The organism is Arcanobacterium sp. (ex Cirak et al. 2026) (genome assembly GCF_053585065.1).
Genome location: NZ_JBQJCE010000012.1, coordinates 1 through 51917, shown reverse-complemented (window position 1 = coordinate 51917; position 51917 = coordinate 1). Strand labels below are relative to the sequence as shown.

At 54.0% G+C, this 51917-nt stretch carries 37 protein-coding genes; 22 read left to right on the top strand and 15 right to left on the bottom strand.

All coding sequences use genetic code 11. From position 1 onward, the window contains the following. Positions 1-93: 93 nt before the first annotated feature. On the bottom strand, positions 94-3120 hold the full coding sequence (locus ACTOVJ_RS06965) for a UPF0182 family membrane protein (RefSeq protein WP_449504660.1): 3027 nt from the start codon (positions 3118-3120) through the stop codon (positions 94-96). Between the two features lie 122 nt (positions 3121-3242). Between ACTOVJ_RS06965 and ACTOVJ_RS06960 the strand changes: the two genes are divergently transcribed. Then, on the top strand, positions 3243-3791 hold the full coding sequence (locus tag ACTOVJ_RS06960) for a PPA1309 family protein (protein ID WP_449502452.1): 549 nt from the start codon (positions 3243-3245) through the stop codon (positions 3789-3791). A gap of 91 nt (positions 3792-3882) precedes the next feature. Here ACTOVJ_RS06960 and ACTOVJ_RS06955 read toward each other — a convergent pair whose 3' ends face one another. After that, positions 3883-4980 carry a YlbL family protein gene (locus tag ACTOVJ_RS06955; RefSeq protein WP_449502453.1) on the bottom strand — a complete coding sequence of 366 codons (1098 nt, stop codon included), beginning with the start codon at positions 4978-4980 and terminating at the stop codon, positions 3883-3885. 146 nt (positions 4981-5126) lie between these two features. On the opposite strand from ACTOVJ_RS06955, the gene ACTOVJ_RS06950 reads away from it, so the two are divergent. Both ACTOVJ_RS06950 and ACTOVJ_RS06945 read left to right on the top strand, forming a co-directional pair. Then, complete coding sequence (locus ACTOVJ_RS06950; protein WP_449504342.1) at positions 5127-6581, top strand: zinc-dependent metalloprotease; 1455 nt, start codon at positions 5127-5129, stop codon at positions 6579-6581. A gap of 110 nt (positions 6582-6691) precedes the next feature. Continuing rightward, a complete protein-coding gene (locus ACTOVJ_RS06945; RefSeq protein ID WP_449502455.1) occupies positions 6692-7693 on the top strand; it encodes a ThiF family adenylyltransferase in 1002 nt (333 codons plus the stop codon). Here ACTOVJ_RS06945 and ACTOVJ_RS06940 read toward each other — a convergent pair. Next, entirely contained in the window at positions 7683-9686 is a 2004-nt protein-coding gene (locus ACTOVJ_RS06940) for an ATP-dependent DNA helicase UvrD2 (protein WP_449504343.1), read from the bottom strand. The two genes, ACTOVJ_RS06945 and ACTOVJ_RS06940, sit on opposite strands and share 11 nt — an antisense overlap. 257 nt (positions 9687-9943) lie before the next feature. Here ACTOVJ_RS06940 and ACTOVJ_RS06935 point away from each other — a divergent pair, with 257 nt between their 5' ends. The 4 genes from ACTOVJ_RS06935 (at position 9944) to ACTOVJ_RS06920 (ending at position 14478) form a co-directional block, all read left to right on the top strand. Next, positions 9944-10189: a mycoredoxin gene (locus tag ACTOVJ_RS06935; protein WP_449504344.1), complete on the top strand. Its 246-nt coding sequence runs from the start codon at positions 9944-9946 to the stop codon at positions 10187-10189. Between the two features lie 77 nt (positions 10190-10266). Continuing rightward, the gene (gene glgX / locus ACTOVJ_RS06930; protein WP_449502458.1) at positions 10267-12456 is read left to right on the top strand and encodes a glycogen debranching protein GlgX; all 2190 of its coding nucleotides are present in this window, start codon (positions 10267-10269) and stop codon (positions 12454-12456) included. 19 nt (positions 12457-12475) lie between these two features. Continuing rightward, on the top strand, positions 12476-13585 hold the full coding sequence (trpS, locus tag ACTOVJ_RS06925) for a tryptophan--tRNA ligase (RefSeq protein ID WP_449503592.1): 1110 nt from the start codon (positions 12476-12478) through the stop codon (positions 13583-13585). Between the two features lie 98 nt (positions 13586-13683). After that, the gene (locus ACTOVJ_RS06920; RefSeq protein WP_449502460.1) at positions 13684-14478 is read left to right on the top strand and encodes an ABC transporter permease; all 795 of its coding nucleotides are present in this window, start codon (positions 13684-13686) and stop codon (positions 14476-14478) included. On the opposite strand, the gene ACTOVJ_RS06915 is transcribed toward ACTOVJ_RS06920, so the two are convergent. Both ACTOVJ_RS06915 and ACTOVJ_RS06910 read right to left on the bottom strand, forming a co-directional pair. Beyond that, positions 14475-15617, bottom strand: coding sequence for a nucleoside hydrolase (locus tag ACTOVJ_RS06915; protein WP_449502461.1), 1143 nt, complete (start codon positions 15615-15617; stop codon positions 14475-14477). The two genes, ACTOVJ_RS06920 and ACTOVJ_RS06915, sit on opposite strands and share 4 nt — an antisense overlap. 4 nt (positions 15618-15621) lie before the next feature. Beyond that, a complete protein-coding gene (locus ACTOVJ_RS06910) occupies positions 15622-16677 on the bottom strand; it encodes an ABC transporter substrate-binding protein (RefSeq protein ID WP_449502462.1) in 1056 nt (351 codons plus the stop codon). A gap of 345 nt (positions 16678-17022) precedes the next feature. On the opposite strand from ACTOVJ_RS06910, the gene ACTOVJ_RS06905 reads away from it, so the two are divergent. Next, a complete protein-coding gene (locus ACTOVJ_RS06905) occupies positions 17023-19386 on the top strand; it encodes a glycogen/starch/alpha-glucan phosphorylase (RefSeq protein WP_449502463.1) in 2364 nt (787 codons plus the stop codon). Between the two features lie 127 nt (positions 19387-19513). Here the strand turns inward: ACTOVJ_RS06905 and ACTOVJ_RS06900 are convergent, their stop codons facing one another. Next, positions 19514-20365, bottom strand: coding sequence for a hypothetical protein (locus tag ACTOVJ_RS06900; protein ID WP_449504345.1), 852 nt, complete (start codon positions 20363-20365; stop codon positions 19514-19516). Between the two features lie 679 nt (positions 20366-21044). Between ACTOVJ_RS06900 and ACTOVJ_RS06895 the strand changes: the two genes are divergently transcribed. The 10 genes from ACTOVJ_RS06895 to glgB all read left to right on the top strand — a co-directional run bounded on the left by ACTOVJ_RS06895 (position 21045) and on the right by glgB (position 35893). Beyond that, a complete protein-coding gene (locus tag ACTOVJ_RS06895; RefSeq protein WP_449504661.1) occupies positions 21045-21326 on the top strand; it encodes a transposase in 282 nt (93 codons plus the stop codon). A 306-nt stretch (positions 21327-21632) separates the two neighbouring features. After that, the gene (locus tag ACTOVJ_RS06890) at positions 21633-22595 is read left to right on the top strand and encodes an ABC transporter ATP-binding protein (RefSeq protein ID WP_449504346.1); all 963 of its coding nucleotides are present in this window, start codon (positions 21633-21635) and stop codon (positions 22593-22595) included. Beyond that, positions 22592-23335, top strand: a complete 744-nt coding sequence (locus ACTOVJ_RS06885) for an ABC transporter permease (protein ID WP_449504347.1) — start codon at positions 22592-22594, stop codon at positions 23333-23335. Before ACTOVJ_RS06890 ends, ACTOVJ_RS06885 begins: the two co-directional genes overlap by 4 nt. Before the next feature lie 43 nt (positions 23336-23378). Beyond that, the gene (locus ACTOVJ_RS06880; RefSeq protein ID WP_449504348.1) at positions 23379-24563 is read left to right on the top strand and encodes a sensor histidine kinase; all 1185 of its coding nucleotides are present in this window, start codon (positions 23379-23381) and stop codon (positions 24561-24563) included. Between the two features lie 16 nt (positions 24564-24579). Further along, entirely contained in the window at positions 24580-25182 is a 603-nt protein-coding gene (locus tag ACTOVJ_RS06875) for a response regulator transcription factor (protein WP_449504349.1), read from the top strand. Positions 25183-25270: 88 nt separating this feature from the next. Beyond that, a complete protein-coding gene (locus tag ACTOVJ_RS06870) occupies positions 25271-28066 on the top strand; it encodes a class I SAM-dependent DNA methyltransferase (RefSeq protein ID WP_449504350.1) in 2796 nt (931 codons plus the stop codon). A 114-nt stretch (positions 28067-28180) separates the two neighbouring features. Continuing rightward, positions 28181-30379, top strand: a complete 2199-nt coding sequence (locus tag ACTOVJ_RS06865) for an alpha-1,4-glucan--maltose-1-phosphate maltosyltransferase (RefSeq protein ID WP_449504351.1) — start codon at positions 28181-28183, stop codon at positions 30377-30379. After that, positions 30376-32157: a maltose alpha-D-glucosyltransferase gene (gene treS, locus ACTOVJ_RS06860; protein ID WP_449501649.1), complete on the top strand. Its 1782-nt coding sequence runs from the start codon at positions 30376-30378 to the stop codon at positions 32155-32157. Before ACTOVJ_RS06865 ends, treS begins: the two co-directional genes overlap by 4 nt. Positions 32158-32164: 7 nt before the next feature. After that, positions 32165-33523: a hypothetical protein gene (locus tag ACTOVJ_RS06855; protein ID WP_449502951.1), complete on the top strand. Its 1359-nt coding sequence runs from the start codon at positions 32165-32167 to the stop codon at positions 33521-33523. A gap of 195 nt (positions 33524-33718) precedes the next feature. Continuing rightward, a complete protein-coding gene (gene glgB, locus ACTOVJ_RS06850; RefSeq protein WP_449504352.1) occupies positions 33719-35893 on the top strand; it encodes a 1,4-alpha-glucan branching protein GlgB in 2175 nt (724 codons plus the stop codon). Between the two features lie 126 nt (positions 35894-36019). Here glgB and ACTOVJ_RS06845 read toward each other — a convergent pair whose 3' ends face one another. From ACTOVJ_RS06845 to ACTOVJ_RS06820, 6 genes are all read right to left on the bottom strand, one after another. Next, a complete protein-coding gene (locus ACTOVJ_RS06845; protein ID WP_449501652.1) occupies positions 36020-36478 on the bottom strand; it encodes a hypothetical protein in 459 nt (152 codons plus the stop codon). Next, positions 36475-37629 carry an amidase domain-containing protein gene (locus tag ACTOVJ_RS06840; RefSeq protein ID WP_449504353.1) on the bottom strand — a complete coding sequence of 385 codons (1155 nt, stop codon included), beginning with the start codon at positions 37627-37629 and terminating at the stop codon, positions 36475-36477. The genes ACTOVJ_RS06845 and ACTOVJ_RS06840 overlap by 4 nt, the downstream gene beginning before the upstream one ends. A 237-nt stretch (positions 37630-37866) precedes the next feature. Further along, complete coding sequence (locus ACTOVJ_RS06835; RefSeq protein WP_449504354.1) at positions 37867-38622, bottom strand: TraX family protein; 756 nt, start codon at positions 38620-38622, stop codon at positions 37867-37869. A gap of 106 nt (positions 38623-38728) precedes the next feature. After that, positions 38729-39646, bottom strand: a complete 918-nt coding sequence (locus ACTOVJ_RS06830) for a sugar ABC transporter permease (RefSeq protein ID WP_449501655.1) — start codon at positions 39644-39646, stop codon at positions 38729-38731. Further along, positions 39646-41046: a carbohydrate ABC transporter permease gene (locus ACTOVJ_RS06825; protein ID WP_449501656.1), complete on the bottom strand. Its 1401-nt coding sequence runs from the start codon at positions 41044-41046 to the stop codon at positions 39646-39648. The genes ACTOVJ_RS06830 and ACTOVJ_RS06825 overlap by 1 nt, the downstream gene beginning before the upstream one ends. 174 nt (positions 41047-41220) lie before the next feature. Then, positions 41221-42465, bottom strand: a complete 1245-nt coding sequence (locus tag ACTOVJ_RS06820) for an extracellular solute-binding protein (protein ID WP_449502946.1) — start codon at positions 42463-42465, stop codon at positions 41221-41223. 386 nt (positions 42466-42851) lie between these two features. On the opposite strand from ACTOVJ_RS06820, the gene ACTOVJ_RS06815 reads away from it, so the two are divergent. The 3 genes from ACTOVJ_RS06815 (at position 42852) to ACTOVJ_RS06805 (ending at position 47366) form a co-directional block, all read left to right on the top strand. Next, positions 42852-44435, top strand: coding sequence for an alpha-amylase family glycosyl hydrolase (locus ACTOVJ_RS06815; RefSeq protein WP_449504356.1), 1584 nt, complete (start codon positions 42852-42854; stop codon positions 44433-44435). A gap of 165 nt (positions 44436-44600) precedes the next feature. Beyond that, complete coding sequence (locus ACTOVJ_RS06810; protein WP_449502944.1) at positions 44601-45614, top strand: LacI family DNA-binding transcriptional regulator; 1014 nt, start codon at positions 44601-44603, stop codon at positions 45612-45614. 30 nt (positions 45615-45644) lie between these two features. Then, entirely contained in the window at positions 45645-47366 is a 1722-nt protein-coding gene (locus ACTOVJ_RS06805) for a glycoside hydrolase family 13 protein (RefSeq protein ID WP_449502943.1), read from the top strand. 73 nt (positions 47367-47439) lie between these two features. On the opposite strand, the gene ACTOVJ_RS06800 is transcribed toward ACTOVJ_RS06805, so the two are convergent. Genes ACTOVJ_RS06800 through ACTOVJ_RS06790 form a run of 3 tightly spaced genes read right to left on the bottom strand, consistent with a single transcriptional unit; the run spans position 47440 to position 50487 of the window. Beyond that, positions 47440-48351, bottom strand: coding sequence for a tetratricopeptide repeat protein (locus ACTOVJ_RS06800; RefSeq protein ID WP_449504357.1), 912 nt, complete (start codon positions 48349-48351; stop codon positions 47440-47442). Then, on the bottom strand, positions 48351-49352 hold the full coding sequence (locus ACTOVJ_RS06795) for a DUF8094 domain-containing protein (RefSeq protein WP_449501662.1): 1002 nt from the start codon (positions 49350-49352) through the stop codon (positions 48351-48353). Before ACTOVJ_RS06795 ends, ACTOVJ_RS06800 begins: the two co-directional genes overlap by 1 nt. Continuing rightward, entirely contained in the window at positions 49345-50487 is a 1143-nt protein-coding gene (locus ACTOVJ_RS06790; protein ID WP_449504358.1) for a hypothetical protein, read from the bottom strand. Before ACTOVJ_RS06790 ends, ACTOVJ_RS06795 begins: the two co-directional genes overlap by 8 nt. 161 nt (positions 50488-50648) lie before the next feature. Between ACTOVJ_RS06790 and ACTOVJ_RS06785 the strand changes: the two genes are divergently transcribed. Continuing rightward, a complete protein-coding gene (locus tag ACTOVJ_RS06785) occupies positions 50649-51836 on the top strand; it encodes a DivIVA domain-containing protein (RefSeq protein ID WP_449504359.1) in 1188 nt (395 codons plus the stop codon). Positions 51837-51917: the final 81 nt, after the last annotated feature.

Below are 51917 nucleotides of genomic sequence, written 5' to 3'. Positions count from 1 at the left end.
GTCATACACCGCGGACAACCCCTCGTCGATACTTGAGAAAATGTGGGGTTAAGACGGATGGAAGTCCGTCTGAACCCCACATTGATGAGCAACTTACTTACCGAGTTCGGACTGAGCCTTCGCTGCCTCCTCCACAGCCTTGGTCAAAGCTTCTTGTGCTTTACCGTAGGCGGTCCAATCGCCAGCCTTACGCGCAGCTTCTGAATCAGTGATCGCCTTCTTTGCATCCGACAATGCGGTGTTGAGGCGCTCCGTTGCCGAACTTGTTGGAGCTGAGGTTGAAGGGGCTGGGGTTGAAGGGGCTGGGGTTGAAGGGGCTGGCTTCGCAGCCGGGGTATCCTTGCTCTTCTGATCTGGTTGAGCCTTGGTGTCCTTCGATCCGTCACCCACAGGGGCTTCCTTTTGTCCGGCGATTGCAGCGTCTCCAGCCTTCACACCTGAATTTCCACCAAAGACTTGGTTGAGTGATTCATCGAGGGTAGGAGCAAATCCAACAGTGTCACCGAAGAGAGTGAGCACATACTGGAGCGTCGGATACTGGGTGCCACTAGATGCCTGTACGTACACGGGCTGGACGTACAGCATTCCACCACCCACTGGCAACGATAAAAGATTACCCATCTGCACCTTGGTGCCACGCTGATCGAGGAGGTTAATATCCTGCGAAACACGGGGGTTCGTCACCATCGTGTTTTCAGCCTGACCTGGGCCAGGAATCGTCAGGCCACGAGGAAGATCGAGCAACCTCAGCTTTCCATAGCTGTCTGCCTTCTTGCCAGCTTCGTTACCGGCGTCGCCGGAAGCTGCAAAGAAGCCATTCATGATGTTGCGCTGGGTAGTACCGCCCGGGATGAAGCTCGATGTCAGAGAGAACTCTGGAGACTTCTGCCCCGGCATCTGTAGCGACATGTAGTACGGAGGCTGAGCCTGCGCAGCTGCCTGGTCACGCGCTGTCGGTTCCTTGGGAACCTTCCAGAAGTCGCCACCGGAGTAGAACGACTTGGCATCTGTGACGTGGTAACGCGCAAGTAACTCACGCTGGACTTTGAATAAATCTTCCGGGTAGCGAACATGCGACATCAAATCGCCACTCATCTGTGACAACGGCTTGAGCTGACCAGGGAAAATCCCCTTCCACGCATTGATCACCGGATCCTTTTCATCCCACTGATATAATGTGACTGAGCCATCAAATGCGTCGACAACAGCCTTGACAGAATTGCGGATATAGTTCACTTCCTTCGTGGCTGCTCCAATGAGTTGTCCACGTGAACGCGCATCATTGGTTGCAGCCTCAAGCGACTGACGTGCCGAGTACGGGTAGTTATTGGATGTGGTGTAGGCATCGATAATCCAGACCACTCGCTTAGGAGTCTTCGGATCGCCATCCATATCGACAACCGCCGGCACTGCCTTGGAATCGAGCGTGAGATAAGGAGCCACCTTCGACACGCGCTTGGATGGATCACGATCAAAGAGAATCTGCGACTGATCCGTGACTCGCTCGGAGAAGAAAATGTCAGTGGAGCCAAACTTGATCGCGAACATTAGGCGTGCAAAGGCATCGCCAATCGCAGGGCCACCTTTGCCATCGTAGGTGTTGTTCTTCTGTCCGTTGGGTTCTTTGTCGTCGGGATAGTCAAGTTCCCACGCATTGGTGCCCTTGGGGGCGCCGACGATGGAGTAGTCTGGCGAATTCTTTCCGAAGTAAATGCGCGGTTCATATTCGCCAAGTTCACCGCGCGAAGGAATTCCGCTCTCCCAGAACTTCGGGTCACCCTGTGAGCTGACAGTGTTACCAAAAGCCGCAGCCACACCGTAACCGTGGGTATACACCGTGTGGTCATTCACCCATGACCGACGCTCTTCATCGAGGCCCTGGAGGTTGAGCTCGCGGACGCCAAGCACGGTGTCGCGCTTTTCGTTGTTGACGTTATAACGTCCAACTGTCAGCGGTTCAAGGAACGTATAGTACTGACGATTCTGTTGAAGCTGATTGAACGATGGCTCAACGATATCGGGATCGAGAAGACGAATCTGGGCTGCAGTACGCGAATCCTCCCGTAGCTGTCCAGGTTCTGCCTTCGTCACAGCATCATAGGACCGCGTTTCAATATCGGCGATGCCATATGCATCACGTGTGGCGTTGATGTTGCGCTGGATGTACTCCGATTCAAGTTCGGCAGCATTAGGTGTGACTCGGAAGGACTGTACCAGAGCCGGATAGAGCCAAGAGACGACGAGTGAGACAACAATCGCCGTAGCAATGCCGACGATGGCGGGGCGCCACATTCGTCGGACCGCCGCCCACACAAATGCCAGCGCAATGAGCGCAACGACAATCGATAGAACGGTCAATCCTGGAACCGAGGCATTGATATCTGTGTATGACGCGCCGGAGAAGCGATCGTGGTTTCCGAGCAGGAGCTCGTAACGTGAGAGCCAGTAGTTAACGGCGAGTCCGAGAGCGCCAAGCGCCGCCAGCACTGCCACATGAATTTGAGCGCGGCTGCTCACTTTGAATGAACTCTCAGACATCTGGACATGTCCGCCCATCCAATACAGCACAGCGACGACAACGAAGGAAATGAGTAACAGCAAGAAGAAGAATGTCAGTGCGAGGTTCAAAACAGGCAATGTGAAAACGTAGAAACCGACGTCCCACCCGTACTCAGGATCCGTCTTGCCGAAATCTGTCGCGTTGAACCACAGGAGGAATGTCTGCCAATTACGTCCCATGGATGCACCGAACAACACACCGAGGATCGCTGGGCCTACAAGGTAGGTCAGCCACCAATGTCGGCGAAGCATATCGACTGGTGAGTGCTGAAGCTGCGCGACAACGTCGCCTTTCTTCGCTCCCCTGCCCAATGCAATGCGAGCATTCAGTGCAACCACGATACCCACAGCGAGCACCCCGACAGTACCGAAACCAATCGCAGCACCATATTGGGTCCAAAACACGCGGATCGCTTCGATTTGGCGGAACCACGCCATCTCGGTCCAGAAGTTTGCAAAAATCGTGAGCGCAATGACCAGCAGGCCGAGGATACCCAGCGTCACAACGAACGTGGACATTCCCTTAGCCCTGCCTTGCGCAGTCGAAACAGATGCGGACACTATCCCTCATTCTCTCGTTGAGCGACGCAAAATATCACCTCTAACGCTAACCCATTTCCCCCTGTTGGTACTAGACAGATCGTGAAAATCCGCCCATAGCGTGGTTAGGGTAGGATGAACACGTGAATGATCAACTATCCCCTTCGCAATGCGCTCTTCGAGACGCAGCAGCCGACATTGAATCGCATGTGAACCGCTTTGGCTGGGACGGACCAGTGAGAGTGTTCGCTCTGATTAAGGCTCGCACAGCGCTAGAAGCGAACCCCGCACTTGCCGGCGAGCTTCCTGCCGACGTCGAGGCATCGTCGATCACTAACCCAGAAACGTTATTTTCGGTTGAGCAGGAGGATCTCCCTCACGTCGACTCTCTTGCTGAGCTTTTCGGTCGCATCACCTGGCCGCCGAACGTTGACGGGGCCGCGATCTCGACCGAACGTGTTGTTCTCCCACCCGAGGCGGAAGTCCAGCTCCCGGAAAATGAAGCAGAAGCGATGAACATCCTCAAAAATCATCCCGATCGTCAAGACGTGCGCATCGTCGCCGCCGTCATGCGCGACGGCGAGAAGTGGTGCATCGTGCGAATGCGTCACTTTGACGACGACACGTTGCGTATCTCTTCCCCCGACGCGGTTCCGGGACTGATTGAAGGGCTCGCCTCAACATTTGAATGATAGACATTCGGTGCCTTGCGCCCATACATGGGAAACCCCTCGACAAAAGAAAAAGATGCGGCTCGAAGCCGCATCTTTTTCTTACACGCTCTCACACAGACTTGCCGTGGAGGTATGCCTGACACGAAGTGAGCTTGGAGGTATCGCCCGAAGCAATTGCTTTAACTGTCTCAATCGCACCGGGAGTACTCTCCACTGCCCAGATATTCATCCCCTGAGGCTCGTAGCCGAGGGTCTCTTCGCAGTTTTCCACCGGCGCAAGAAAATCTGTTACACCTTGTGTCGCCGCACCGACGAGTTTGTGTTCGATGCCGCCGATCGGGCCAATCAGACCATTCCAGTTCGCTGTCCCGGTGCCAGCAATCTTGTGATCTCCTCCGAGAGAACCTTCAGTGAGCTGATCATAAATCTCCAGCGCGAACATGTTTCCTGCACTAGGACCACCGATCCCGTCAACCGCATACGTCACCTTGCCCGGATATTGAATATTTTTCACTGCCAGACCTACCCCGATCAGAGATGATCCTGGCGGATACGGACTATCCTTCGGCGCTTGAACTGTGGCAAAGGTAGCCGTAGTGAGTTTTCCATCGCGTTCGACCTGAACTGTAATTTTCGCCCCAGCTGGAGTGACGAACAGGAAACGAGACAGGGAGAGGAATGTGGGGACATCGACGAGTTTGCCGTCAGTTTTCGGTGTCGCAATCCGCTTGATCACGTCTCCAACCTTCAGCGCTTGACCAGATGGAACCTTGTCATCAACCTTTGTGACTTGAAGATCCATCGTCACTTTCTTTCCGGCAAGTTCCATCGCGAGCGCAGCAGCCGTATCTTGCGACGACGTCATCGCTTCAACGTTAAACTTCTCCACCTGAGCATCAGTAACTTTTTCCGGGTAGAGCGCACGAACGGGAAGAGCTTGCTCATCACGGTTGAAAATCGTGGGTAGAACCGCACCGACTGGTGCCCCATTTTCTGGAGTGCCGAAAGCCGAGACAGTGGTCATGAAAAGCTTGGTCGAAGAGGGATAGGTTTTCACATCCGTGACCTTCACCAAAGGCTTTCCTTCAAATTTTCCGGCAGTATCCAACGCCGGTCCAGTGCTCTGAACTAGGTAGGCACTGGGCATCATCAGCGTCGCCAAAAGTAGCACGGCAAACGTCAGCGCGGAAAGAAACTTCGAATTCATTCCTCCATCATGCCCCATCACGGCCACAATTCGTACAGGGAAAACGCCACAAACGAACGCCGTCGGCAGAAAAACGACCACCATTATCGGCCTGACTTCGCCACGCAGGTAAGATGGACGACAGATTTTAGCTCTTGGGAGGAATAATGGCCGAAAACAGAGATTGGGAAGCGATGCTTCGCGCTGTCCTCGGTGATGCCGCGGCGGATAACATCATCGCTCACCTGCGCGAACAGGGCATCGACCCTTCAATTCACATGGAACAGATGGTCACACCGGCAAATTTTGACATGGTGATCAAACAAGTCCAGCAGATGCTTGGTTCACATGGTGACGGACCTGTGAATTGGCAAATCGCTGAGCGCGTGGCTCGTGAAACGGTCACATCAACTCATTTCGATCGTCTGTCTGGTCTCGACGGTGATGCGGCACGGCACGCGTTATCTACTGCGTCGCTGTGGCTGGATGCGGCAACCACCATTGACCCTGCGACTGGGCCGGCCATGGCATTCTCTCGCCTGGATTGGGTCGCATACGCACTGCCGACGCTGAAGAAAATTTTAGACCCCGTCGGCGCAAATATTGCTCGAGCATTTACCGAAACGATGGAAGGGCAGACCGCACACATGCCCCTCGGAGCGCTCCCTTTCAATCCCACGCAAATGGTCAGTGGTCTGGTGGCATCGTTGCTCGGAGTTCAGTACGGAAAGGCTCTCGCACAGCTGGCAGTGAGTTCATTCGGAACCACCGATACAGGCGTGCCGTTGGTTGAAGGGTCTTTCGCTGGGTTGGTTCCAACTAACGTTGAAGAGTTTGCTCAGAGCATCGAGGGATCATCCACCAAGGATGTCGAACTGTATGTCGCAGTCCGTGAGGCCGCCGCCGCTCGTCTCTTCGCACGCGTATCATGGTTGCGCTCGCGGGTGATTGATTCTGTAGCTCAGTTTGCCTCCGGGATCGTGATCGACATGGGTTCGATCGAGGAGCAAGTTCAGGGGCTGAGTTTGAATGATCCGCAGCAGATGGAAAATCTCGATCTGACCGATGTGTTCAGCATGGAGTTCACACCGGCTCAAAAAGATGCCCTTGCACGACTCGAACACCTATTATCCCTTGTTGAAGGATGGGTGAGTGAGGTTTCGGCTCGCGCGGTTGCACCCCATCTACCGAATTTCGTGGCGCTCTCGGAGATGTTTAATCGCCGCTATGCAACCGACAATCCAGCTAAGCATGTCTGGAGTACACAGCTCGGTATGGAGTTGGCTCCAAAGCGTCTTCGCGAGGCTTGCGCGTTCTGGCAAAAGGCTGAAGCGAAGCGCGGCATTGAGGGGCGCGACAAACTCTGGGCACATCCTGATCTCCTTCCACAGGAGCACGACCTTGACGATCCCACGGAGTTCTTCAACGGTGGTTCCTCTCGGATCGATGAGCTTGGTGCTGAACTTGATTCTTTCCTTGAAGATGTGCTTTCTGGTTCTGCAAGCTCAACGGCGCCACATGAACCAAAATTTGGCGACGCCGAAGACAGCACGGTGACCAAGCAGGACGCCGATACTCCTCACGACGATGAGGGTGAAGGAACTCCTCACTCGGATCAGTAACTGCGGTCAGGGGAACTCGCGTAACAGATAGATCTGTCCTGGCGGGCAGGTTATCCACATTGGTGGAAACCTGCCCGCCACTTCTCTGCTATGTCATTACTTTTAATGACATGCAGTTACCAATAGGGATGAATGTTTACTGGGCGAGCACTGACCATGCGGTGGTGGGTCTCGATTCGCGCACTGGTGTCGTGCTTAACGGTTTGAACCGCGACGAGGCGCAGCTTGTCGAACTTCTTGAACGGCCTACCACTGTCACAGAGTTTGTCGAACAGGGTGCAAACGCGGGAATCAGCAAATCTCGAGCCGAAGAAATCTTGACAATGTTGCGCGATGAAAAGCTTCTATGTGCGCATGAATTGCGCGAATATGATCAACAAGCTCTATGGCGCACCCGCGGACGTATTCACTCCAGGGGTGATCAAAGCGTCGGGATCTATCGTGCCGACCACCTCGGAGTGGAAATCGCGCTCGCCCTTGCCAAGGCAGGTGTGGGCTGCATCGGTTGTGCAGATACCTCACATGTGGGAAGCGCTGACCATCCGCTATTACAACGCAAAGGTTTTGGGCTCCCGCGCCACCAGATACTCACCACCGAACTTCGCGCGCTGAACCCAAAGATTCGCATTCCACAGATACGTCCGTCGTATGGGAAAACCGACACAGTATGCGATTTTCTGACAACTTTTCAGCCCGACGTCGTGGTCTTGAGCGGATATCACGCACTCGACCCTTTCGCTTCACGTGCTATTCTCAGCAACGGTATCCCGGTATTCCATGCGTGTATCGAAGAATACGATATCGTTGTTGGCCCGTTTTCTCTCCCGGATCAAGGAACATGCGCGCAATGTCTGTATCTTCATCGCCTTGATGCAGCACCCGAATGGAAGCACCTCGGACCTCAAGCCATTCAAGGCCGTGCAGTGCCACCACATTCAGCTGCCTGTAGTTTGGGTGCTTCTTTTGCCGCACGCGATATTTTGGCTTTTCTCGATCGGGAAGAGATCTTGTTACAGCATTCAGCGTGGATCATTGAACCGACAAACGCTCATCCTGAGCTCAGACCTTTACCCGTTCACCCCGACTGTGGATGTTGCGCAGTCATCGCTTAATAAAGGCCGCGACGGTTGCCAGAACTTCATCTCCATATTTCATTAGCTTTGTTCCGCCAATTCCTTTGACCGCGCCCAACTCACTGAGTGTTCGAGGCTTCGCTAAGGCAATATCGCGCAACGTGGTGTCATGAAAAATCACGTACGGAGGCTTACTGATTTCCGCGGCAACATTCGCCCGCCATTCACGTAGCTCCTCAAATAATGCCCGATCTTGTGGATCAGCATGTTCGAAATCGGCTTTAGCTTGGGCAAGTCGTTGGCGTGATTGAGCTGAGCGTGATTGTGGTTTCGGCCAAAATGGCACAAGGAATCGTGAGACTTTCCGATTGGCTCGCTTTCCGTTGCCCAGCGCATACGAAATCATCAGCTCTTCCTTGGCTCGCGTAATTCCGACGTAGAACAGCCTGCGTTCCTCTGCCACGCCCTGATCTCCTTGCGCATGGGAAATTGGCATTAAGCCTTCGCTCATGCCAGTGAGAAAAACAACTTTCCATTCCAGACCCTTTGCCGCGTGAAGTGATGACAGTGTCACCGCCTCCTGTGTCGGCTCATGTGATGCTGATTGACGTTCTTCAAGCTCTTGAACAAATTGGCTCATTGACGCTCGACGCTTCGCCCATAAATCCTCACCCAGCAGACGAAGCGTCTCAAGAGAATCCCATCGTTCGCGAGCCGCCCCATGAGCAGCCGGGGGTTCTTTTCGCCATCCCATCGAGTTCAAGGCGCCCTCAACTAATTGCGGAAGTTCGAGGCCACTCTTCCCACTGCCGATTTCTCCGCGCGCCACCGCACGCAGTGTCACCATTGCTTCGAGTACTTCTCGACGTTGAAAAAATCGAGTTGCGCCGCGAACAGTAGCCGGCACTCCAGCAGCACTTAATGCCGATTCAAACTGCTCAGACTGAGAATTGGTTCGATACAAGATGGCGATATCGGAGTAATCGATTCCCTGCTGGTGTAAGGAGATAATCTTGCCCGCAATTTCATTCGCCTCAGTTTCATCATCGGCATATTCACGATATTCCACAGGTCGGCCGGTGCCACCCATCGCACGCAAAAATACGGCACCATCTGTCTTGTTTTCAGCAATCACTTCATTGGCAAGATCCACAATTTGACGTGTCGATCGGTAGTCACGATTGAGTGTAATTGTGCGAGCTCGTGGAAATTCTTTACCAAAATGAGCCAGATAGTCTGCGCGCGCCCCGGTGAAGGAATAAATAGTCTGAGAGACATCACCAACCACACAAATATCACGGCGATCACCAAGCCACAGTTGGAGCAACCGATGTTGCATCGGGGAAACGTCCTGATATTCGTCTACCACAAAGTGCTTATATTGCCGCCTGATCTGCGCCGCCACATCCGGGCGATCACTCATAAGCCCGATAAGTATCAAGATTGTGTCTTCAAAATCAATCACGCCACGTTCAGTTTTGGCTTCTTCGTAAGCGGTAATCAGCGAAGCAAGATCGTGGTAGGTAGCGTCTCCTGGCATTTCACGTTTTGCTTGTGCGGCGCGCAGAGCAAAATCTTCAGGGGTCACAAGAGAAACTTTCGACCATTCAATCTCAGCTGAAAAATCACGGATCGACACGCGATCTGTCGGCATACCAAGCTGTTGAGCGGCAGTAGCAACAAGAGGCGCTTTATGCTCACGAATTTCTGGCACTTGCCCTCCGATCACCTGCGGCCAAAAATAACGCAACTGGCTTAACGCAGCCGAATGGAACGTACGCGTCTGAACATTGCCCGCGTCCAGATCGAGAAGACGTGATCGCATTTCTCCTGCTGCTTTGTTTGTAAAAGTGACAGCGAGAACATTGGTTGGCTGGTACGCGCCAGTTTTCACTCCATACGCAATCCTGTAGGTAATAGCACGCGTTTTTCCTGTTCCAGCACCAGCGAGCACAGCCAGTGGCCCGTGTAGATGCTGCGCCACCTCGCGCTGGTCATCATCAAGCGCGTTGAGTAGTTCTTCAGCAGACACGTTCTTCCTTTCGACACGGAAAGTCTCGCACGATTGCCGGAAATTTTCGGCGTGAGTTATCCCTCCTGTGGACATTTCAACCGCGAGTGGACAGAGGTGGATAACGTCCAGGCCGACGAGGGAGAAATTGACTAACGTGACGCCTCTTGCCACCATCGCGTTAACTCAACGTGTCGGGACTCCATATTCTTACCATCCCAGATCACGAAAAGCGAACAGATGTTCGACAATTGGATCGATCAGGTATTCTTAACTCTATGGACAATAAAGTAACGATGTACACCACCACATGGTGTGGATACTGCAAGAATCTCAAGAAGCAACTAGGCCTGAAGGGCATCGAATTCACTGAGATTGACATCGAAAGTGACCCGCAAGCCGCGCAAACTGTTGCTTCAGTGAATGATGGCAACCACGTCGTCCCCACAGTGCAGTTCTGGGATGGCACCACCATGACCAACCCCACTGCCAGCGAAGTTGAGAACAAACTCTCCCAGGCCTGATCCCGTACGTAAACACTCAGCTCCTGCAATTTGTGTGTAACAAATTGCAGGATGCTCGACTTTTGAGAAAATAGAGCGTGACTATTTCCGCATGGCGTTTTGTCGCCCGAGATTCTGAATACTCCCTTCGCATTAGTGGGCGCCCGATCCATTTAGGTGCCCACCTTGTTGACAACGGAGTAGATGTCGCTGTCCTTGCCGGGCAGGCAACACGAGTCGAAGTCTGCTTCCTCGATCTGACATCTCCCTATCTTTCAGAACGTCGTTATCGGCTCCATCGTGGCACGTACGGCGTGTGGAGCGGCTATATCCCCGGAATCCAGGCAGGACAGCCCTACGGGTACCGCGTATGGGGTAAGTGGAAGCCCAATCTCGGGCTCAGACACAACCCAGCAAAGCTCCTCTTGGATCCCTACGCTCGCGGAATTGTCCAAATGCCCACCCTAGATCCTGCCCTCTATTCCCACGAAGTGGACGAGCACTTATCCCCACTCGACGGAATGCCTGCCGACCAACGTGATTCAGCACTGGTTGCCGCCGTCGGCATGGTCATGGCAGAGCCTGAATCGATCCATCATCGTATCAACACTCCGTGGGATCAGACCGTGATCTATGAAGCTCATGTCGTCGGCCTGACGAAACAGCTCGACGGTATCCCTGCCGAACTCCGAGGTACATACGCGGGAGTCGCTCACCCGGTCACTATCAGTTATCTGAAGTCGCTTGGAATCACTGCAATCGAGCTACTGCCGATCCACGCAAAAATGAGCGAACCGTTCCTGAAAGAGCGGGGTTTGACGAATTACTGGGGCTACTCAACCCTGTCCTACTTCACCCCCGAACCCTCATACGCTACAGCAGCAAACCAGGCTCTTGGGCCTGAGGGTGTCCTTGCTGAGGTTCGAGGCATGGTGTCCTTGCTTCACCAAGCAGGTATCGAAGTCATCCTCGACGTCGTCTACAACCATACATGTGAAGCAGGTGCAGACGGACCAACCGTCTCATGGAGGGGCCTCGATAACTCCACCTATTACCGCCACGATTCAGCTCGTCCCGGTGTTTTGAAAGACACCACAGGAACAGGTAATTCTCTCGATTTCCGCCGAACACATGTGGTGGGGATGACCCTCGATTCCCTGCGATATTGGGTAGAAAAAGTGGGCGTGGACGGTTTCCGATTTGACCTTGCGGTGACTGGTGCACGTCAGGGCGATGCATTTGCTTATAACCATCCCCTCTATGTCGCCATGGCAACCGACCCAATCCTTTCCCAGGTTAAGCTCATTAATGAACCTTGGGATTTAGGGTATGACGGATGGCGTACCGGCCAATTCCCTCCGCCCACGGCCGACTGGAATGACCGCTTCCGCGATACTATGCGCCGTTACTGGGTGACCGAACCAGCACAAATCGCTTCTGGCGGTTACGGCTCAGATGCCCGCGACTTCGCTACACGAATTTCTGGCTCTGCAGATCTCTTCTCTCATGGCCGTATCCCCGGCGGGCGCGGTTTATACGCCTCGATTAACTTCATCACCGCTCACGACGGTTTTTCCATGTATGACCTCGTCTCATACAACTGGAAACACAATGAAGCAAACGGCGAGGATGGCCGCGACGGGTCGGACAATAACCATTCGTGGAACCACGGAGCTGAAGGACCGGCGTCGGAAGAAATCGAAGCCTCACGTCGAAAAACGGTACGCAACCTCATGGCAATGCTCGCGTTCTCCGCAGGAACCCCCATGCTCCGCGCCGGCGATGAGCGTCTCGATTCGCAGGGGGGAAATAACAACGCGTACTGCCAAGACAACGAAATCTCGTGGATCGATTGGTCCAGCGACGACGACAAAACCAATATGGTGGACACGGTCTCCTACCTGTTGTCCCTGCGTCGCGATCACAGTGTGTTGCGCCCGCTCAAATTCTTCACAGGCTCAGCGAATCCAGGAGATTCCTTGCCTGACGTGGCGTGGTACGACCGTTACGGTGATGAACTCACTGACCACAAGTGGTACAACTGTGAGGTTCGCACACTTCTCATGCTACGAAGTGGCGGCGGCGAAGATGCCGACGCGCTCCTCGTCCTCAACGGAAATCCGCAGTCGAAAGCAGTGGTTCTCCCCCAAGGACGCGGCACAGACTACACCCTGGTGTGGGACTCTACCTGGGCACGCCCACGCGAACGCGGAGTAGCCTTGAAGCCAGGCGACGAAACAGTCGTTGCACCAACCTCAATCCAGCTCTACCTGGCCAACCCAGCGTAGCCCCGAACGGAAGGAAATCATGAGCGAATCTCACGCTTCTGACGCACTCGAGAACGCCACATCGGACGCCTCGCTTGAGCACGCCCGCTCAGTATCAGACAAGATCCAGGCAGCGATCGACGACGATCCGAGCCAGTTCCGTGTCCTGACCGGCGCACGTCCGACCGGGCATCTTCATATTGGCCACTACTTCGGCGCGCTAAAGAACTGGGTTTCCCTTCAACAGCGTGGCGTTGATACATGGTTGCTGATTGCCGATTACCAGGTGATCACAGACCGCGACTCTGTGGGACCGATGCGCGAGCGCGTGTATTCCCTGCTCACGGATTACCTCGCTGTTGGCATGGATCCAGAAAAGACAACGATTTTCGCTCATTCACAGGTTCCCGAGTTGAACGAGTTGATGCTCGCGTTCCTCTCAATCGTCACCGACGCCGAATTGCGACGTAACCCGACCGTGAAGGCAGAGCTGGAAGCCACCGAGGGGCGGCCAATGTCCGGATTGCTCTTGACCTACCCTGTCCATCAAGCCGCAGATATTCTTTTCTGCAAGGCAAACCTGGTTCCTGTCGGGAAAGATCAGCTTCCTCACCTCGAGCAAGCACGTGTGATCGCTGACCGCTTCGACCGTCGTTACGGAAAGAAGGGTGCAAAGCGCGTCTTTCCTCGTCCACAAGGTCTTTTGTCTGAAGCCGAGTCTGTTCTTGGCCTTGATGGTCAGAAGATGAGCAAGTCACGTCATAACACGATCGAACTGCGCATGACTGAGGACGAAACTGCCAAGCTCGTGAAGAAGGCAGTGACTGACTCCGAGCGTATGATCACGTGGGATCCGCAAAACCGCCCTGAAGTGGCCAATCTTCTCCTCATTGCAGGTTTGGCGAGTGGCCGCGATCCACGCGAGATCGCCGATGAAATTGGCAATGGTGGCGGCGGAATGTTGAAGAAATACGTCACTGAAGCACTCAATGCCTACCTTGCTCCTGTTCGTGCACGTCGAACGGAACTGGAAGCCGATCCTGCATTCCTTGAATCCGTTCTTCAACGAGGGATCGAGAAGGCTCGCGAGCAGGCAGCAGCGACGCTCAATGAAGTACACCAGGCTTTGGGCATGAGCTACTTCGGCTGAGCCGACCGATTGTTTTGACCGTGAAAGAACATCTGTCAACGGGGTTGGGGCCGGCGAACACCACCCCCAGCCCCGCTTTGCTCCCCTCAGATACACGCGTGAGCTGGCGTCAAAAAGTACACGCATGGGCTGCGCATTGGACACCGACATTCGTCGCAGTCTTCGTATTATTGACCGGATGGGAAGCATGGGTACACTTGCGTGACATACCACCAAATGTCATTCCTGCCCCATCACAGATCCTTCTTGCCACGATTGATACGTGGCCGACTCTTGGGCCGGCCACGTGGGTGACCGCGATCGAGGGGTACGTTGGATTTGTTTTCGCAGTGTGTGCCGGGATTGCGCTTGGCATCGGCCTGTACACTTCACGGATCGCTCACAAGGCGCTCTTCCCACTCTTATATGCGGCTCAGACATTGCCACTGATCGCTATCACGCCACTGTTCTTGATCTGGTTCGGCTTCGAAATATCAGGAAAGATCGTGATTGTCACAATCTTCGGTCTCTTCCCTATTGCTGTGGCCACATCACGGGGGCTCAATTCCGTCCCGCAGTTTTATTCCGATGTCGCGCTAACCTGTGGCGCTAGCCCAGCGTGGACTCTGTGGCACGTCAAACTTCGAGTTGCTGCGCGGCAAATTTTCTCAGGTGTACGTGTCAGCGCCGCCTACATTTTCGCCACAGCATCCACCGCCGAGTATCTTGGGGCGCGTTCAGGCCTCGGTATTTGGCTCCAAGCAGCCTATAACTCATTCCGGGTACCGTTGATCTTCTCTGCGACGCTGATGATTATTTTCCTTACCGGTTTGCTGCTAGTGACAGTGACTCTTGCCGAACGCGTCCTTCTCGGGCCGATTGAGGATGAAGATCTGGGCGAAGACGGCCACTAAGACACAGCTTCTTGGACAGTGGCGACAAACCGGGTGAGGAATGCCTCGCGGTTCACCCCAATCGCCACTCGAATACGTGCGGCCGAAGAATCGTTGAGTCCATACGGATCCCCTGTAGTGCGGCCACGCACCCCGTGGGTATCACTCGTCTCTTTCTCAACACGCATCGGAAGTTCAAGGGTTGACACAAGGTTCGAATCAAGTGCGACCGCGAGCGCAAGAGGATCGTGAAGTGGCATTCCTTGAGCAAAAATTCGGTTCGCCCGAGCATTCGCTACAATCGAGAAATTTGCGATCTGGGCAAAGAAATTTCCTGCCTCGCTAACACGCCATGATTCAATCGCGCGCGATCCACAAAGCACCTGATGCGTGACATCGAGGGGAACAAGTGTGACATCAGCACCTGAGTGAAAGACGCGATCAGCGGCTTCAGGATCTTGAATCATATTCGTCTCAGCCACCGCTCCCCAGCAATTTCCAGGTTGAGTCACAGCTCCACCCATGCTCACTACCCTCAAGCGTTCGGCAAGTTCGGGGCGTGCGCGAAGCACTTGATCCACTGTAGTCAGTGGGCCAACGGTTACCACTGTCACAGAAGAGTGTTCCAGTGCGTTGATAATCTTCTGAGCGCCCTGAGATATTTCAGTGTCCTGGGGAGACTGGCATGTGGAGGGTGTTCTAACTTGCATGAGCTCGCCCAGTACGGGCGCTGGATTCGCATGGCGGTCTCCTGAACGGTATCCGCCGATCGATACGCCGTATCCCTGGGTCACATAGCGCTCAACAGATTCCAGAAAATGAGTATCGGCACCGATATCTGCAGAGGAAATCTCTGAGCCAAAATCATACGGATCTATGCCTCCCAAGCCGTTGTCACCATGAAAAAGTGCGCATCCGGCGTCGGGAATGAAGCCACAAGCCCACGACGGGTGCTTCGGACCTTGCCACACGTCGACGTCGGCGCGCCCCAGTAAGGACAGAACCGCGCGAGTATTGACCTCAGCTCGTGCCTGGGTGACATTTCCGTAGCTGGCGATCACGGCGAACCTGTCTGAAAACGTACCGGTTTTTGCTGCCCCCACCATGAAGGCTAACGCTAGGGCATCATCAATTCCTGTATCAACATCGATAAATAACATGGGTCTACTTCGCTAAAAATTCGTCGGTTGCCAGCTCACGAGAAACTGGAGCATGTGTCACCGGTTTGCCGTTGATGTCCTCATACGTGCGCGCATCGGCGAGGAAATCGGCATATGCCTGTGTGCCGGAGAAATCGTTAGTCCCCAAGACAAAGGTTCCATTCTTGATTTTCGCCGGGTCTCCCCAGAACTGCCCGTCAACGATGTATTGCATCGATTTCTTGACAAAATCACGTTCAAGATTGGCTTCGGGAGCCTCGTCAACCAAAATTTTTGCTGCCTCGTCTGGGTGCTCGTACGCGTAGGCGTAGCCACGCTGAACGGCTTGGGTGAAGGAACGAACGAGCTGCGGATCTTTCTTGATCAGTGCGTTGTTTGTGATGATGCCGATGGCATCAGGGTTCCCTGGCACCCCAGATTTTTGGGCTTCGAAGCAGGTCAATGCGGGTCCGTGGAGACGCGATTGGACACCCTCCCATGTATCGTAGAAGCCACCGAAGTCGGCTTTACCAGAGCCAAGAACTTCGAAGGTGGAGGTTCCCACGATGACTTTATCGAACGTTCCTTTTCCCCCGTCTGTTTGGATCATTTTGCGCACAACAGCATCCGATTCATTGGCGCCAAATGTGGCAAACGTCGTCCCGTCGAGGTCCTTTGGACGCGTAATCTTTTTATTCGATGCCAATGCGCACCAGATTGCACTCGGCTTTTGTTGGATTTGAAGAATTTCTTTGAGGTGGGCGCCCTTGAGTGAATAAATCCCAACATTCGTCATATTCGATAGTGCGAAATCTGCCAGTCCGTTATTCACCGCCTGCTCAGCGCCTGCTTGCGCCGTGGCCAAAATATCGACATCGATGCCTGATTCCTTGAACCATCCTTTATTCTTCGCGATATAGACTCCGATATGGTTCGTATCCGGCGCCCACGAAAGCATAAAACTGATCTTTTTCCTTGGCGCGTCACCATTTTTTTGTTCAGCATCTGGCGTTGAGCAGGCTCCCACAGAGCATGTCACGAGTGTGAGGGCGGTCAATGTGCGGACAACACGTGATATCATCAGCGATCCCCTAGGTCGATTATTTACCGACCTCTGGGTATTCACGGCAACGATGCCTCGTGCTGGGCAACTCGGAAAGAGGCCGGATGAGGTTCCGCAGTTGCTGAGTTTCACTGTAGCAAGACATACCTGTTGGCGCAGGTTCGTTTTGGCCGCCGACGTCGACGACGCGGGACTTTGCACCTAACCGCACCGGGAAAACCTCTCAAGCCTGTAATTTGTTACAGTCAATGCCACAGCTTTTCATTGGGCACAAGTTCATTTTCCCCTATGGGTGCAGGTATTGTGGAGCGTGGTCATCGCGGAAAAATATTTCCGCCACCCCATCCTTTGAAAAGGAGCAACATGTTCGATTCCAACATGATCGGCACGCAAGTGCGCGCGGTCTCGGGCCGAAATCCGATGTCGGGCACCTCCATGGAATATTGGCAGGCGCTGGCCACCACCGTCGTTGCAGCACTCGCCGACAACTGGCAGGCCACGGAAGAGCGTTACAACGCTTCCCGTATGCAGCATTACTTCTCAGCTGAATTCCTCATGGGTCGCGCACTGTACAACAACCTCTCCAACCTTGGGCTCATTGAGGATGCGCGCACAGCACTCGCAGATCTGGGACAGAACCTCTCCAATGTCCTCGAAGAGGAGCATGACGCTGCTCTCGGCAACGGTGGCCTGGGACGCCTGGCAGCCTGCTTCCTCGATTCCTCTATCACGCAGGATTTCCCGGTTCGCGGCTACGGTATTCTCTATCGTTATGGCCTGTTCAAGCAGTACTTCGAGAACGGCTTCCAGGAAGAAGAGCCTGACTCATGGATGGAAGAAGGCTACCCCTTCGTCATCCGTCGCGAAGAAGCTCAGCGCCGCGTGAAGTTCGACGACCTCGAAGTGCGCGCCCTCCCTTACGATATGCCGATCACGGGTTTCGGCACGAAGAACGTTGGAACGCTTCGCCTGTGGAAAGCTGAGCCGATCAACGACTTCGATTACAACGCTTTCAACGCTCAGGACTTCACCGGGGCAATTGTTGAGCGTGAGAAGGTTTCCGATATTTCTCGCGTGCTCTACCCCAACGATTCTTCCTACGAGGGCAAGGTTCTGCGCGTTCGCCAGCAGTATTTCTTCGTTTCCGCGTCGCTTCAGGCGATCGTCGAGAACGAGCTCAAGCAGTACGGCACACTCGATGGCTTCGCTGAGCACAACTCGATTCAGCTCAACGACACCCACCCCGTGATCTCGATTCCGGAGCTCATGCGTATTCTTCTTGATGAGCATGGTTACACTTGGGAAAAGGCGTGGGAGATCGTGTCGAACACCTTCGCTTACACGAATCACACGGTTCTGGCTGAGGCTCTGGAGACATGGGAAGTGTCGATCTTCGCTCAGCTCTTCGGCCGCATCCTGGAGATCGTTAACGAGATCGATCGTCGTTTCCGCATTGAGCTTGCCGAGGCTGGCTATGACCAGGGCAAGATCGACTACATGGCGCCCGTTGCCGATGGGCGCGTGAAAATGGCGTGGATTGCGTGCTATGCATCGTTCTCGATCAACGGTGTTGCTGCGATCCACACTGAGATCATTAAGCGCGACACCCTCCACGATTGGCATGACATCTGGCCGGAGAAGTTCAACAACAAGACGAACGGCGTGACCCCGCGTCGCTGGCTTCACCAGTGCAACACTCGCCTGTCGGCTCTGCTGACCGAGCTTTCGGGCTCCGAAGCGTGGGTGAAGGATCTGGACAAGCTTGCTGACCTGGCAAAGTATGCGGATGATGAGCGCGTCTTGGATCGCGTCAACGAGATCAAGCACGCGAACAAGGTTGATTTTGCTGCGTGGATCAAGAACCGCCAGGGCATCGAGATCAACCCTGATGCGATCTACGATACGCAGATCAAGCGCCTCCACGAGTACAAGCGCCAGCTGATGAATGCGCTCTACATCCTCGATCTGTACTTCCGTATCAAGGATAACCCGTCCGTTGACGTTCCTCCGCGCGTGTTCATCTTCGGTGCGAAGGCTGCACCGGGCTATGTGATGGCGAAGGCAATCATTAAGCTGATCAACACGATCGCCGATATGGTCAACGATGACGCCGATGTGGCTGGCCGTCTGAAGGTTGTGTTCGTCGAGAACTACAACGTGTCTCCAGCTGAGCACATCATTCCTGCCTCGGATATTTCCGAGCAGATTTCGATGGCCGGTAAGGAAGCGTCGGGTACGTCGAACATGAAGTTCATGATGAACGGCGCACTGACCCTAGGCACGATGGACGGCGCAAACGTAGAGATCGTCGACGCCGTCGGCCACGAGAACGCCTACATCTTCGGCGCTACCGAAGAGGAACTGCCGCAGCTCAAGGCGAACTACAACCCAGCCGAGGTTGCCGGCGCAACCCCAGGGCTGCAGCGTGTGCTTTCGGCTCTTGTTGATGGCACTCTCGACGACGGTGGCACCGGCCAGTTTGCAGCAATCCACAAGTCGCTCTACGAAGGCAACGGCTGGGATGGCCCGGACATGTACTACGTGATCGGTGACTTCGCTTCGTACCGCGAAGCGAAGGATCGTATGGCGGCTGATTACTACGCAGATCGTCGCGCATGGGCGAAGATGGCGTGGATCAACATCTGCGCATCCGGACGCTTCTCCTCAGATCGCACGATCCGCGATTACGCACGCGAGGTGTGGAAGCTGACCCCGCAAGCGATCTGATCGAGGCGGCGTCGGCGACTGTGCTGATATGAAGTCGTGGTGGCTAGGGAAGAAAATGACCTAGCCACCACTCTTCTTTACTTCGGGTCTCGTGAAGCACGAGTCGTCTGCCGTCAGAGCACACGCGTCATGAACAGGTGCATTCACCCTCCGGGCATCCACCGGTCAACAGAAGACCCTCGTAACGTTTCGCTTCGATTGGTTCGCCGGCGTTCCAGAGCATTGGCACGAGGGATCGAATAACTTCGGGGATATCGTCGCCGGTGAGTGGCACGTGGAATTTGCTCGCTTGGACATCCGGTGTGTACACCAGGAGGTCTTCTCCGACGAGGAGGCGTCCACCGTAAGTCCACCAGCGTGGACCGGAGTTGGGTGCAGTGAGAACGTTGAATACCTTGCCAACGGTTCGCTCGTGAAGTTCAGCATCGTCATCCGCAATGGCATCATCATCCACCGTACACACGTTTTCGATTTGGACCAGACGGAGCATCGCATCCCCGATACATGCGTGAATCACAGACAACCCGTCACCAAGGTTGTGAACAAGTACGTCACCGACGGGGAGCACTTCGGGTTCTTCCGTGCGAATACTACTTAGCGCACCAGCAAGGCGCTCCACGATCGGCATGTATGGATTATCCGCCGGCCCACGCTCAACCCATTCCTCTCTTTCAACGAGGTATCGAGCCAAGGGAAGCGAGTCGATCTCGTCGAACGGCTCATAGAAGAAGGTGGCGCTGAATTGTTGCTCGTCGTCTTCGTTGAGGAAAACAGAGAGCGTGAGTCCCTCATAAGGTTTTGCAATATCCATCCATGGCACAAGTTCGGCACACACATTCGAGTCATACCAAAACACCGCAGCGCGATCCGACTCAGGCGACAACATGTGAAACATCCCCGGAGGAAATTCCTTCCTCTGCGCATCAGGCGAAACCGGCCACGGCTGGAAACCGATGTTGAACTTTGGGGTGTCGGCCAATTCTACCTACTTTCTACCAAATTGATATCCCTGGTTGAGTACGACTACTGTAAACGATGTTACCCCCACGTCTGATGAGGAGCGTTCTTCCAGTTTTCGCTTCAACAGTTGCCACAATTTTCCCGTTTGGGGATATCACTTTCTTGGTATTGCCTCGGTGATTGTCGAGATCTTTCTACAGACCCCAACCCGTCTTCGTATTTACAAGCGTGACTCTGTCTTTTCCGTGCCCAAAGTTAGTCGTCCATTTTGTAAATTTTGAAATATCAACGTTAGTCGAACTCCCACTCATCATGATTTTTCTCGCGAGGTAATAGTCTGGCCGATTCCCTCCAACACCACCTTCAGCAATGCAATTTGTTGCTCCATTACAACGAGCAGTTGGTAGTATTACCGAGCGATTTAGACTGAAATCGTTCCAGGGATTATTAACTTTAAACTCTTCATAAACCCCATATCCACCAGATACATTTCGCTCATCATCTATTTCATACTTCGGATGACTACATAACACAGAGCTTATACCTATGCTTATCACAAGCATGGCAGGGAGTAGACGCATTAATCCTCCTATATACAGATTCATCGTCTTTTAAGCCTTACCAGAAACATATAATCACATTACATTTTATTGACCTATTTTCTGGGCTAATGCTCAAAACTTGCGGTGAAGCGTCCTATGTTTTGTTCCTCGGTTTTATCAAGGAGGATTGAGCTATGCCCCCCCCAAAAAAAGTATTCACAGGAATTTAAAGAACGTGCGATTCGTTTAGTTGATGATCGTTTATGTGAAGATCAAAGCATGGCGGTCACGGCGGTGATCGTCGATATCGCTCCCAAGCTTGGAATCTCGAAAGAGACGCTGCGTCGTTGGTATTCCCAAGAACAGGTAGATGTGGGATGCCGGTCAGGTATTACAGGCGAGGAAAACGCCGAGATTCGACATCAGATACCGGGATAAGGTGGGCAACTGGACACCTCACGGTTTGTCACGGTGAATCTTTTCCCCGCTTCTACCTTGCGAAGGATCCTACTACTATCATTCCTCAACTCACACTGTGTCACAACACTCATGTAGCAGATGTGTCACGACACTTTATAGCAAAAGTAGCACGTTTTTAGCTAATTTGAGGATACCTAATATTTCTGGCAGCACATAGCGCAGCTCGAATCTGCATAAGATCTGGCTTTGCTCCTGACATCTGTCATGTATTTTTCGTGACGTTGCAGGATGGCTTCATTCCTCCTGCTGAGTAAGAATACAAGCATGAACCGACAACACATCATTGACGCCGCCGAGGTTGTGAAATCCTTTGGCCGCGCACACGACACCGTCAATGCACTTGATGGTGTATCTTTCACATTAAAAAACGGCGAATCAGTGGCTCTGCTTGGGCCGAACGGCGCCGGAAAAACGACACTGATCGACATACTCTTAGGGCTGACGACGCAGACCTCCGGCACGCTCACCGCTTTTGGAATGACTGCGGTAGAGGCGGTGAAAGCCGGAAAAATTGCAGCAGTTTTACAGTCGGCAAGTCTGCGTCAGGATCTAAAAGTATACGAAGTCATCGAGTATATCGGCCATGCTTATCACAGATCATTCGATGTTGATTCACTACTTGCCCAGGTGAATCTGAGTGACGCGCGTGGGCGGTACATCAAGAAACTTTCAGGCGGCGAGCAACAGCGGTTGCGATTTGCCATAGCTCTGCTTGCCCAGCCCGAGCTTCTGATTTTGGACGAACCGACCACTGGTTTGGATACCACTGCGCGCGAAGAATTTTGGGCTTCCCTCGCTCAATACCGCCGTGATGGAGGCACGGTATTGTTCGCAACTCACTATCTGAAAGAAGCGGAGCAATTTGCAGATCGGATCATCATGCTCAATCGCGGGCATGTCATTGCCGACGGGCCGACGAACGAGATTCGAAATATTGCCGGAATCAGACACGTCAGTGCTCGCGGTGCGTTGAGTGACGAGCAACGTGCGCAGCTCACTCAACGTTTCGATGCTCGTTTCGACGCCGACGTCGTCCATATTGCTCACGCACAGTCAGATGCCGCAGCGAAAATGCTGTTGGATTTTGGTGCTCACGATCTTGAGATCGCCTTGCCGGATCTGGACGAAGCATTTAAGACGCTCCTTGCGAAAGAAACTGCTCCAAGAAATGCCAGCACAGCAGACGCAAAAGCCACTACCAACCTCACCCTGAAAGACCGATCATGATTGCTATTGACCTCAAATCTTATCTGCGAAGCCCCCAGAACATCTTCTACGCCGTCGCCCTCCCCATCGGTTTGTATATCGTGTTTGGCGCGATACAAAGCTATGGAAAATTCCCGTTAGGGCACGGCAACGTCAACGCGATGGTGTTGATCAATATGGCGCTCTACGGCGCCGCGACTGGAGCGGTCGGTTACGCCGGAACGGTGGCGATGGAACGGGTGAACGGCTGGGGTCGTCAGCTCGCGATCACCCCACTGCGCGACACCCACATGTTACGCAATCGTGTCGTCGTCGCGTTCGTGATGGCGGCACTTCCCCTGTTCGTTCTGTTCTTCGTGGGGAAAGTGATGGGTGCGCAGGCGCCACTGGCACGTTTAACGGCGTCGTTTGTGTTGATCGCCGTGCTAGTGACAAGTTTCGCGCTATACGCGCTGGGCGTCGCATTGCTTTTGCGTTCCGAGACGGCATCATCGATCGCAGCAGGATTGCTGGTGGTTTTCGGCTTCCTCGGCAATATTTTTTCCCCGTTGGGCGGCACGATGCTGACCATCGCACATTTCACTCCGCTCTATGGGATTGGTGTACTCGTACGGTATCCGGTCACAGGCGGCAACGCGTCGACGATGGATGGCGCTTTCTATCACGAATCGTTGGCGCTAGCGATAACAAACTACGTGGCGTGGACGGTTCTCTTCGCAACACTCGCAATGTGGGGGTTGCGCCGCTCCCGAAACCGATAGCAGAAATCCACTCATTGCCACCCGCTACCCGAACTTGACGCCGATGCTGAAGTATTTCAAATCCCTGACCAAGAGCGATGTTATCTCCCTTGTCATGTCCTGCTCCTGGATAGCTCTACTCATCCCCTCAATCGCCAATCTCTTGACTAGCGATCTGGAGACGTATCAGCGTGTTCTGGGCATGATCGGGGCGCTGAGCTTCATCGCGATCTATGTGTATTCGCTTGCCAAAGCAATGACTTTTGGAGGAGATATCAATCCGCGCAAAGGTGTCGCAGTTGGCGTGGTATTGATGCTGATCTCGGTGAACTTGTACCCGATAATAGGATGGCAATCATTCCTCTACCTCAACTTTGTGTTGCCGGTGTGGAATTTCCTCACGCCCGTGCGTTTAGCAATGTTATTGGGTAGCGCGCTTATTTCTGCGGCGACTGCCTTTATCGTGTGGTCGGGAGAGACTCCATGGGAGTATATCTTCAACGCAATCGGTGTCTTCATTGTTACTGCCGGTTCACGGTTCTTCATCGATACGACCAAAAAACAGATCCGGCTTCAGGCGCGGCTCGCAGTGCTTGAAGAACGTGATCGTGTGGCTCGCGATATTCACGATGTGCTTGGTCATTCACTGACGGTTATTACTTTAAAATCGCAAGTCGCGTCCAAGCTTGTGGAGAAAAATCCAACAGCCGCTCGTGCAGAGTTAGCACAGATTTCCGCTCTCTCACGAGAAGCAATCAGCGAAGTACGAGCAACTGTTTCCGGCTTGCGCGAACGGCATCTGGATCAAGAATTGGACGACGCACAAGCAGCATTGGAGCAGGCGAGAATTACAGTACACATTGTGAACCAGGGCGTCAGTGTTCGTTTCGATCAACTCTTCGCATGGATTGTGCGCGAGTGCGTCACCAATATCATTCGCCACTCCGAAGCCAGCAAAGTAACCATCAATGTCTCGGAGTGTGCATTACAGGTGAGCGATAACGGCCAGGGATTCCCAAATTTTTGCGACGATACATGGCCTGACATCGCGCCTCCTCATGCGGAGGATGGCACATTGGTTTCTGCTGGTGACGCCGGCACGTCGGGCGCAGCTTCGGGCAACGGTCTTCGCGGGATCCTCGAACGTGTGACTCTTGCTGGAGGTCACGTACTCTTTCACAACGACCCCGGTGCTACGGTTACGGTGGAAATGCTGGCGCATATCTCACCAGATCATGGTCTCACCTGAGGAACGGAGCAGTTCAATGATCAAAGTTCTCATTGCTGACGATCAAGCAATGATCCGCGGAGCGTTTGCCGCTCTGTTGTCCTTTGAGGACGACATTGAGGTTGTTGGCGAAGCCTCGCGCGGGGATGACGTTGTTGCAGCGGTGGAAAAATTGGCTCCCGACGTCGTCCTCCTTGATATTGAGATGCCTGGGCTCAGTGGTATCGACGCAGCCGATGAACTCCTGCGTCGTTATGGGGTGCGTGTCTTGATCGTGACGACATTCGGGAGAGTCGGCTATGTGCGCCGAGCTCTGGACATGGGTGTGCATGGATTCATTTTGAAAGACGCACCTGTTGAGGAGTTAGTACAAGCGATTCGTGATGTCCATGCCGGAGGTCATGTGGTTGATCCCTCGCTGGCGACACAGTCGTTGTTCGCTGGGGTAAATCCGCTGACCGTGCGTGAGCAGGAGGTGTTACGCGTTGCATTGACGGGATTGCCTATTGCAGAGATTGCACAGCGCGTTTATCTCACGCAGGGAACAGTTCGAAACTATCTCTCGTCAGCGATTGGCAAGACGGGAGCGACGACACGGATGGAAGCTGCACGCATCGCACACAATAACGGCTGGCTCTGATGAGTTCATAAGGATCCTCGCGGGAGTATAGTTTTGTGATGTCACCATCCACTTGGTGCTTTTTCGTCACTTTCCCGAGGAGTCCTCCATGCCACTTCTTTCCGCGACTCAGCGCAAGAGGGCCGCCCGCAATTTTGCACAGAAGTGGGCTGGCCGCGGCTACGAGAAGGGCGATACTTCCTCGTTTTGGCTTGAGTTGCTCGGCGATGTTATCGGCATGGACGACGTCACGACGAACGTTCGTTTTGAGAAGGCGACGAATACACACGGTTACATCGACGTCACGATCCGCGATGCGAAGACCGTGATTGAACAGAAGTCGCTCGGCGTTGATCTCGATAAGCCAGAGATGCGCCAAGGCGTGATGGTCACGCCATTCGAGCAGGCGAAACGGTATGCGGATTCCTTGCGCAATTCGGAGCGACCCGACACGATCATCGTCTGCGACTTTGATCATTTCCGAATCCACGATCTTGACGACGATCACCCTGCGCAGAACTACCTTGAGTTCCGTCTCGCCGAGCTACCTGAGCAACTCCATTTGCTGGATTTCCTCATTGACCCGCAACTGATTCGCCGTCGTCGCGAAGAGAAGGTTTCCCTCGACGCAGGCCAGCTGATTGGCCGGCTCTACGATCTCCTGCGCGCGCAATACCTGGATCCTGATTCTCCGCAATCGCGCCACTCGTTGAACGTGTTGTGTGTGCGCCTCGTTTTCTTGCTTTTCGCGGAGGATGCTGGCTTGTTCGCAAAGGATTCTTTCTATCATTATCTGAAGAATGCGCATCCTTCATACGCGCGCACGGCGCTTAGGGATCTTTTTGTCTATTTGAAAACTCCCGACGCCGATCGTGATCCGTATGCCTCTGATCTGCTCACGGTGTTTCCCTACGTCAACGGCGGACTGTTCGAAGCGGACGTTACGATTCCGAATTTTTCGCAGGAGATCCTTGATTTCCTTCTTCAAGATGTGAGCCAGGGGACGGACTGGTCTGAGATCAGCCCAACGATTTTCGGCGGCGTCTTCGAATCGACTTTGAATCCCGCCTCGCGCCGCGCAGGCGGGATGCATTACACCTCCCCGCAAAATATCCACAAGCTGATCGATCCGCTTTTCCTTGACGATCTGAAAGCGGAGCTGCACGATATTTTGAATGCGCCAGGTGTGGGTGATCGCAAGCGGCGAGGACTCCTCGAACAGTTCCACAACAAGATCGCTTCGTTGCATTTTTTCGATCCCGCCTGCGGCAGCGGAAACTTCCTCACCGAAACGTATATTCACCTGCGCAAATTGGAAAACAAGATCCTCTCCGAGTTGCAAAATGATCAGGGTGTGCTCGCCTTGGATGATTCGATTTCTCCGCTTAAGGTGTCGCTCTCACAGTTCCACGGCATCGAGATCAATGATTTCGCGGTGAACGTGGCAACCACTGCGCTCTGGATCGCCGAGCTTCAGGCGAACGCCGAGGCTGAGAGTATCGTGTACGGCAAGGTTCAGGATTTTCCTCTGGCTGACAAGGCGAACATTGTTCACGCCAATGCTTTGCGCACTGATTGGAGGGACGTCGTTTCGCCTGGTGAATGCGACTACATTATCGGCAATCCGCCGTTCATCGGGTATTCGCGTCTTTCTCCTGAGCAGAAGGAAGATCGCCTTCGCATCATGGGGAAGGCTGGCGGCGTGCTCGATTATGTGGCGTGCTGGTTTAAACTTGCGGCGGATTTCATGCGAGGTTCGAGGGCGCAGGCTGCATTGGTTTCGACGAATTCAATTGCTCAAGGCCAGCAGGTCGAGCCGCTATGGAAACCGTTGTTCGACGACGGTGTGACGATTAACTTTGCGCACCGCACTTTTGCGTGGTCGAACGAGTCCACTGACGCTGCGCATGTTCATGTGGTGATTGTGGGGTTCGGTTACGAACGCTGGGAGCACAAGACGCTTTTGACATATTCGGGCGGCAGCGTCGACGTCGATCATCCGGCGAACATCAACGCTTACCTTGCCCCCGCTCCGGATGTTTTTGTGACGAAGAGGTCGAAGCCTCTCTCATCTGTTCCGGCGATGGCTAAAGGATTTCAACCCACTGACGGGCAGAACCTTATTCTCGAACCAGAGGAACGCGATCATCTTCTCGATGTTGAGCCACAATCAGCGAAATGGATTCGTCCGTTTTCCATGGGGCAAGAATTTATCAACGGCAAGGAGCGCTACTGCCTCTGGCTGGCAGACACCACTCCTGCTCAGCTTCGGGATTATCCTGAGGTGTTGAAGCACGTTCGCGCCAATCATGAGTGGCGACTAGCCCAAGTGAAAACTGGGGATGCTTACAAACTGGCAGACCGTCCGCATCTGCTGAGGCCAACGTCCAAATTTCACGACGGAACGTATATCGCGATTCCCGTGGTCACATCTTCTCGGAGAGAATATATTCCCTTAAGTTTTGTGGATAATGGAATGATTCCTGGAAATCAAGTTTATTTCATTCCTACAGATTCTCGGTTTATCTTTGGGATCTTGATGTCCCGAGCACACAATGCGTGGATGCGCACCATCGGTGGACGCTTAAAAAGCGACTATCGATACGCGAATACGCTGGTGTACAACACTTTCGTCTTCCCTCATCTCTCACCAGCGGAAGAAGTGATCATTGCGCAAGCTGGGCAAGCAGTGCTCGATGCACGTGCCCTCTACCCTGGTGCCACGCTCGCCGATCTCTACGATCCCGATAACGATTGGCTCTACCCCGAACTGGACAAGGCTCACAAGGCTCTGGACGCCGTCGTCGAAAGTGCTTACGGCCTTACGCCTGGCCTGGACGAGAAAGACATCGTCGCCCACCTCTTCACACTCTACGGCGAAGCCGCTGAATCCGCCAAGGCGTAGTCACAAGTGAACGCAATTTTCTGTCATACCCTCGGCTAAAATAGCAACGTGAGCATTTTTAACCGTAAGAGCAAGCATTCGTCAACGACGCCGAAGCCGCAAGGAGCCCCCAAAATGACATCTCCACTCCCGTCTGAAGTTCCTGCACGTCCTACTCGCTCCTCTCGCCGCCTCCCGACAACGCCCGGCAACCCGTTCGGCGTTCCACGCCCGGCACCTTTCGCGCCAGTTGGCCGTATCCCGATCGTTGATATCTCCCCTTCCCTTGCCGACGGAGCTTGGGCAGCGAAGGGAACTGAATACGAAGCGTTCCCCGTTCGCGCCACGATTTTCCGTGAAGGTCACGATCTTTTCGCTGCCGAAGCAGTGCTCGTTGATCCTGCAGGCAACATCGCCCAACGCGCGCCGATGATCGATATTGCACCTGGCCTGCGCCGTCACGAAGCCTGGCTCACTCCAACCGCGCCAGGAAAGTGGAGCTTCTATATCAGCGCATGGTCAGATCCGTGGGCTACATGGCAACACAATGCCCAAATCAAACTCGCAGCCGGTCAGGATATTGAGCTTGTCTTCCTTGAGGGACGCGAACTCCTTCTGCGCGCAGCCGCGAGCGCACCGGCGTCGTCGGGAGAACATGAAACGTTCCTCGCTGCTGCCGCCGCCACAATGAACACCTCTGCAAGTGCAAACGAGCGTTACGCCAGTGCTACAAATCCTTCTGTTATCGAAGCGTTGAAGACATACCCGCTTCGCGATTTCGAAACGCACTCCGCCTCGTTCCCCGTGGCAGTTGACCGCGAACGTGCCCTCGTGGGCTCGTGGTACGAGATTTTCCCGCGTTCGGTCGGTGCTACCCAAAACCCTGACGGCTCGTGGAATTCGGGGACCTTGCGCACCGCCGCGCAAGATCTCGATCGCATCGCCAACATGGGATTCGAGGTTGTCTACCTCACTCCCATCCACCCAATCGGAACCACTGCACGCAAGGGAAAGAACAACTCTCTCACTGCTCTCGAAGGCGAACCCGGTAGCCCCTACGCTATCGGATCTCCCGACGGCGGTCACGATGCGATCGATCCGAATCTTGGCACCTTCGAAGACTTCGATGCGTTCGTTTCCCGCGCTCGCAAGCTCGGCATGGAAGTCGCATTGGATCTAGCGTTGCAGTGCTCCCCCGATCATCCGTGGGTGAGAGAGCATCCGCAGTGGTTCACTACCCGCGCGGACGGCACGATCGCATACGCGGAGAACCCGCCCAAGAAGTATCAAGATATCTACCCGCTGAATTTCGACAACGATCCCGAAGGTATCTATAAGGAAATCGTGCGGATCCTCGAACTGTGGATTTCGCACGGAGTGACGCTTTTCCGCGTGGACAATCCACACACCAAGCCAGTCGCCTTCTGGCAGCGTCTGCTCGCCGAGTTCCGTGAGCGCCATCCACACGTGATTTTCCTTGCCGAAGCCTTCACTGCGCCACCAATGATGCAGACTCTCGGAGCGGTTGGCTTCCACCAGAGCTACACCTATTTTACGTGGCGTAATGAGCGCGGAGAATTCGAGGACTACCTGCGCGAACTCGCCTACGAATCAGATTCACGTCTTCGCCCAGCATTCTGGCCAACCACGCACGATATCCTCACGCCATACATGCAAAACGGCGGGCGTAATGCCTTCATGATCCGTGCGATCCTTGCGGCAACGGGATCACCCACCTGGGGAATCTATAACGGCTATGAGCTGGTCGAACGTGAACCGCGCCCCGGGTTTGAAGAACAGATCGACAACGAAAAGTACGAGTACAAGCCTCGCGATTACGAGGCTGTGCGCCGCAACGGAATCCAGGATCTCCTTACGCAGCTCAACGACATCCGCTCGCGTCACCTCGCACTCCGCCGCCTACGTAACATCCATATCAACGGCTCCACAGATGAAAAAATCATGTCGTTTACCAAGATTGCACGTCGCAGCGAAGTCGCTGACCTCGCACCAGTAGGATCAGGCCACACGTCAGCAGGTGCCGTCAATACCTCCACCACAGGAGCGCCCTGGCCCGCCGTCGTCGAACCGAATCCGAATGACATTGCCGACGCAGTGATTGTGGTTGCCAACCTCGATGCTTACACGGCTCGAACCGCCCAGCTCCAGCTCGATCTGAGTGTGTTTGGAGCACGCTCACGCGGGGATGAGCCTGTGCTCGAAGTGACCGACGAACTCACAGGTGAGACCTACTACTGGAATGACCACCCGTTCGTTCGTCTCGATCCTTCGGATCGTCCCGCTCATATCCTCTCTGTGAAGGTGATGAAGTGACCTCCAAAATAACGTTCCCATCAACTCAACGCAACGGATTGGACAGTGATCCTGAGTGGTACCGCAGCGCGGTCTTCTATGAGGTGTTATTGCGTGCGTTTGGCGACACCACAGGATCAGGCATCGGAGATCTCGAAGGTTTGACTTCGCACCTCGACTACCTTGAGTGGCTCGGAGTGGACTGCATCTGGATCCCTCCTTTCTACCCGTCCCCGATGCGCGACGGTGGATACGACATCTCTGATTACAAGAACATCGATCCGATTTACGGCTCACTGGATGATTTCCAGGCGCTCGTTGATGCAGCTCACAAACGCGGAATCCGTGTCATCATCGATCTGGTGATGAACCACACCTCAGATGCTCACCCGTGGTTCCAGGCATCGCGCACAGATCCTACCGGCCCCTACGGCGACTTCTACGTGTGGGCAGATACTGACAAGGGGTACGCCGATGCGCGCATCATCTTCGTCGATACCGAAACGTCAAACTGGACTTATGATCCGGTGCGCGGCCAATACTATTGGCACCGTTTCTTCTCTCACCAGCCTGATTTGAACTATGAAAATCCCAAAGTTCGCGAAGCCATGTTTGACATGGTGCGCTTCTGGGCGCGCATGGGACTCGATGGTTTCCGCCTCGACGCAGTCCCGTATCTTTTTGAAGAAGAAGGCACAAACTGCGAAAATCTTCCACGAACGCACGAATTCCTCGCTGATCTTCGCGCAATGGTGGATGCCGAGTTCCCCGGAACGATTCTCCTCGCGGAAGCGAATCAGTGGCCATCCGACGTCGTTGAGTACTTCGGCACAGACGAACGCCCTGAATGTCATATGTGTTTCCACTTCCCCGTGATGCCGCGTATTTACTATGCGCTTCGTGACGAACGAGCACGCGCTATCCGTGATATTCTGCGCGACACTCCTCAACCACCTGCAGGCGGCCAGTGGGGAACGTTCCTGCGCAACCATGATGAGCTCACTCTCGAAATGGTGACAAATGATGAACGTATCGCCATGTATGGCTGGTATGCCTCCGACCCGCGAATGCGCGCTAACATCGGCATCCGACGTCGTCTGGCACCTCTGCTAGAAAACTCGCGCCCCCAGATCGAGTTGGCAAATGCACTGCTCCTCTCCCTCCCCGGAAGCCCATACCTGTACTACGGCGATGAAATCGGCATGGGCGATAATATCTGGCTTCCAGATCGTGATTCTGTGCGCACCCCCATGCAGTGGAGTCCTGATCGCAACGCCGGTTTCTCCGACGCCGATCCGGGCAGACTCTATCTCCCCACAATCCAGTCACTCGTCTACCATTACCAGGCAATCAACGTGGAGGCTCAAGTTGCACAGCCCAACTCGCTCCTTCACTGGCACCACGACATCCTCGCAGTTCGTGACCGCTACCCGGTGCTCGGAAGCGGAGCTTTCACACTACTCGATACATCCAACGAATCTGTGCTGGCATTCCTGCGTTCAAACGACGAACACGTTGTGTTGTGTGCAATGAACCTTGCCTCCACTCCACGCTCAGTCACAGTGGATGTGCCTGGCTATGAGGGATGGCAAAGCTGGGACACATTTGGAGGCGGAGAATTCCCGAACATCACTGATCGTGGTGAGATGACATTGACGCTCTCTGCCCGCGATTTCTTTTGGCTCGAATTAACCAATCCTGCAGCTTCACAGACCCCGATCGCCCCTGAAGAAGCTAATCTCGACAATCCCGGCGTCGGTCAGGCATTCGATGCCACAACCGGCGAGTTAATTGAATGAGGGAAATATGGATTTCCACCAAGGAACAGAACCCTGGCAGGATGCCACGTCATGTGAGAACATCATGCGTCAGGCACGTTGGTATCGCGGCAATGACCCACACGTCCGGTTCGGCCCATGGGCACGAGCCGGAAACACCAGCGCGTCGATTATTCTTCAGCTCGTTCAAAGTGAAGGGCTAGTCTATCAATTGCCCCTCTACCTTACGGCTCCCACCGCTGCCGACCACGAGTTTCTCGGATACATTGGGCCGGCAGGAAATCTCAGCGTTTTCGATGCAACAGAGCATCCTTCCGGGCGTGAGGCAATTTACGAAGCGATCCTCGGCGATGTCACATGGGAAGGTTCTCTGCCGGTCAGCACTCACACACTACGAGGGAATTCGGCACAACTTCCGCGAGTCGCTGAGTCGCACAAACTCGCCTCTGAGCAGTCCAATACATCAGTGATCTACACTTTCGCCGCTCGCGCTTGTCACAAGGATTCCTCAACCACTGGAAATGCGGAAAATACAAGTGACCCTGAAGATGTAGGAATCATCATCAAGATGTTCCGTGTCATCGATTTCGGCAAAAACCCCGACGTCGAGCTGATGGAAGGCCTCGAAAAGCTCGGCACACGGGCAATCCCGCGCCAGTACGGATCAATTTTCGCCGACACCGACGGGCATATTGATCTTGGAGTGGCAGCTGAGTTCCTCGCAGATTCCGTCGATGCGTGGCAGGTCCTCACTGCCCAGGCAACCAGTTCGCCAGAACTCGTTGATCGATCACAGATCGTTGAGCTGGGTTCCATGACACGCAATATTCACCATGATCTCCGTCAGGCTTTTTCAACAACGCCGGTGACAGACGATGTTAAGGCACAACTTCGCCATGTCTGGCAAGAACGCCTTGAACAAGCAGTCCACGATGCTCCGCAACTTCACACCGCGCAGAAAGCCATTGAGTCAGTTTTCGACTCTGCATTAGCAGGTCAGTGGCCTCATCTTTCCCGAATTCATGGTGACCTCCATTTAGGTCAGGTTCTGCGATCCCCTGAGCGAGGGTGGATCGCATTGGATTTTGAAGGCGAACCACTGCGATCTCTTGAATCCCGTCAACTCCCAGATCTTCCACTGCGCGATGTCGCAGGGATGCTCCGTTCCTTTGACTACGTTGCCGGTGCCACAGGCGTCGGCGAACAGTGGGCAGCTCAAGCACGTGCAGCGTTCCTCGAAGGATACGGACCTGTCGAGAGCCAAGAACTCCTTGACGCTCTCGAACTTGACAAAGCGTTGTACGAGGTGAGCTACGAAGCCGCGTCGCGCCCTGATTGGATCCATATTCCTCTGTCCGGCGTCGAAAAATTATTGCGCGGAAAGTGAAATGGATGTTGCCTGGAAAACCATGATCAGATCGTTAGGCAAAAGTCCCGAAACAAATGTGCGCATACCGCAATCAGCACGGAGAATCACGGTTCTTCGCTGTCCCACCTAGTCACTCGATGCCCACCTCGGGCACAATAGTGATAAGTATTAACGCGACTCCCCACAAAGTTGTGGGCAACGAAAGAGTGAATTATGGTTCAACCGATTGATATCTCATACGACGTTCTCGACGCCGTTTCCAATGGTTTCCATTATGCGCCCCACGATGTGCTCGGACCGCATATCGCCAATGGCAAACTCACTATTCGCGTTTTGCGACAGCTCGCTGACTCCGTCACGATTATTACGGCGGACGGTGAATATGAAGCGACCCATGAATTCAACGGCATCTGGTTCGTTGTGATCGATACCGATGTCATTCCGGACTACAAAGTTCGGGCGATGTACGGCGATCTGGAAACCGTCACTGACGACGGATACCGTTTCCTCCCTTCACTGGGGGAAATGGATATCTACCTTTTTGCCGAAGGACGCCACGAGCAACTATGGAAGATCCTCGGTTCACACCTGGTCAGCTACGACACCACACTCGGCCCAGTTGAGGGCGCCACATTCGCAGTCTGGGCACCCAGTGCCAAGGCAGTCCGAGTGGTGGGAGACTTCAACGCGTGGACAGGCAATCGCGGCGCGATGCGCTCACTCGGCTCTTCAGGCATCTGGGAAGTATTCATCCCAGGGGCGAAAGAAGGTGCACGCTACAAGTACGAAATCCAGTATCAGGACGGCTCATGGCACCAGAAGGCTGACCCGATGGCACGCTGCACCGAAGTACCGCCGTCGACAGCCTCAATCATCACAGACACCCACTTTACGTGGAGCGATGAGGAGTGGCTCGATAAGCGCAGCGCAGCTGACCCACATGCTGGGCGCATTTCGATCTACGAAATGCATGTTGCTTCATGGCGACCCGGCCTGGATTACAAGGAATTGGCTGAGCAGCTGATCGGGCATGTGAAGTACATGGGCTTCACGCATGTGGAGTTCATGCCACTCGCTGAGCACCCATACGGCCCGTCGTGGGGCTACCAGGTGACAGGCTACTACGCACCATCGGCACGCTTTGGCGATCCTGACGGTTTGCGTTACCTCATCAATGAGCTTCACAAAGCAGGTATCGGCGTCATTATGGACTGGGTGCCTGCCCACTTCCCCAAGGACGAATGGGCACTGGCACGCTTCGATGGCACCCCGCTATACGAGGACCCGAATCCCCTGCGCGGTGAACACCCTGACTGGGGCACGTACGTGTTCAACTTCGGCCGACGCGAAGTACGTAACTTCCTTGTTGCCAACGCTCTGTACTGGCTCAAAGAATTCCACTTGGATGGTATCCGCGTGGATGCCGTAGCATCAATGCTCTACCTCGACTACTCGCGCGAGGACGGCCAGTGGGAGCCAAACCAGTATGGCGGCCGCGAAAACCTCGAAGCGATTTCCTTCATTCAGGAAACGAACGCCACCGCGTATCGTCACTGCCCGGGCATCATGATGATCGCCGAGGAATCAACGTCCTGGGGCGGCGTGACGGCGATGACCGAAACCGGCGGCTTGGGCTTCGGCCTGAAATGGAACATGGGCTGGATGAATGACACGTTGCGTTACTTGGCAGAGGAGCCAATTAACCGACGCTGGCATCACAACGAGCTCACATTCTCCCTGGTGTACGCTTTCTCGGAGCACTTCGTTCTGCCGATTTCGCACGACGAAGTCGTTCACGGCAAGGGTTCGCTTTACACCAAGATGCCTGGTGATCACTGGCAAAAGCTCGCAGGTATCCGCCTGCTCTTCGGCTACATGTGGACTCATCCGGGCAAGCAGTTGCTCTTCATGGGCCAGGAATTCGGGCAAATCCACGAATGGGATGAGTCCACCGGGCTTGAGTGGTGGCTCACCGATGACAAGGGTCACGACGGCGTTATGAGTGCGCTCAAGCAGCTCAACGAAGTGCAGGCTGCACATCCGGCTCTCTACGACGATGATTTCACGCCACACGGCTTCGAGTGGATCAACGGCGGAGACTCTGACCACAACGTTCTGTCCTACCTGCGTCGTTCAAAGGACGGATCGGACGTGGTAGCCGTCATCTGCAATTTCGCTGGTACTCCTCATAATGACTACCGCCTTGGCCTGCCTGAAATGGGCACATGGGAAGAGATTGCCAATACCGACGCCATCGAATTTGGCGGCAGCGGAGTGGGGAACTTTGGAGCCGTCGAAGCTGAGGCTGTGCCGTGGGACGGACGCCCGTTCTCGGCACGCATCCAGGTGCCGCCCTACGGCGTCGTGATCCTGACCCCGAAGAAGTAAGCTCACCACAAAAGCAAACAGCAAGAGGGGCGCGGCCAAGATTTTGATCTTAGCCGCGCCCCTCTTGTGCTAGCTGTACTGTCACGGATGACATTCGCACCGTGCGTGACATGGCATCATGCTCGATTATTTCGGTTGGAGCCGGTAAAACGCAATGATGAGGTCTTTATTGGCTCCTCGGTTGGTGTCTTTTCCAAAGCCAGCTTTCTCTGTGTCGGACTCACACTCTGAGGTCACCCCCAGAACGTAACGTCCGTTCACACCGAGTGCAGTAATATCTGACGTTACGCCTGCCCTGAGTTCATCGTCCTTCGCGCGTTGTAGATCCTCTGAATCGTCAATCCTCATGATCGTGACACACCCAGCTGTGTACGATTCTGTCACGCCCATTTCTTTGGTAACAGCAGCATCAGTTTTGTGGATTTCTCCGGTCAGTTCTCCACGTGTCACAAGTTCTTGAAGTAGTTCCCGCGCTTGGTCTTTCGGAGGTTGCGCGAACCAGAACCACATCGTCGCACCCAAGGCGAGGACCAGCGCAGCCACACTCGCAACAACAATCATTCCTTTTTTCGAAATACCGTTCATCGTGTCACCCACTTCCTCGCAGACAACCAACCCAACGTTGTCTTTCGATTAGTCAGCCATGCAACATAGTTTTTTGAATGTTGGGCAATTTTGATGTCTTGGTAAGATTTATTCCCGTACGTTCCCCGCCCGGCTTTTCCAACCACGAATCCGATGTGATACACACGAACATCATTCTTCAGCCCCACGGGAGAGCCCACATTTGCACGTTTTGTGAAGGTGGCGAGATCGTTAGTTGCTCGAGTCAGCCCAAAATAATTCGCAAACGCCTGCGCGTTGATCCAAGATCGTGTTGGGCGTCCAAGCCATGACCACTTGAATCCTCCGTTATTCCACGAAGGGCTCATAGGTGTACTCCCAGCTGCCATGGCTTGTGATACAAAATTTGTACAATCACTGTGATATGTCGTCACTTTGGGATTAGGTTTTTCAGCATAACGATTTGCGTAATCGATTGCGCGTTTCGCATTAAACCCTGCATCGAGCGCCGAGTAGAGCTTGAATGTTTCCCCAGGCTGAAGCAAGCGTTTTTGTTCAGTAGCGGCCGCAAAACGCTGATTCGCATCAGTATCTTGCGTCACTGAATTGGCAATCTCTTCCATGAGCTGGAGGCCACGATCAGAGACTAGATCATCCATTGTTTCCAAGGACTTGATATCGTTTTCGATATCTTGATTAACATGCTTTGCTTGAATAAGATCAGACATTTCGAGCACATCTTCAATATTATGCTGATCGGACACGCTCAAAGCTCCCCCACGAGCATCCACACCTCCGGAAATTAACGCAGGAAGCTCAGCAGAGTAAATTGGCGCGGTCGTCATTGTAAAAGGCGGCAAACCAGATAACGTTTGTACCTTAGCAACTTCTAACCGGCGGGTTGACATATAGCGGCTAAAGGACATATGCGGGTCAACAAGCTCCGGAAATAAATCCAGTTTATAGTGCCCACCAAATGCGTTGACTTCTACCTGCCTGCGACTAACATCTTCTCCTTGGATCTTGTCATGGCTGCGCACTGTCGAATCATTTGAATCCTGTAGAGTTGCTAATTGGTTACTCGCATTTGCAACGATTGGCGCAAATGCGAGTAACGTCGTTGCAGCACCTACTGAAGCAACCAGGGAACGCAAGAAAATACTTTTCTTCACAGCTCTCTCCCCTCTACTACGATGTGATGATGTGACCTCATTGTCACGGCACCATTTTACGATAACGACACGAACTATAAATCAAACTGAGGTTAGGTCACTCAGAAGTACCAAAATGCGAATTTTGATAGAGCTGATACTTCGCTACCTACAGGTAGGGTAAAAACAGCTCATAGCGACACAAGCTAACGCTTGTGTCGCTCCCAAATGATAGGTTGGCACCCTCCACTGAGTCTGCTACCTAAACACGAGCCACAAAACCATGCAGATCAGCGGGTAGTACGCGTAAAGCACCCAACGCGTCCAGGTGTGCAGATAGCCCAGTTCTCCGTTGCGGTAGTGCAAGAATGCTACGCCGATTCCCGGCGTAATGAGTGCAGCTGCTCCGAAGAGTCCCGCAGTCATCATCATCGTATTTTCGTAACGCTGCAAGAAAGTGAAAATCAATAAGAATCCGATGGTGACCACACCGATGTTCATGATGACCTGACGCGAGCCAATGCGCAGAAGAAGATCCCACAAAACCGCAGCAAGGATCACCGCAGCGAGAACTGCGTATCGTATGCCTCCGCTCTCTCGCGCCCAGCGAATCATCACGAGCACAAGGAGACCGATCAACAACCCCCAGACCGGATTCTGGCTGCTCATGTCGAACACCTTCCCCGTCGTCGACAAATCGTAGGGGACCTCCGTTACTGCAGCGAGGATGAAGAGCCGGCCCGCGTACTTCCCGACCGAGCGTGTGCGATGAAAACCCTCGAACAAGAGCCACGCATAGATCGGGATAGCGACCCATGAAATGAGCTCGAACAGCACCAAGCCGGTCAGTCCACCAAGCTTGTCACGATTGAGCATGGCCGCGCCGAATGTGCCCATCGCAGCCGAAAGAGTCATGAAGAAAGCGCCAATGACTTTGAGCTTGAATGTTGATAGGCCACGGCGGCGCTGGGGAATCTCGCCGGAGCGAATTGAATCGTCTTTAATCAAAGCCATGATCAACCTTTCTTTTGACCGCGCAATAGTTTATCGGCTCGCTCGTGATACGGCTGGGCGGGAGCGGTACTAGAAACCGCTCCCGCCCCGATGAGTCGTGGGAAGATCAGCCCTTCACAGAGCCACCCATGGACTCTTGGTAGAAGCGCTGCATCAGAATGAACAGAATTGCAATCGGCAGCGACACCAACACTGCACCTGCAGCGAAGCGTGCATACCAATCCTGGATGTACTCCTTCTGGAGCATCTGCCACAGTCCCAGTGCCACCGTGTAGTTCGTCTGGGTACGGGCAATCACGCGCGCCATCACGAAGTCCAGCCACGGACCAAGGAAGCTCACGATCGCCTGATACACAATCATTGGCTTCGCAATCGGGATAATGATCTTAAAGAACACCTGAGTGCGTGTACAACCATCAAGGAGAGCCGCCTCGTCCAGCGAGGTTGGGATCGTATCCATGTACCCCTTCATCACGTAGAAGCCGGCGCCAGCACCTGCCGAATACACCACGACCAGCGCGATCACTGTCAAGCCATCGGAGGTCAGACCCACAGCCTTGAGGATGAAATAGATAGCTGTCACAGCCATGATTCCCGGGAACATACCCAAGATCAGCACAATGTTCATGAAGGTGCGGCGCAAGCGGAAACGCAAACGGCTCATCACGTACGCCACCGAGAGCACGAAGAACACCGAGATCACACAGACGAAGATCGAAATAATCAAAGTGTTCATGAACATGCGTGGGAAGTTCAAGACGTTGGTTTCCGTCAACAGTCCCTTGTAGTTATCCAGAGAATAGCTCTCGGGGAAGAACGTTGGATTGTACGGAGCTGGATTAGCGTTAAACGACTCAGCAACAACCCACAAAATCGGGAATACCCAGATCACCGCCATGAGACCAAGAAAGAGATGGATCACAATATCGGTAATCATGCGTTTACGGTGGTAGCCACCCTTGGGAGCCTTTGCCACCTGGACATCGACAGGCGCCGGAGCCTTTTCTTGAAGATGAGTAGCCATCAGCGGAACGCCTCCTCGTTCTTGTAGGAGCCCGAATTACGGTAGGTGATCAGCGAAACCACAGCCAGGACGATGAAGGTCAAGATACCGATGACTGCACCGAGGCTGTAATCATGCTTGTCCACCGTCAGCTTGTAGAGCCAAGTGATCAAAAGATCCGTCTTACCTGCAGAATCGCCGATCGGCACGGGAGCGCCGCCAGAGAGAAGGTAAATAACGTTGAAGTTGTTTACGTTTCCGGTGAAGGTCGTGATCAGATACGGCGTGAGCACGAAGATGATGTAAGGCATCGTAATCTTGGTGAAAATCTGCCACGAGTTTGCGCCGTCGAGCTTCGCAGCTTCGTACTGATCCTCAGGAATGTTTTGCAAAATACCCGTTACCTGCATGATTGTGTAAGGGATACCGACCCAGAGGTTGACGACAATAACCGTCACTCGCGCCCATGTAGCATCGGTGAAGAATGGCAAGGAATGCTCAATCCACCCCCAATCCAGAAGCAGACGGTTGATCGCTCCTTGAGGCTGAAGCATCGTATGAATGACCAGAAGCGACACGAACTGAGGAACAGCGATCGACAGCGAGAACATTGCACGCCAGAAGCCCTTACCTCGCGTTGTCCTTCGGTTAATCAACATCGCCATAAACAAGCCGGCGAAGAAGTTCAAGAAGGTTGCAAAGAAAGCCCAGACCAAAGTCCACGCAAGAACCGAGAGGAAGAGTCGAAGATTCACATCGCCACCAGCGTTGGCGAATACAGCGCCGAAGGTATCGAAACCCACCCAATCGAAAAGCACCAGATGCTTGTGATCGTAGTTGGTGAACGCCATCGAAATCATGAACACCAGTGGCAAAACTGTAAATGTCAAAATACCGAGCGTCGGAAGGAACATCAGAAGCTGGTGTGCTTTGGTGTCCAGCAGGGTACGGAAATCATCCATCGCACTCATCGGACGGCCGTACTTCTTTTGGTCTTCTTCTGCCTTGTAAGCGCTCGATACGGCAACAGTCCACAGATAAACGAACAGCAAACATAGAGCAACAGTTGCTACACCGTAGAGCAGGATGATCACCGACGAATCGGATTCGCTGCATTCGGGGTATCCATCAACCATCACACACTTTTGCTCTGCATCGCCCAGACCAGGAAGTGCCGCAAGATAAGACACACCACTGACTGCCATAAAAACAATGAAAAGAACTTCCAGTGTGAGAAGGGCAAGACCCTTCACATATTGTTTATGGACAAGATTGCCCAGGCCGAAGATCACAGCCGAAAGTTTCGTGTAAATGCCTCCCTCACGCAACGCCTTTGAAACGCGATACGGAGACGGACCTACGTAGTCCTTGCCGAGTTTCTTTCGAAGCTTCATTTCACGCTTCGAGATCGGAGGTTTCACCTCCGGAACTATATCTTTTGTCTCAGGCGCTACATCTAACATGCTCGCCTACCTTCCCTTTAGGGCTCACTTGTGCCGCTAGATCACAATTAGTTTTCGTAAGGTGCAGGTCACATCCTCAAGTGGAGAATGTGACCTGCACTCACTTAGTCATCACAGATGCGATGAAGGCCGTCACTTACCAACCTTGGCCATCTGCTCCACGAATGGAGCAACCTTTGCAGCTGCGTTGTCCGGGGTCACTTCCTTGTTCACCAGGCCTGCACCAAGAGCGCCCGCTGGATCCCACCAAGCACCCATTGCCGCGATGGTTGGCTGAAGAATCGACGCCTTGGCAATGGTGCCAACCTGAGCCTTAGCAGCCAGATCGTCAGCCTTGATCTCGGATGCGAGTGACTTGTCGGTCGGGACAATTCCGCGCATATCGTAGTGAGCCTTCTGAGCTTCCTTCGAACCGAGGAATGCGGCGAACTGCGATGCAGCCTTGACTTCCTTGGTCTTCGGGTTGTAGCCGATTGCCTTCGAGCCAGCGAATGCGTCCATCTGGTAATCGGTGCCATCCACCTTGATCATCGGAGGAATAGTTGCAGCGTAGTTGTCGCCAAGAGCCTTCTTGACGTTCTCAGCATCCCAGGTACCGGAGAAGACGACGTCAACGTTGCCGGCCTTCATGCCGCCCAGACCCGAGCCGTCCTTATCGTTGACAAAGTTCTTGTTTGCCGCAACGTTTGCGAGGTAAGCGGTGACCTTGCCAGCCTTGGCAGGATCAAGCTTGATGGCTTCCTCAGCCTTAGTGCCATCACCGAAGAACTTCAGATCAGCAGCCTTCGAGTAGAAGGACTGAATATACCAAGCGTTGTCGAGCGGGAAAGAAACTTTTGCCTTCTCAAGCATGGTGTCGAAAGACTTGACATCATCTGCCGAGAGCTTGGCCTTGTTGTAGTACATGAACCATGTGTTACCGGTGAACGGAACACCGTAGAGCTTGCCATCGGTGCCGGTGACCGACTGAACCATGACATCGTCGTTCTGTTCCTTGACCTGCTTGGCTTCATTCTCACCGAGCTGCCCAATTGCACCGAAGTCGACGAGGGAGCCAAGCTGATCGTTTGCGAACATGTAAACGTCTGCAGCTGCGGACGGATCCTGCTGGACAGTCGTACGAACGTCAGCTTCAGAGACAACGTCGTTCTTCCAGGTGATCTTGTACTCCGGGTGAGCCTTTTCGAATGCCTTCTGCTGGGCAGCCATCCAGTCCTTGTCCTCCTGCGGCGACCACACGCGCAGGGAAACAGCCTTAGTTTCACCCGAAGACTTCGAGCCATCCTTTGTAGCGGTGTCGCCACCACATGCAGCAAGACCGAGAGCCATCGAGAGAGCGCCGACTGTACCGGCGGCCTTCTTCCAAGTGATCGTCATCAATATTCCTTTCTTCGTGGACCCGCATACGTCCCCTCAACGCCGAGAGTTTTTACGCCTGTGGGCTGATATTTTGACGATGATTTTGCGTGCCGGCATCTATGACGTTCCACACGCTTGCCTCTAGTGTAACTGTCTGCAACGATCCATTCAACACTGCAAAGAGTTACAAAAACATCACGTTTTCAGCCACGTGTACTACGCTCCCAATTTACCCCTGAAATGCCGCGCTTTCAGAAAAAACTCACCCTCGATGTCGGACAAATTTTCGTGCGAAAAAACTACCATTTCAACTCCTCTTTTCGTCGCCAACACCCCACCAACACGTATCCTTAGATTCGATACCCTCGCAGGCGGGTATCGTTCCCAGAGGAAACGGAGAAATAATGGCGCTACACTACCCTTCCCCTGCATGGATGGATACGGCAGTCTTTTACGAGGTCTACCCTCAGTCTTTCCAAGATTCAAACGGCGATGGAATCGGTGACCTTCCCGGTCTCATCTCGCGCTTGGACTACATCGCCACTCTCGGGGCAAATGCACTGTGGATCAATCCGTGCTTCGATTCCCCCTTTAAAGACGCCGGCTACGATGTGCGCGACTATTGCCAAGTTGCCTCGCGTTACGGCACCAACGACGATCTGGTGGCACTTTTCGATGCCGCCCACTCCCGCGGTATGCGTGTCCTGCTCGATCTTGTCCCAGGCCACACTTCCGAAGAACACGAGTGGTTCGAAGCCTCAAAGAGTTCCACAATGAATGCGCTCTCAGATCGCTATATCTGGTCATCCTCATGGATCGACGGCGGCGACGGCCTGCCCTTTATCGCAGGAGAAGCTGAACGTGATGGCACCTATATTCTCAACTTCTTCAAATCTCAGCCCGCATTAAACTACGGGTTCGCACACCCCAAATACCCGTGGCAAAAAGAAGCACTCGGGTCTCACGCTCGTGCAACAGCCGATGCGCTCGTTGATGTCATGCGATTCTGGCTCTCCCGCGGCGCCGACGGATTCCGTGTCGACATGGCAGACTCCCTCGTCAAGCATGACGACGAGGGCAAACCTGCCACGATCGCAACATGGAACTACATGTTTGATCAGATCCGGCCAGAATTCCCTGAAGCCGCTTGGGTATCCGAATGGGGACGACCCAAGGAATCCATGCGTGCTGGGTTCGACGCCGATTTCTACCTCGATTGGCGCTGGGGCGGCAACCCCAACGGATACAACATGCTCCTGCGCAACACTGACGATTCACGCTCTCGGGGCGTGGACTGGAGCTACTTCAATGCTGATTCCAATGCCGACATCACCGGTTTCCTCGGCGATTACCTTCCTTCCCTTGAAGCAGCACAAAAAGTCGGCGGCAGCTTTTCACTCATTACCTGCAATCACGACACAGTGCGCCTCGCTCCTCGCTTAGATGAACGTGAGCGCGACATCGCCTTCGCTTTCCTCCTCACGATGCCAGGCGCACCTTTTATTTATTACGGCGACGAGATCGGAATGCGCTATCACACTCTGCCAACCAAAGAGGGTGGATACTCCCGCACAGGTTCACGCACTCCAATGCAGTGGGATTCTTCGGCACAATACGGTTTCACAACGTCGAACAAGCCATATCTTCCCGTTGATCCCTCTCCTGATGCACCAACCGTCGCAAGCGAGATGGCTCGCCCAGATTCACTATGGAATCAGATATCAGCCCTTCTGCACCTACGCCATCAGTCGCCAGCATTTGCAACAACAGCAGCTTTGACAATCATTCACGCTGAGCGTGGTGACACACTCTTTGCTTTTAGTCGAGGTGAAGGCGACAATCGCCGTCTCGTGGTCGTCAACCCAGGGCGCGACTGGCACGAACTCAACGACACCGGCGCCACCAGCATCGACTACGTCATCGGTTCCGTGTCTCTTAACAACGGACGAATCAACGTCGGACCACAGTCCTTTGCTGTGCTGTCCTAAGGAGTGAAGATGCAGGGCACGTGCGGTACCCTGCATCTTTTCTCTCAACAATGTGGAAATTTGCAACCATATCGCGATATTCTAAAAACAGTGTGTGGCTCTTGCAGAAATTTCTTTCATGCCAGCGCCCTTCCCCACCAACCGCAGCGACAAAGGAGTTGCCACATGTCCCGTCGTATTCGCCTGTCGGATCTCGCGCAGCAAGCGGGAGTTTCCACAGCAACAGTTTCACGCGTGATTAATGGCAAAGACACCGTTGCTCCTGAAACTCGTCAGGCCGTTCTCGAAGCTCTGGATCTGCTCGGTTACGAACGCCCAGAGAAGCTCCGCGAGCGCACTGGCGGTCTCATCGGTTTAATAGTGCCTGAGCTGACAAATCCAATCTTCCCTAAGTTTGTCCAAGCCCTTTCCGGCGCAATGACTCTTGCAGGTTACACTCCACTGCTTGGCACACAGAATGCCGGCGGAGCAACCGAAGATTCACTCACCTCTGCCATCCTCACTCACGGCGTATCTGGTTTGGTCTTCGTCTCTGGTCTCCACGCCGATTCCACGGCAGATTTGGATCGATACGAAGCAATCGTTGAGCGTGGCACACCGTTCGTCACAATCAACGGCAACAACCCTGCGCTCAACGTTCCCGATTTTTCTACCGACGATGCCGACGCCGTATCGCAAGCAGTGCGCCATCTTGCAGGCTTGGGGCACACGAAGATCGCATACGCATCAGGCCCGCTGCGCTTCATCCCGTCTGCTGCGAAATTGGCTGCATTTACCAACGTGATGGCTGAGGTCGCCCCTGGCGAGCCGATCCGTTCGGCTCATACACTTTTCACCGTTGAAGGTGGTCATTCCGCTGCGAAGGCACTGATCGATGACGGCGCGACAGCAATCGTGTGCGCCTCGGACATCATGGCTCTCGGCGTCATCGACTACTGTGCAGGCGTCGGACTGTCAATTCCCGGTGACGTCTCCGTGATCGGATTCGACGATTCCACGATGATGCCGCTAGTTCGCCCTGCTTTGACCACGATACGCCAGCCTGTGCAAGCAATTGCCGACGCCGTCGTCGCAACTCTCGTCGGCCGTATCGGGCATCCCGAAACCCCAATGTTCTCGGCAACATTCAAGCCCGAGCTCGTGGTGCGTGAAACGACCGCTCCACCAGCATCGAAATAATATGGAGCAAAACCAGGAGAGGAAAAGATAGTGGAAATTCTTCACCGCGCAAGCGACTCCCACGAGTGGTGGCGGGAGGCGGTGATCTACCAGATTTATCCGCGTTCTTTCGCTTCCTCGAACGGCCCCGTCGGTGATCTTTATGGGATTACCTCTCGCCTGGGCTACATCAAGCAGCTCGGAGCTGACGCAATTTGGCTCTCACCGTTCTACAAGTCGCCGCAAAAAGATGCTGGCTACGACGTGGCCGACTACCGAAGCGTCGATCCGATGTTCGCAGATAACGCCGCTGCGGAGGCAATGATCGAAAAGGCACACCTGTTCGGGTTGAAAGTCATCATTGACCTGGTTCCTAACCACACCTCTGATCAACATGAATGGTTCCGTGCGGCACTTGCCGGAGGAAAAAATGCACCCGAGCGAGCACACTATTGGTTCCGTGAGGGAAAGGGTGAGGACGGCAACGAACCACCTAATGATTGGACTTCCGTATTCGGCGGCCCAGCGTGGACACGTGTCAAGGATCGCGCCGACGCTCCCGGATCGCCGTGGGAAAACGATGGATCATGGTATCTGCACCTCTTTGACTCCTCCCAGCCAGATCTCAATTGGACTAATCCAGCCGTGCACGAAGAATTCAACTCAATTCTTCGCTACTGGCTCGATCGCGGCGTGGATGGTTTCCGCGTCGATGTTGCCCACGGGCTTGCGAAAGACCCAGAACTTCCTGACTGGCAGTACCACTGGGATATGGTGTCTGGTGGCAACGAACTCCCTGAGAATGTTCCTGCTCCACCACAGTGGAATCGACCTGAAGTTCACGAAATTTACCGCGAGTGGCGCAAAGTCCTCAACGAGTACGGCAAACCAGCTCTCGTGGCTGAAGCGTGGCTGTCTGATCCCCAGGATATGAAGCTGTACGTCCGCAGCGACGAGATGAGCCAAGCGTTCAACTTTGATTTCTTGATCTCTCCTTTCAAAGAAGAGGCCTACCGGAAAGTGATCGCGCAATCGCTAGCCGAAATGGACGCTGTTGGCGCTCCGACCACCTGGGTTCTGTCCAACCACGACGTCGTTCGTGCAGCTTCTCGCTTCGGCTTGACTGATACAGGCAAGGGACCTAACGGTATACGCGCGTGGGAAGAACAGCCCGACGCCGCTCTTGGAGCACGTCGTGCACTCGCGGCACATGCTCTCCAGGCGGCTCTTCCTGGTTCCCTCTATATTTACCAGGGAGAAGAGCTCTCACTACCCGAGCATACGGAGCTTCCTGACGAGGTGCGCCAAGATCCGACATTTGCACGCACCAACGGTCAAGAAGCAGGACGCGACGGATGCCGTATTCCACTTCCCTGGCTAAGCGATCACCCGAGCTACGGATTCTCCCCTGACGGTTCCTCGTGGCTTCCACAGCCACAACAATGGGCAGAACTCGCCATGGATCGCCAGGCTCTCGATCCGAACTCCTCGCTGAACTTCTTTAAGAAGATGTACCAGATCCGCAAGGTTGTACAACTTGGCTCAGCTGAGCTCCTCGAAGGAACCGGCCCTGGCCTCCACTATGTGTCACGGGCACAGGGACGCGATCCACTCCACATCGTCACTGCATTTGATGACCCAGTTGAACTGCCTTCAGGTGCGCGAGTAGTTCTGGCATCGTCGGAGGTGACACAGGCTGGAGGCGAGAAGGTCAATGGATACGTCCCAGCGAATTCAACAGTGTGGTACGTGGTTGATCGTCATGGTTTGTGAACCCGTACAACGCTCTGATTCTCAATAGCAGTGTGCGGCGAAGATTCTCTTCGCCGCACACTGCTATTGACGTTTAGAAAAGCACCGCTGCGAGTGCTTTCCGCGCTGCTGTCACAATGTCTGATTGCTGTCCGAGCAAATCAAAGAATTCGAGAATGCGCGCACGCACACGCTCGCGATCATCACCATCGGTTGCTTTCACCGTCTCAATGAGTCGACTCAAAGCAATATCGGGTCGAGAGGCAAACTCGATATCAGCGCCCATGAGCTGAGTATCAACATCTGCGAACGAGGCACGGGCAATTTTTTCGATTGTTTCTTGTGCTCTAGCAGGATCTGTCATCTGGGGCATCTGCCCCATCCGATCCAAATAATTGACCTGAGCCAGCGCAGATTTCGCCTCGTCATCCTTCGGATTTTGAGCCAGAGCCTTTTCATAGGCAACTCGTGCCCCAGCGAAATCGCCCTGCTTCATCAGTTCCATTCCTTCTTTGTGAAGGGGCGGGATCTGAGGTTCCTTGACCTGCGCATCAGGATCCAACACACCGTTAATCCCATACTGCGCTGCTGAATCGATGATCTTGTCAATCTGAGCACGCACATCGGCTTCTGCGGGCAAGCCCTGGACAATCGGCACAGGATTCCCCTGAAGCAACAGTGCAAGAGCTGGAACACCATTGACGCCAAAAACGGCACTGATCTGGGGATGAGCGTCAACGTCGGCTACGGCCAACTGGATACGGCCCGCTTTTGCCACAATCATTGGGCGAAGAAAATCCAAAAGCTTATCAGAATTCTCTGAACGGTCCGAAGTAAAGGCCACCAGAACAGGAACCTTCATTGACATGGTGACTGCCGCTTGCAAACTTTCCTCAGTGAGCTTGACTTCAAGTTTTCCCGGGATTGATTCACCAACGGGTACCTGGGACAGAGAGTCCGGTTCCTTCTGTGATTTGAGGGTAGACAGATCGAATGCTCCAGCCATTACTTATTCGCCTTCATCTCGACAATCGACGGTGCAGACGCACCAATCACCTGGATTTTTCCCTGAGCAGGAAGATAGAAAGCCACTTGGCTCGAATACGTTGTGGCCAAGGACTTTTCAATCTCATAGCTCGGTTTCTTCGGGTCTTGGTTGATCCAACCCGCCAGTTCTCCGCCCACCGTGAGCGTTGCCTCTGACTTCGTCTTCTCAAGCGTCGTTGTATAACGGATTTCTCCGACAATCAGTGCGCCGCCGTCTTCCGTCGACACCACCTGAACGGGAGTTTGACCGGCAATATATTTCGTTGATACCTTACCCAGCCCCTTGATCGAATTCGACAGTGCTTTCGTCTGTTCTTCCGTCTTTACATAGAGCTGATCGTCAGCAACGAATTGAATATCGCCCGCCTTGCGATCCTGAAGATACTTCGCGTACGCGCTCACGACATCTGAGGGGGCTGTGGAGAGTTTCGCATCCTTGCCAAGGTAACCGTCTTTCGTTGAGTCCGCGGAAACCAAGGCTGAGATGTCCACTCCTGGGAAGAGTTCGACGTCGGCGACAAGCGCCAGTTCCTCGCGCGGTGAGGACGCCCCCCACACAGACAGGGTGTACAGATTCTCTTGGTCTGTTGGCGCAGTAATTGTCATAACAGAACGTGGAAACAAACGACCCGAGTACACCGGTATTGACTTGGGATCGAGGACGATGGGATCGAGAGTGAATTTCTCCCCCATACCTTTCTTTAGGCGGTATTCACCCGATCGTTGCGCCCGCAATGGGTTACCGATACGTTCGGGTAACTTGGCACCGTTTGTGTCCTTATCGGCCTGGGCTAATGCTTTCGCAGTATCAGAAACAATCTGAGCAAACTTCTTCGATTCCATCAAAGGCACTGCACTGTTGACAGATTTGGGCTGAGGGACAGATTGGCTTGAGGTGGTCGAGCACGCACCGAGCGCCATAATAAACGCGATGCCAACTACGGGAACTGCTTTACGCATCATTCTCTCCCTTGCTGCGAATGCTCCATCGGCTTCGCCAGTCTTTTCCATTCTCAATATTGACCATGCCCGTGACCGGTTCGGCCGATTCAGTGTGTGTAGCTTCCGATATGGACTCTGGATCAGCGTTGTTCGGTTCCGTTTGCGTGGATAGCTCTTCGGGGAACCAGGAGGCCACCTCGCGGTGACGCAACTCTTGCGCACGGGCGCTACCTGGCACAACGCCAGCTCCGAGTGTGCCACCCGAAGCAGCAGCAATGGTCGGTCGATTTTGCCCGTCGTACACAGTGGTGCGCGGCCTCTCGACATCGATCGTGAGCCGGTCATCGTCGTCGAGAGGTCGATTGCGGAGTGCCATTGATCGTGACGTGCCTGGAAGAATTCCGGCACCGTATGCACGATCGGTGTGCTTACGCTGCAGCGGACGTTCCTCTTGAGATAAGTCACCGTCGAAAGTTTCCAGAGGGGTGGTCTGTGCTGCTCGTGCGGCTGCGCGCCGTGATCGACGCTCACGCATATCACGCTCCTGCCAATCTTGAAGCAGAAGGAACAGACCGACAAGCGTTAAAAGAACTCCGATGGCAATCGTTGACCACGGGGAAGCCTTCGCCACCGAATGCTGCCAAGTTAGCGTCAATTTCGGAGCCTGGGCACTTGTTGTCGTTGCCACAAGAACATCCTGCCTGTCCGAGGAAGCTGTGACATCAAATTCGATGCGGTCCTTGCCATGCCCGCTCTTATGCCACCAGTCAGAATCGAGAGAAAACTTTTTCTCTGAACCGAGCTTGGTGTCCTGTGTCGATTGCTCTTTATCACCTTTAAGTACTGTGATCTTTGGTTCAGTCCAACTCGTGAGCCCCGTCAGACGCGATCCGGCAGATTTCCCAATCCAGGCATCAACATCGTGTGCAGAACCGAGAGCCCACTGGATCTGCTGACCTTGGGCATCAAGTTTGACGTGCACAGTCGAATCAACCATCTCAAGAACGCCAGGCGCAGTTGCGACAACCGCACCAGACGGTGCAACAGTGGCTTCAACCGTCATTTCGTCTTGTGCAACAAGCGCCCGAATTCCGGTTGCAATGGACAAGATTACGCCCATCACAATGAGCGCAACGCCCCCATAACGTTTCATGTGCATCCTTCAATCTCGACGCCAAAAGCGATACTCAAAATAATTATAACGATTTGACAACAATAACTGTTGCAAAGTCAGAATTGGAGACAATGTGAGTGACCTGACCCGACCAACCGTAGGGTAAGATGTGGTGTAACTTTCAGGAGGTCGAAATTATCGTGGCCGAAGAGCATCCCACATTTCCCGTTGTTATGCGTGGCTATGACCGCGCCCAGGTTGATGAGCGTGTCTCGATGCTCGAGACACAACTTGAGCATACCGTGCGCCAAGTTGAATCACTTGACTCTCAGATCCTTTCTCTTTCCGCTGAACTTTCACAAGCACGTGAACAGCTCAAAGAAACAGAACGTCCTTCATACTCTGGCCTTGGCCAACGCGTTGAAAGACTCTTGAAGTCGACAGAAGAGCAAGCTCTTGATGTCATGACTCGTGCTCGCGCAGAAGCAAAAGCCATCGTCGACGGAGCAAAGGCACAGTCAGCGTCGCTTGCTGATGCCGCTTCCCACGAGAGTCAGTCAATTTTGAATGCAGCGCGCACCGAAGCAACAAACGTCAAGGAATCGGCCAAGTCAGAAGCCGACGCGCTGGCTGAAATGTCAAAGAGGACGTCAGAAGAAATGGTCGCCTCAGCAGAACGTGAAGCAGCGCGTTTGCGTACAGATACCCAGGCAGAAGTCGCCGCCTTGAGAGCAAAAGCATCGCATGATGCCGCTACTGCTCTCGCTGAAGCCGAATCAGAAGCCACAGCAATGCGTACCGCCGCCCAGGAGGAAGTTGCCGCGCTTCGTTCCTCTGCACAGTCGGACATTGCTGAACTTCGGGCGCAAGCGGAACAAGAAGTCGCTCAACTCCGCGCTAGCGCACAATCGGAGGTTTCCGAGCTTCGCGCCCAGGCTGAACGCGAAGTTGTGGAATTGCGTAAAAAAGCTGCCCAGGAACTTGCCGACGAAGACGCACAGTTGCGTGAACGCGCCGAAGCGATGGTCACGTCTGCTCAGGATGCAGCCGCCGACGCCGAAACTCGCCTTGTCACCGCGACGCAACGCGCTGATTCTCTCACAGAGTCATCGACAAAGCAGGCATCGGAGCTCCTTGAAAACGCACGCACCGAAGCAGCCTCAATTCTCGATGAAGCGCGCAAAGAAGCTGCTCGGATCCGCAAAAGCGCAACCAACGACGCCGAGCGAGCAAAGTCGGATGCAGATGCGCACATCGCATCGTTGGTGGAGCAAAAGACAAACCTCACCTCATATCTCGAAGATATGCGAGCAATACTCACTGGTTCCACCACGTCACTCGCGTTAAGTGAAGTCGTTGACGCCGCTGAGCAACATCAAACGAAGTAACTTGCTGTGGGGGGGGGGGTGGGTGGGGGGGAGCGCGGGGGGGGGCCCCCCCCCCCCCCCCCAAGCTGACGTGGGAACACA

Coding starts and splice junctions, on each gene's coding strand:
- ACTOVJ_RS06955 (WP_449502453.1), bottom strand. CDS start 4,980: ATGAATTCGAAGTTTCTTTCCGCGCTGACGTTTGCCGTGCTACTTTTG.
- ACTOVJ_RS06950 (WP_449504342.1), top strand. CDS start 5,127: ATGGCCGAAAACAGAGATTGGGAAGCGATGCTTCGCGCTGTCCTCGGT.
- ACTOVJ_RS06945 (WP_449502455.1), top strand. CDS start 6,692: ATGCAGTTACCAATAGGGATGAATGTTTACTGGGCGAGCACTGACCAT.
- ACTOVJ_RS06935 (WP_449504344.1), top strand. CDS start 9,944: ATGGACAATAAAGTAACGATGTACACCACCACATGGTGTGGATACTGC.
- trpS (WP_449503592.1), top strand. CDS start 12,476: ATGAGCGAATCTCACGCTTCTGACGCACTCGAGAACGCCACATCGGAC.
- ACTOVJ_RS06915 (WP_449502461.1), bottom strand. CDS start 15,617: ATGTTATTTATCGATGTTGATACAGGAATTGATGATGCCCTAGCGTTA.
- ACTOVJ_RS06910 (WP_449502462.1), bottom strand. CDS start 16,677: ATGATATCACGTGTTGTCCGCACATTGACCGCCCTCACACTCGTGACA.
- ACTOVJ_RS06905 (WP_449502463.1), top strand. CDS start 17,023: ATGTTCGATTCCAACATGATCGGCACGCAAGTGCGCGCGGTCTCGGGC.
- ACTOVJ_RS06895 (WP_449504661.1), top strand. CDS start 21,045: ATGTTTTGTTCCTCGGTTTTATCAAGGAGGATTGAGCTATGCCCCCCC.
- ACTOVJ_RS06890 (WP_449504346.1), top strand. CDS start 21,633: ATGAACCGACAACACATCATTGACGCCGCCGAGGTTGTGAAATCCTTT.
- ACTOVJ_RS06885 (WP_449504347.1), top strand. CDS start 22,592: ATGATTGCTATTGACCTCAAATCTTATCTGCGAAGCCCCCAGAACATC.
- ACTOVJ_RS06880 (WP_449504348.1), top strand. CDS start 23,379: ATGCTGAAGTATTTCAAATCCCTGACCAAGAGCGATGTTATCTCCCTT.
- ACTOVJ_RS06875 (WP_449504349.1), top strand. CDS start 24,580: ATGATCAAAGTTCTCATTGCTGACGATCAAGCAATGATCCGCGGAGCG.
- ACTOVJ_RS06870 (WP_449504350.1), top strand. CDS start 25,271: ATGCCACTTCTTTCCGCGACTCAGCGCAAGAGGGCCGCCCGCAATTTT.
- ACTOVJ_RS06865 (WP_449504351.1), top strand. CDS start 28,181: ATGACATCTCCACTCCCGTCTGAAGTTCCTGCACGTCCTACTCGCTCC.
- ACTOVJ_RS06855 (WP_449502951.1), top strand. CDS start 32,165: ATGGATTTCCACCAAGGAACAGAACCCTGGCAGGATGCCACGTCATGT.
- glgB (WP_449504352.1), top strand. CDS start 33,719: ATGGTTCAACCGATTGATATCTCATACGACGTTCTCGACGCCGTTTCC.
- ACTOVJ_RS06845 (WP_449501652.1), bottom strand. CDS start 36,478: ATGAACGGTATTTCGAAAAAAGGAATGATTGTTGTTGCGAGTGTGGCT.
- ACTOVJ_RS06835 (WP_449504354.1), bottom strand. CDS start 38,622: ATGGCTTTGATTAAAGACGATTCAATTCGCTCCGGCGAGATTCCCCAG.
- ACTOVJ_RS06830 (WP_449501655.1), bottom strand. CDS start 39,646: ATGGCTACTCATCTTCAAGAAAAGGCTCCGGCGCCTGTCGATGTCCAG.
- ACTOVJ_RS06820 (WP_449502946.1), bottom strand. CDS start 42,465: ATGACGATCACTTGGAAGAAGGCCGCCGGTACAGTCGGCGCTCTCTCG.
- ACTOVJ_RS06815 (WP_449504356.1), top strand. CDS start 42,852: ATGGCGCTACACTACCCTTCCCCTGCATGGATGGATACGGCAGTCTTT.
- ACTOVJ_RS06810 (WP_449502944.1), top strand. CDS start 44,601: ATGTCCCGTCGTATTCGCCTGTCGGATCTCGCGCAGCAAGCGGGAGTT.
- ACTOVJ_RS06800 (WP_449504357.1), bottom strand. CDS start 48,351: ATGGCTGGAGCATTCGATCTGTCTACCCTCAAATCACAGAAGGAACCG.
- ACTOVJ_RS06795 (WP_449501662.1), bottom strand. CDS start 49,352: ATGCGTAAAGCAGTTCCCGTAGTTGGCATCGCGTTTATTATGGCGCTC.
- ACTOVJ_RS06790 (WP_449504358.1), bottom strand. CDS start 50,487: ATGAAACGTTATGGGGGCGTTGCGCTCATTGTGATGGGCGTAATCTTG.